Here is a 55,124-nt window from a genome sequence, read left to right as displayed (position 1 = left end):
GATTTCACCGAACCGGCTCATCACGCGCGTGGCCCGTTCGATTTCGCCTGAGATGGAGCGGCCGACGCGCAAGGCCTCGCCACGCATCGTGCCGGCCACCGCCGCGGCGACGGTTCTGGCGAAATCGGCGATGAAATCGCGATCGATATAGGGCAGGTCGATCTCCTCGACGCTGTGCCCGCCTTCGCGCGCCAGCGCGATCGCCGCATCCAGAGCTTTCAACGTCTCTTCCGATATCGGCAGGCCGAGCGGCGATTTTCGATAGAAGGCGAGCTTGAGCTTGCCCGGATCGCGCCCGGCCGCCGCAGCAAAACTGCCGCTCGGCGAGGGTGCCGCGTAGGGCGACAGCGGGTCAGCCCCGTGGGTCAGGTCGAGCAGCAGCGCCGTATCGCGCACTGAGCGGGCCAACGCATGGTCGACGACGAAGCCGTACCAGCTTTCGGTGACGAGCGGTGTCAAGGGCACGCGGCCGCGCGAGGTTTTCAGCCCGACCAGCCCGGTACAAGCGGCAGGCACCCTGATCGAGCCGCCGCCGTCCGAGGCGTGCGCCACCGGCACGACGCCGGCCGCGACCAGGGCAGCCGCACCGCCCGAGGAACCGCCGGTCGTGTGCGCGGTGTCCCATGGATTGCGGGTGACGCCGTAAGCCACCGACTCGGTCACCAGCCTCAGTCCGTGTTCGGGTGCGGTGCTGGTGGCGATCGGGATCAGGCCGGCAGCCAGATAGCGTTCCGTCATGACCGAGTTGAAATCGGGGGTGTAGGCCGGGATGCGGCTGCCGCCATGCGTCGGCACGCCCTTCATGGCGATGCCGAGGTCCTTCAGCGCAAAGGGCACTCCGGCAAGCGGCAGCTTGTGGTCGACGGTTTTCGCGCGCGCCCGCGCCGCCTCAAAAAGCGGTTCGGCAATGGCGTTGATCTCCGGCCGGGTGGCCTCGGCCCGGGCGATCGCCGCATCGACGAGATCTTGCGGTGTGAGCTCTCCCTTGTGCACGAGTGCGGCCTGGTCGGTTGCGTCATGCTCCCAAAGAACCCGCTCGATCGACATGGTCGCCCTCCCGCTCATGGCAAGCTAGCGGGCGGCGATTTCATTGGCAATCGAGGCTGGGCCGCCGGGTGCGCAAGACCATTTCAGTCGTTGCAAATACATTGCAATCGCCTAATTTGGCGGCCGATGACGCCGCAGGACATCAGCAACCTGATTGTCCGGACTTCGATGAAGGACCGGGCTGCGTTCGATCTGCTCTACCGGCAGACCAGCGCGAAACTTTTCGGGGTCTGCCTTCGTGTATTGAAGGATCGGGGAGATGCAGAAGAGGCGCTTCAAGAGATCTTCGTCAAGATATGGACGAAGGCGGACCGTTTCGCCGTTTCGGATCTGAGCCCGATCTCCTGGCTGGTGGCCATTGCGCGCAATCATGCGATCGATCGGATCAGAGCGCGGCGAGAGCCTGCCGCCTATATCGATGCCGCGCTCGACGTGGCCGATCCGGCGCCGGGGCCGGAGGCCATGGCCGTGGCGGGCGGTGAGTCCGGGCGCATCTACCATTGTCTCGAGGAATTGGAGAAGGACCGGGCGGCGGCCGTCCGGGGCGCCTATCTGGATGGCAAAAGCTATGCCGAGCTGGCGGAGCGCTATGGCGTACCGCTGAACACGATGCGGACCTGGCTGCGCCGCAGCCTGTTGAAACTGAGAGAATGCCTGGAACGATGACGCTGGCTGACGACAATGGACCGGAACGTGGGGGCGACGACCTGTTCGCCGCCGAATACGTTCTTGGCGTGCTGGCCGCCGATGAACGCGAGATCGCGTCGCACCGCATCGATGCGGACGCCGCCTTCGCGCGCCTTGTCGATAGCTGGGAGGCGCATCTTTCGCCGATGGCCGCCGCCTATCCGGAGACAGAGCCTCCGATCAGGGTCAAGGAAGCATTGGACCGCCGGCTGTTCGCTGCAGAGCCGCGCGCCGGCCTCTGGTCGAGCCTTGGCTTCTGGCGCGGTCTTGCCGCCGCCGCCATTGCAGCGCTGGCGATCTACATCGCCGTGCCTTACTTCCGCCCGCCCACCGAACCGCCGCAGACGCGGCTTGTCGCCTCGCTGGCGGCCGAAGGCAGCGACGTCAAATATCTCGTTGTCTACGATGCCGCCCGTCACGAGGTCGGTCTTTCCCACGTTTCCGGCGAGCGGGCCGCCGGCAAGGACTTCGAATTGTGGATGATCGAAGGCAAGAAGGCGCCGGTGTCGATGGGCGTCATCCCGGCCGGCGCGACCGCGCATTTGGCCATCCCGCCCCCCGTCCAGGAGAAATTGGCGCAAGGCGCCGTGCTTGCGGTCAGCGTTGAACCTGCCGGGGGTTCACCGACCGGCCAGCCGACTGGACCGGTGGTCGCAGCGGGCGATCTGAAGAGCATCTGACCGCTTCTCATCTCCGGAAGCAGACCTTAAAATCTATCTTCCGCGATTTAAGCGCCTGCAAAGCTTGTTGGTGGTTGTCGATCCGCGCCGGGAAAATTTCGGCGACACAATTTTTCTGCGGAGAGGACGAAACTCCGGAATTTTCTATCGCGTATCTCCTTGCGTTCCCGAATAAGGGGAACGATAGCCCGAGGAGATTGAAATCATGCGTAAATTCGCCACCCTTTTGCTCGCCGGCACGGTCGCCATTTTTGCGCTCGCCACCATTGCCTATGCCCAAAACCCGATGGTCGGCGGCGCCGCCATGTATGCCCAGAAAAACATCGTCGAAAATGCGGTCAACTCGAAGGACCACACGACGCTGGTCGCTGCCGTCAAGGCGGGCGGCCTGGTCGATACGCTGCAAAGCGCCGGCCCCTTCACCGTGTTCGCGCCGACCAACGAGGCCTTTGCGGCACTTCCGGCCGGCACGGTGGAGACGCTGCTCAAGCCTGAAAACAAGGACAGGCTGGTCAAGATCCTGACCTGCCATGTCATCGGCGCCAAAGCGACGGCCGCCGACGTCGCCAAGATGGTCAAGCACGACGGCGGCACGCACAAGGTTAAGACGGTCGGTGGTTGCGAACTGTCGCTCAAGACCGACGGCGGCAAGGTCACCGTGACCGACGAAAATGGCAACGTCGCCAATGTGACCATCGCCGATGTCGAACAGTCCAACGGCGTCATCCACGTCGTCGATAAGGTTCTCCTGCCGAAGATGTAACAAACGCACGCTGCCGGCGAAGATATCGCTAGGGGCCTCCCTGCGCACTCCGCGCCGTTCACGCAAGATGGATAGGCGCGGAGTCCCGCTTTGAGGACAGCGATCGTCACCGGCTTTTGATTTCCGTGTGGCGGTCGAATTTGGCACAAGCAGTAACAGGAGGAATGGCCATGAACCGTCGCGAGCTTCTTTTGAGTGGTGCGGCAGCCATCGGCGTTGTCGCAGGCGCCACCGCGCTGCGCATGGGCGGAGCCCAGGATGCACGCGCGGGCGAGACTTTCGAGGTTACCAAGACCGAGGCCGAGTGGCGCGCCATCCTGTCTGACGCGGCCTTCAATGTGCTGCGCAAGGAGGGCACCGAATATCCGGGCACCAGTCCGCTGCTCAACGAGCACCGCAAAGGCATCTTCGCTTGCGCCGGCTGCGGCCTGCCGGTCTATTCGTCTGAGACCAAGTTCGATTCCGGCACAGGCTGGCCGAGCTTCTGGCAGGAAATCCCGAATTCCATCGGCAAGACCGTGGACAGATCGTTGGGCATGACCCGCACCGAGGTCCATTGTCGCCGCTGCGGCGGCCATCTCGGCCACGTCTTCGACGACGGTCCGCCGCCGACCGGGTTGCGACACTGCATCAATGGCGTCGCCTTGACCTTTAAGCCGGCGACGGCGTGAGGACGGCTGCGACCCTTACTTTGTCGGAGCGCGCTAGAGCATCGGACCCAAAAGTGCGAAGCGGTTTTGGGAAAATCCGATGCTCAAACAAAAAGTTGGAGCGGTGGAGTGTCCGCCGCTCCAAGACCTCGTAATGGTTGATTTTGCGCATGACCCCGAAAATCGCTTTTGGGGGTCATGCGCGAGGGCGCCAGGCGGGGGATCCAGCGCGCCTCAATGGCCTCCGCCACCGCCGCCCTGAGCGGCTGGCTTGCGGATCACCAGGGTGAAGAGCCCAAGCGTCGCGAACAAAACCGTCAGCATGAAGAATACGTCCATGAACGACAGCAGCGACGCCTGCTGCTGGACCATGCCTGACAGTTTGGAGATGGCCGCCTTGGAGGCGTCGAGCCCGGCGGTCTGCTCGAAGTTGAGCGTCATGTTCTGCAGCTTCTGCTGCGCAGCGGCACTTCCCCATTGCACGTGCTCGGAGAGCCTGGCGTAGTGGAAGGCATTGCGGTCGATCAGCACGGTGTTGATGACGGCCAGGCCGACGGCGCCGCCGAGATTGCGGGTCAGGTTGAACAGGCCAGACGCATTCTTCAGCCGCTCCGGCGGCAAGGTTCCGAGCGCAATGTTGTTGATCGGCACCATGCACAGCATCATCGAGCAGCCGCGCAGGATCTGCGGGATCAGCAGTTCGTAGAAATCCCAGTCGGCGGTGAGATGCGTCATCCACCAGGTTCCCGTGGCGAAGCCGAAGAAGCCGATCATCATCATGATGCGCGGGTCCATCTTGTTCGACAGGATGCCGGAGATCGGCGCGGTGAAGAACATGGCCAGGCCGCTGACGAACAGCGCCTCGCCGATCATCATCGAATCGTAGCCGCGGATGCGCCCCAGGAACACGGGATAAAGATAGGTCAGACCGTAGAGGCCGATGCCGACCACGAAGGAGAACAGCGAGCCGAACGCAAAATTGATATTGCTGAAAGCCCTCAGATCGACAATCGGCTCCTCGGCGGTGAACACGCGCCAGAAGAACAGCACCGCGCCGAAGGTCATGATGACGGCGCAGACGAACACCGCCTGATCCTGCAGCCAGTCGTTGTTGGGGCCTTCCTCCAGCACATATTCCATGCAGCCCAGGAAAGCGGCCATGCCGGCAAGCCCCCACCAGTCGAACTTGCTGAACAGCTTGAGATTGGGTTTGTCGAAGTCGATCAGCGACCAGGCGGCTGTCGTCACCAGAATGCCGGGCACGACGTTGACCAGGAACAGCCAGTGCCAGGACATGGCATGGCTGATATAGCCGCCGACGGTCGGGCCGATGGTCGGCGCCAGCGTCGCCACCAGGCCGATCATCGGCGAGACGACGGCGCGGCGGGACGGCGGGAAGATGGTGAAAGCGGCTGCAAAGACGCTCGGGATCATGCCGCCGCCGATGAAGCCCTGCACGGCGCGGTAAACAATCATCTGGTCGATATTGGTTGCGGTTGCCGCGAGCGCGCTGGCCGCGGTGAAGCCCGCCGCCGAGATTGTGAACAGCACGCGCGTCGACAGCATCCGGCTGAGGAAGCCGGACAGCGGGATCATCACGACCTCGGCAATCAGATAGGCCGTCTGCACCCACGGGATCTCGTCCGAGCTGGCGCTCAAGCCCGCCTGGATCTCGGCCAGCGAGGCTGAGACGATCTGGATGTCCAGGATCGCCATGAACATGCCGAACACCATCGCCAGGAAGGCGATGACGCGGCGGATCGGCATGTGATCTGTCTGGGCCGGGATGGCCGACACCGATCCGGCGGTAATGGTTGCGGTCGCCATGACCCTTGCTCCCGGTTCCGCTTTACTTCGATGCCGAAGGCGCGGTGCGGCTGTCGACGGCGACGACGACGCTCAGGCCGGCGCGCAGTTTGCCCGTCTTCAGCACATCCGCGGGCACGTCGATGCGAACCGGAACGCGCTGCACCACCTTGGTGAAATTGCCTGTGGCGTTCTCCGGCGGCAGCAGCGAGAACACTGCTCCCGAAGCCGGCGCCAGCGACGACACGGTACCCTCGAAGTCCTGGCCGTCGATCGCGTCGACCGACACCCTGACCTTTTCACCAGGCACCAGCCGGGCAAGTTGCGTCTCCTTGAAATTGGCGACGATGTAGAGCTTGTCCATTGGCACGATGACGGCGAGCTTCTGTCCGGGGCTGATCAGGTCGCCCTGCTCGACCGAGCGGTTGCCGACCACGCCGTCATAGGGTGCGCGCAGTACGGTGAAGGACAGATCCCGCACAGCCTTGTCGTGGGCAAGCTGCAGCGAGGCCAGCGTGCTGGCCGATTCCGCCCGCTGCGCCTCGAGCACGCCGATATTGGCCTGAGCCGCCGCGATCTGCGCGTCGGCGCCGGCTAGTGCGGCATTGGCTTGCTCGACCGCCGTCTGGGCGTCGTCCAACTGGGCCTGGGTACCGACGCGGGTCTTGAGCAACTGGGCGGCACGGACCTGAACCCGCTTCGCATTGTCGGCCGCGGCCTGGTCGGCGGCCTTCTGCGCCTGCGCCTGCTTGAGCGAGGCGCGGGCCGCTTCGGTCTGGGCATCGATGCGGTCGAGCGTCTTACTCAACGTGGCGATCTGCGCCTCGGCCTGGGCAACGGCTATCTTGTAATCACCGTCATCGACGATCAGCAGCGGGTCGCCGGCCTTCACCTGTTGGTTTTCGGTCACTTTGACCTGATCGACATAGCCCGAGATTTTTGGCGAGATGAACGCCGTGTCGGCCTGGACATAGGCGTCGTCGGTCGAGATCATGAAGCGCCCGTCGGTCCAGTAATCGTAGCCATACCATGCGCCGGCGCCCAGCAGGGCCAGGCCGATGATGGGCAACAACATCGAGCGCATCGGGCGCTTCTTTTTGGCGGGAGCCAGCGGGGTGATGTCGGCGGGCTTGAGAGGGGCTTCCGGCGCTTCGATCGCAGGCTGGACCTTAGCACTGGGGAAAGGGCGGACTTCGGCACTGGTGGGCGCGTTCGAGGACATGATATCTCTCTAAATTAACTGGCGCTGAATGTTGTCAGACTGAACCGTTCGGTTCGATATCGACGTTGACTTAGCGCTTAAACAGGCCCATATCAAGAGCAATCGAACCGGATGGTTCGAATTATTTTACGAGGTGTGACATTATGGCCGAAGCCCCCAAGGCCGCTCCTTTGTCTGATTCAGGCCCATTGTCCAGCGCTGGCAAGGAGCAGTGCGATCTGCTGGACAGCCTGCCGCGCGGCCGCCCGGCCGCGGGGCAAGACCCGGTCAAGCGCAGCCAGATCATCGAGGGTGCGCGCCGTGTCTTCATCGACAAGGGCTTCGAAGCCGCGTCGATGAACGACATTACGCGCGAGGCCGGCGTGTCCAAGGGCACGATCTATGTCTACTTCGCCAACAAGGAAGAGCTGTTCGAAGCGCTGATCGAGGAAGAACGCGGCACGATCTTCAAGAACATGTATGAGGTGCTCGACCAGATCGGCGACCTTCGCGAGACGCTGGTGAAGTTTGGCATCGTACTATCCATGAAGATCACTTCGGCTAGGGTCATCCTGGCGCAGCGGACGGTGATCGGTGCGTCGGAACGGATTCCGGAGCTTGGCGCGCGATTTTACGAACGCGGGCCGAAGCGCGGCCATGACAGGGTTGTCGTTTTCCTCAACATGGCTATCGAACGCGGTCTGCTGACGATCGACGACGTCGAGCTTGCCGCCTATCAGTTCACCGAACTGTGCCTAGCCGGTCTTTTCCGCCAGTGCATATTCGCCTATCGCACCAAGGCGCCAAGTGTGGCCGAGATCGAACATATCGTCAGGTCGGGCGTCGACGTGTTCCTGAAGGCCTACGGCACAGAACAGCTTGCAGAGCAGGAACGGGCCTCCAGTCCCGCCTGACCAGCCGTCGGAGTCCGTTGCCTATCCGCCATTGGCGGCGAGCACGATCGCCGCACGCAGTTCTTCGAGGCCCTCGCTCTTTTCCGACGACGTGGCGAGCACGAAGGGAAATGCCGCCGGGCGTTTCTTGATCTTCTGGAGCGTTTCCTCGACCAGTCGCGGTACCCCCGCCGCCTTGATCTTGTCGGTCTTGGTCAGCACGATCTGATACGACACCGCCGCCTTGTCGAGCAGCGACAGCACCTCGTCGTCCTTGGCCTTGATGCCATGGCGGGCATCGATCAGCACGTAGACGCGCTTGAGCGTCACCCGGCCCTTCAGATAGTCGAACACGAGCTTCGTCCACTCGTCGACCTTTTCCTTCGGCGCCGTGGCGTAGCCATAGCCCGGCATGTCGACCAGGGCCATCGGCGGCAGGTCGGCGCCTTCTCCCGAAAATCCGCCCGGCACGAAATAGTTGAGTTCTTGCGTGCGGCCCGGTGTGTTGGAGGTGCGCGCCAGCCCCTTCTGGTTGACCAGCGCGTTGATCAGCGACGATTTGCCGACATTGGAGCGGCCGGCAAAGGCGATCTCGGGCGGACCCTCCGGCGGCAGGAATTTCATCGCCGGCACGCCGCGGATGAATATCCAGGCTCGCGTGAACAATTCGATGCCGATCGTGGTGTTGTTCAACGCGTTCAAACCGCTGCCTCCAGAAGAAAAATGTTGCTGCCACGAATGGCATCGAGATTGCGGCTGATCTTTTCCACCGGCCAGTGCCACCACGCCAGCGCCAGCAGCCGCCGGATGGTCCTGTCGTCGAAGCGCATCTTTACCACCTTGGCCGGATTGCCGGCGACGATCGCATAGGCCGGCACATCGTGCGTCACCACCGACTTTGCCGCGACAATGGCGCCGTCGCCGATCTTCACGCCCGGCAGCATCACCGCTTCCATGCCGATCCAGACGTCGTGGCCGACGATTGTGTCGCCACGCACCTCCTTCGACCATGTCGCCGGGTCGAAGCCTTCCTCCCAGCCGTGACCAAAGATGTTGAACGGATAAGTCGAAAAGCCGGACATGGCGTGATTGGCGCCGTTCATGATGAAGCGCGCGCCTTCGGCAATGGCGCAGAACTTGCCGATGATCAGCCTGTCGCCGATGAACGGGTAATGATGCAGCACGCATTTTTCGGCGAATTTGTCGGGCCCGTCCGGATCGTCATAATAGGTGAAATCGCCGATCTCGATGTTCGGCGCCGTCACCAGCGGTTTCAGAAAGCCGACGCGCGTGTGCAACGGAATCGGATGCTTGATCGATGGATTGGGTCCGGTCATATCGAGCTCCGTCGGGCAACTGCCAGCCAGGTCAAAATAGCGCGATCCGCCCGGCAGTACCAATCGCTTAATCCAGACCGCCAGCCTGTACAAAAAGCCCCGGACGAACCGGGGCTTTCTGGTTTCGCATCATCGGAGCGCCGGCTATTCCGCCGGCGACGGTTTCTTGCGGAACAGCGCGACCAGATTGTCCCACAATTCGATCTTGGCACCCTGCCGCTTCATGATCACGCCCTGCTGCAGGATCGACAGCGTGTTGTTCCAGGCCCAGTAGATAACGAGACCGGCCGGAAAACCCGCCATCATGAAGGTGAAGATCACGGGCATCCAGGTGAAGATCGCCGCCTGCGTCGGGTCCGGCGGCGTCGGGTTCATGCGCATCTGCAGGAACATCGTCACGCCCATGATCAGCGGCCAGACGCCGATCATCAGCATGTGCGGCAAGGTGATCGAGATCAGCCCGAACAGGTTGAAGATCGATGTCGGGTCCGGCGCCGCCAGATCCTGGATCCAGCCGAAAAACGGCGCGTGCCGCATCTCGATGGTGATGTAGAGCACCTTGTAGAGCGAGAAGAAGACCGGGATCTGCAACGCCACCGGCCAGCAGCCGGCGAGCGGATTGATCTTCTCGGTCTTGTACAGCTCCATCATCGCCTGCTGCTGCTTCATCTTGTCGTCCGCGTATTTCTCGCGGATCTCGAGCATCTTGGGCTGCACCTTCTTCATGTTCGCCATCGACGCATAGGACTTGTTGGCGAGCGGGAAGAACAGCGCCTTGACGATGACGGTGGTGGCGAGGATCGCCAGGCCGAAATTGCCGAAGAATTTGTAGAGCGTGTCGATCAGCCAGAACATCGGCTTGGTGATGAAATAGAACCAGCCCCAGTCGATCAGCAGGTCGAACTGGCGAATATGACGGTCCTTTTCATAGGCGTTGATCGTCGAAACTTCCTTGGCGCCGGCGAATATCTCCGACTCCACGGTCGTCGATTGCCCGGGAGCGATTGTGACCGGATCGGACAGGAAATCGGATTGGTAGCTATGCGGGTGGGGTCCGCTTTTGAACTCGAAATAAGAGAATTTGGGCTGAAATTCGCGGCCGCTCGGCGGCACCAGGGTCACCGCCCAGTATTTATCGGTGATGCCGAGCCAGCCGTCGCTCGACTTGCCTGGTTTGTACTCCTTGTCCGATTCGACGCTGGAGTATTTGTATTCCTGCAGGCCCTCGCTTCCGGTAACGCCGATCAGGCCCTCGTGCAGCACATAGGTGCTGGCGATAGCCGGCTTGTCGAAGCGGGTGACTCGGCCATAGTTCGACAACGTCGCGGGTGCCGAGCCGCCGTTCTGGACCGTGTCGGATACGGTGAACATATATTGGCTGTCGACCGAGAAGGTGCGCTTGAAAACCAGGCCCTTGTCGTTGGTGAAGGTCAGCGTGACCGGCGTCGCTGGTGTCAGCGTCGCATTGCCGTCGGTCTGCCAGACCGTGTCGGGGCCGGGCAGCCTGCCCACATCCGGCGTGCCGGAAAAGCCGATCTCGGCGAAATAGCCGTTTGGCAGGGACGCCGGGTTGAGCAACGCGATCTCGGGCGAGGTCTTGTCGACGGTCTCCCTGTAATGCTTGAGCCGGAGATCGTCGAGGCGCGCGCCGGTGAGGTTGATCGAACCTTCGAGGCTCGGCGTGTCGATCTTGACGCGCTTCGTCGAAGCAATCGCCTGCTCGCGGCCGGCCGGCGTCACCGCGTCGCCGCCGGGCGCGCTCGGAATGGCGCCCGGCTGCACCGGCGTTTCGCTCGCGCCGGGAGCGGTGCCTTGGGCAGCCTTCTTCTGCTCCGCCACGCGCTGTTCTTCGATGCGGGCGGCTTCGCGCTGCATCTCGCTGCGCGGCATCACGTAGAAATATTGCCAAAGCGCCAGGATCAGCACCGACAGTGCGATGGTGATGAAGAAGTTGCGGTTGTTTTCCATCGAAGCCCTTGGCCTATCGTGTTCCACGCAATCTGCGGGAGAGTTCGGCCTTCAACTGGCCGAACGGAGTCGTAAGCACGTCTTCGCGCCCGACGATGACATAATCATTGCCCGGCGCCATGTCATCCGCGGCATGCGTGCGCACGGCCTCTCTCAGCCGCCGCCGGATGCGGTTGCGAACGACGGCGTTGCCGACCTTCTTGGTGACGGTATAGCCGACGCGCGGCGCCTCGCCGTCGCCGCGGCCCAGGACCTCGACGAGGAAAAGCCGCCCGCGGCGCTTTTCACCACGACGGACGGCCAGGAATTCCGCGCGCTTCAGAAGCCGCTTGGGATGGGCACCCGTTGGCTTGCCGGTTGCGGGCAACGATCTTGTCTCTCGCTTGGTGCTCAGGCGCTGAGACGCTTGCGGCCGCGGTTGCGGCGGGCTGCGACGACGCCGCGGCCACCCTTGGTGGCCATGCGGGCACGGAAGCCGTGCCTGCGTTTGCGAACGAGTTTGGACGGCTGGTAAGTACGCTTCATTTGTTTAAATACCGCGGGGTGCGGCCCTTCTTGATTCTGTCACTTTGTAACAGGAGCTTTGCCGGGCCGGTCTTGGCGCGATCGAAACCGCGCCGGGACGAATGGCCCGAGCGTGAGCGGGCTTATAGAAAGAAGGGTTTTGGAAGTCAATCCAGCCTGTCGGGCCGGCGTTGTCGGACTGGCAGGGAAGTCCTTGCGGCCTCTTTCCGGCTTCGACCAAGGATGAATTTGGCAAAAAAGCCGCAATCGCCTAATCTTGCTCGATCAAGCGATCGTGAAGACGAGCAGTCCTTAAGACAAGCAGCCGTGATGACAGGCAGCCGTGACGACGAGCATGAGTGAAGTCCCAGCAACCGACGAAAGCATCGCCCAGGCGAAGGCCGCCACCCGCAGGGTGCCGCTGGCGCGCGGCCTGTCGACGAAGCTGCTGCTGCTTACCATCGTCTTCGTGCTCTTGGCCGAAATCCTCATCTTCGTGCCCTGGATCGCCAGCTACAGGCTGAGCTGGCTGAAGGAGAGGCTGAGCACCGCCGCCGCGGTTTCCATCGTCCTGGTGCAGGGCGAACCTGCCTCGCTGTCGCGTGCCGCCCAGAACGACGTACTGATGGCGATCGGCGCCAAGGCGATCGCCGTGCGCGACGGCGGCGTCTCGCGGCTTCTGGTCGTGGCCGAAATGCCGCCGCAGGTCGACGAGCATATCGATATCGCCAATGTCGGCATGATCAAGGGCATGACCGGCGCGCTGGACACGCTGTTTTTCGGCGGCAAGCGGATGCTGCGCGTTTTCGGGCCGGTCGGCGACAGCGACAAGGAATTCGAGCTGATCATGCCCGACCACCGCCTGCGCAATGCCATGCTGATCTATTCGCGCAACGTCGCCTTCGTCTCGCTGCTGATCTCGCTGTTCACCGCCATGCTGGTCTATGCCGCGATAGACCTGATCATGATCGGCCCGATCAGGACGATGACACGCTCGATGCTGTCCTTTTCCGAGGCGCCCGACGATCCCGGCCGCATCATTCACCCCGCCGCCCGGGCCGACGAGATCGGCGTCGCCGAACGCGAACTGTCGCAGATGCAGGAGCGGCTGCAAAAGATGCTGACCGAGCAGAAGCACCTGGCCGACCTCGGCCTGGCCGTGTCGAAGATCAACCACGACATGCGCAACATCCTCGCCTCGGCGCAGCTGATGTCGGACCGCCTGCGCCAGGTCAAGGACCCGACCGTGCAGGCCTTCGCGCCAAAACTGCTGCGCGCGCTCGACCGTGCGGTGTCCTATTCGGAGGGCGTGCTGGCCTATGGCCGCACCCAGGAGCCGCCGCCGTCGCGCCGCAGGCTGCGGCTGCGCCAGCTGGTCGAAGATGTCCAGGGTCTGCTCGACATCGAATGCGGCATCGAATTCGTCAACGCCGTCGACCCGGTGCTCGAGGTCGATGCCGATTCCGACCAGCTGTTCCGCGTGCTCACCAATCTCAGCCGCAACGCCGTGCAGGCGATGGCGGCGGACACCGAGAGCGCCGTGGTGCGCCGCCTGACCATATCGGCCGAGCGCATCGGCAGCGTCAGCCGCATCGTCGTCACCGACACCGGCCCCGGCCTGCCGCCAAAGGCGCGAGAAAACCTGTTCGCGGCATTTCGCGGCTCGGCCCGCAGCGGCGGCACCGGCCTTGGCCTGGCGATCGCCCATGAATTGATCCGCGCCCATGGCGGCACGGTGGAGCTGGTCGAATCGATCGGCGGGCGCACCACATTCGCGGTCACCATTCCCGACCAGCCGGTCCGGCTCGACCAGGCCCGCAACGGGCTGCGCCGCCCGGCGTAACGAACCGTTTCGTTACGGATCGTTTCAATTCGCAAAGGGTTGGTCCGAGACTACCAGCCATGGGCTCGGCCGCCGTGCAACGGCTCGTTTCGTTACGGACCGTTCCGATTGGCAAATGACCGATCCAAGACTCGGACCTGTCGGCTCGGCCGCCGCGTGACGCGGCCTTGCCTTCGCCGGCCGGCGCATGACGGCAGAGCATGACTGCAAAACTTTTGGCTAGGATCGGCTTGCTTTTCGCAAATTCAGTCGCTAGGGAACAGCTCACATCGCGGCCGGTCGCCAGGATCGGATCGCGGGGCTATGCCAAGCATGGCCTGTTGCGCGCCCGTAGCTCAGCTGGATAGAGCACCAGACTACGAATCTGGGGGTCAGGAGTTCGAATCTCTTCGGGCGCGCCACTCGTAATTCACTGATTTGACATGGGAGGTCTTCCAGGCCCAGAACAAAACCGGGTACATCAGTTCGCTGTTGCCCAGTCCGGCTATTCTCGCCTCGGCTTTCAAGGTCGCCAACGGGTGGAGAGCGGAAGTAGCAGGAATCTTATCTGTGCCGGGATTGAGGACAAAAACTGACATTCCATGATGCGCGTGGGCAGGATCCAAATTTCTGGAATCTTGCGGTTCTTCGCCGGGGCGCCGCCTCAGCTCGTACCAAACATTCGCGTCTCCCCGCGAAACGTCGCCTCAGTCATTCGTGCTCAGGATGATGCGAGCGTCGCCTCTGTTTGCGTACAATATACGAAAGAAATAAAAGCAGGCGGATGCGGCGGAAGGAATTCGTTCTGATGTTTCCATGCGAGACAGAGGGCGTATGTATCGAAGGGTTTCTGTTCTCGGCGTTCTTCGATACGGCCATTTGCAAATGTAAGCGAAATAACATGCGCGGTTGCATTCACAATAAGGGAGTCCGCTTTTGCAGCCGTTTGCGCTGTCAAAAGGAGAGCGAGAGCGATGATGAACCTGGTCCGTTTCATGTCAGCCTCCTGTCCAATCCAGCACCGCCAGGATCGCTTGGATGCGGCGGCCGAATGGGCTAGGCTAGGGAGCGCGCCATGAGGGTGAAATGTCCCGAAAGGCTCCTGAAATTGACCCGAAATCTGCCGAAACGATCACGTTTGGCGGTTTTGTTTTCCTGACCAAAAGCAACGAACTTCGAACGGTTGAAGGCAAAGCGGTCGATCTCCGCAGCCAGTCCGCCGAAGTGCTCTATGCGCTCGCGGCGCGACCGGGCGAGATTGTGTCCAAAGATGTGCTGATGCAGGCGGTTTGGCCCGATACCTTCGTGACCGACGACAGCCTTACCCAATGCATTGCCGATATTCGCCGCGCATTCGGGGACGACGGGCATGTGATCGTGGAAACCTTCCCCAAGCGAGGCTACCGGCTGAATGCCGATGCATCGGACGCGGCGGACCCAAACGCCGCAGCCGGCACGGAACGCGCCAGGACACGATTTTCGCAACGCGGCTTCATTCTTGCTGCACTCGTCCTCGTTGCGGCAGCGATCGGCGCGTATTTCGGCGCGGAAATATGGCGTGCCGCCCCGGTTCGTTCGAGGGACATGCCCAGGATTGCAATCCTTCCCTTCGACGACATGAGTACCGGCGCGGACGTGGGATATCTCAGCGATGCCGTCGCCGAGGGGATCATCACCGAGCTTGCGCGGAGCAAGACTTATGCCGTCATCGCCCGGAACTCGAGTTTCAGGTACCGCGACCAGCCGGTCGACGCCAGGCAGATTGGAGATGAACTCGGCGTCGACTACCTGCTCGAAGGCAGCCAGCAGAAGATCGCAGACCGGCTGAAAGTGACCGCACAATTGCTGAATGCGCATGACGGATCGCATCTCTGGGCCAACACCTACAACCGGGAGATTGGCGATCTTTTCGTCGTCCAGGAGGAGATCATCCGCACGCTTGCGGATCGGGTCGGACAGAGGATCCAGAGACCCTTGCCAAAGAGCGATGCCGCGCAGGTCAGCGCGCTCCGCTATTACCTGATGGGGAAGGTCGAAGTCAAAAAGGACTTCTCTGCCGCGGGGAACGCGTTGCTACGGCAGTTGAGCCTCAAAGCGCTCGAAGCGGATCCGAACGCCCAGTTCGGCTATATCGGGCTGGCCTGGTCCTATCGCAATGCCGCGGTGTTCGGGTGGCACGAGCAGGAGTATAACCGGGATGAGGTGTTGAAACGCGCCGCCGTGTACGCCGACAAGGCCATCCTGCTTGCTCCGGACGACGCCGAGACGCATAATGTCCGCTCCAGCATCCACACCGAAGCTGGCGAGATCGGGCAGGCCCTTGCCCGGTACGATCAGGCGATCGCCCTGAATCCCAGTGATTCGAATATCCTCGTCCACAGTACGGACGTGCTGCTCTATGTTGGCCGCACGGACGAAGCGATCGATCGGATCGAGCGGGCCAAGGGCATCGATCCTTTCCACCCTGACTGGTTCCACTGGCAGATGGGCTGGGCGCTCTGGGAAAAGAACGATTGCCGGGCAGCGCTGACGGCGATGCGGAAAATGTCCAGAATCCCGAGCGGCGCACACCGAATGCTTGCGGGGATCCACGCTTGTCTGGGAAACAAGCGGGAGGCAAAGGAAGCGCTAGGGGTTTTCCTCCAGAACTCGCCCGGCGAGTCCATCAGCAAACAACGCAGGGAGTGGGAGAAGATATGGACCGCGCCCGGAAGCCTCGACCGCTGGATCGAACACATGCGGTTCGCCGGGTTGCCGGAGTGAACGGCTGTCCGTGCGCGACCCCGCAGAAGACCGACTGGGCCGCTACGTTGAAGCCTTTGTGTCATGGGCGATGGTTGCCCTCAAAGTAGGATCATCCTTCGCAAGGAATATCGGGGGCGGAAGGTCGGCAATGTGGCCGCCTATGCGCCATAGTGCGCTCGCACCCGAACTTCTGGAACGAGTCGAAAACTGACAATCCGTCAAGGTAGGCTCCTGGCGCAAGGCGGACGCTGCTTCGGAAATTATATAGGCACTACAATAACATAGAGGTTCCCAGTTTCATCCTGTCCGGCGCGCCATCAATCCAATGCACGGCCCGCCTCAGGGGACCTCTCGGGCGCGGTGAGCTCACAGCCGTCCGACAATAACCGGCGCCGGTCGTCGGAAGGTCGCGAGACGTGAGCGCTACCATGCCAAAAAGGGGATCGTCAGCTAACGCTGCTCAGTCGGCCTGCTTGATCTCCGGGCCCGGTTCAGTCGGCGGAGCTAGCGTGCAATCCTGGCCAGTGCATTCCTGCACGGGATCTTTCGCCGGCGGGAGACAATTTTGGCCTTCACAATGAACGGGCGGCTGCGCTGTTGCGGCTTTATTGTTTGGCGGCACAGGCCGATCCTCAGCGTGAACGGCCGGCATTCCAAGGTCGATCATGGCCGTGCACAAGAGCGCAATCCGAAGCAAATTCATTTTCGCCTCCGCAACTGACGGCAAGACGCAGACTATACCTTCGAACTGCGGCCAACATCCTGTCACCCGCGAACGGCGTTAACAGCGCGTTTCATTGCCGGTCGGAAGGGCGCATCAATTGAGACCGAGCGTCGTCCTCTTCCTGCTAAAACAGCCAGAAACGGGGCTTTCGGCCTGAAGTGACTGAAGCCAACCTTCCGATTTTCGTGTACACCAGTTCGAAGGGTTTGAGGTGCCTTAGGGCTTTTGCATATTCGAGGTTTTTCAGGTCTTTCACGAGGGAACGTACATGACGGCATTCAACAGCGTCCGCTTCCAGATCAAGCCTGGTCATGAAGACGAGTTCGTCGAACTGTTCAGCAGCGCTCCGCGCAATTTCGAGGGATTACGAAAGATGGCTCTCGTCAAATCTGGAGATGGCGCCTTCTTCTCGATTGGAGAATGGGACACTTTCCAGCACATGGTCGATGCCCGGCCCAAAATGCTAGGCAATCTTGATCGGTTCCGGCATATGTAGCAGCAAATTGAGGGCGGACATACGGATGCTGTTTCCGGCGAGGCCGTCTTCGAACCGGGCGGCAGGTCGGTATAAGGTTCGCACTTCGAAAAGCTTATGCTGTGCTTCCTGGCTCCCTCACCTAAACCGCACATTTTCCCTGGAAAGCTCTGCCACCGACCTGCATCCCATCAGCCGCATGCCACGTTCGATCTCGGTTCGCATCAGGCCGAGCGCCCGTTCGACGCCGGCCTGTCCGGCGGCTGCCAACGGGAACAGATAATACCGCCCGACGCCGACGGCCTTGGCGCCCAACGACAGGGCTTTCAGCACATGCGTGCCGCGCTGGACGCCGCTGTCGATGATCACGTCTATCTTGTCGCCCACCGCGTCGACGATCTCGGACAGCTGGTCGAAGGGGCTGCGCGAGCCGTCCAACTGCCTGCCGCCATGATTTGACAGAACGATGCCGGTGCAGCCGATGTCGACCGCCTTTCTGGCATCGGCGACGCTCATGATCCCCTTCAGGCAGAACTGGCCGTTCCAGAAGCGGACCATGTCTTCGACATCCTTCCAATCCAGCGACGGGTCGAGGATCTCCGTGAAATAGCGGCTGATGGAAAGCGCTCCGCCGCCGAGATCGATATGGCCGTCCAACTGCGGCAGGCTGAACTTTTCGTGGGTCAAATAGTCGATAGCCCATCTCGGCTTGATCGCGAACTGCATCATGCCGCCGAGCGTAAGCCGAAAGGGGATAGAAAAGCCGGTCCGCAGGTCACGCTCGCGGTTTCCGCCGGTGACGCTGTCGACGGTCAGCATCATCACCTCGACGCCGGACGCCTTGGCGCGCTCCATCATGGCGCGGTTCAGGCCGCGATCCCTGTGGAAATAGAACTGATAGACCTGCGGCGTCCTGTGCTTGCGCACTTCCTCCAGGCTGACCGTGCCGAGCGACGAGACGCCGAACATCGTGCCGAACTTCTCCGCCGCCGCGGCGACGGCGCGCTCGCCGCTATGGTGAAACAGCCGCTGGAGAGCCGTCGGCGAACAATAGACCGGCATCGCCAGCTTCTGGCCCATGACGGTGACCGACATGTTGACCTGTCCAACACCGGCAAGGACGTTGGGGACGAGATCGCAGTCCTCGAAAGCCGCCGTGTTGCGCCGCAGCGTCGTCTCGTCGTCCGCGCCGCCATCGATATAGTTGAAGATCGGGCCTGGCAGGCGCTGTTTTGCCAGCCGGCGGAAGTCCTGAAAATTGTAGCAGCTTTGCAATCGCATGAAATCAATCGGGTATATGCCGGGCCTGATGTCAAGCCTGTGCCATTGTCGATCGCCGGCGCTCAGCCCGCCATAGCGCCAACCGACTCCCGCTCCACCAGCGGGCATTCGAGCTTGGTGATGGGATAGCGGCCGCGACCGGGAGCAGCGGGGACTTCGAGCTGCTCGATCGCCCATTGTCCCATTGCCATATGCGGCAGGATCGACGTCGTCAGGGGCGGGAACAGATGTCGCGCGATCTCCTCGTCGTCATAGCCGACCACCGAAATATCTCCGGGGATGTGCAGGCCGGCCTCCTTCAGCGCCTCGTAGCAGCCGATCGCGGTACGGTCGTTCTGGCAGAAGATGGCGGTCGGCCGGTCCTTCAGCGCCAAGAGCTTGACGGTCGCGGCATAGCCGGCGCTCGCTGACCAATCGCCTTCGACGACCAGCGCCGGGTCGAACGGGATGTCGGCCGTCGCCAGCGCCCGGCGGTAACCTTTCAGCCGGTCCTGGGCCGCCTGCATCCAGGGCTCGCCGGTGATGGTGGCGATACGGCGATGGCCATAGCTGATCAGGTGCCGGGTCGAGCTCTGGCCGCCGGCGATCTCGCTCGGCACCACGGCGGGGAAGGCATGGTCGGCGGTGTAGCAGTTGAGCAGGATGACCGGAATGTCGAGACCGTAGAGATAGTCCGGCGCGACGATCTCGCGGGTGAAGATGGTCATGTAGATCAGCGCCGAAATGCCCCGCTTGGTCAGTGCCGCGATGGCCCGGGGCTCCATCACCTCGTCGCCCATGGTCTGCGCCACCAACACGACATTGCCGGCGTTCCACGAGGCTTGCCGCGCCCCTTCAATGGCGACGACCGCCTCCGGGCTGGTCGCCAACTGGTCGACGGCGAAGCCGATCACGCCATCCAGCCCGTCGAATGCGGCAACCGGGGCTCGCAAGGCAGAAAACACCGGCGGCGAATAGCCCAGCGTTCGCGCGGTCTCGATCACCCGCTGTCGGGTTTGCTGCGACAGCCTGATGCCCGGCGTGTTGTTGAGCACGAACGAAACCGTCGCCTGCGAACAGCGGGCGACCCTGGCGATGTCGGTCATGGTAACGCGGCCCTTGGGGTTTTTCCAGGACGGCTTGCGCCGCCTGGTACCCTCAAGGACGGGATCACGCAGTGGTTCGTTCATGTCGTTGGTACCTCGAATCTCGCGTTTATAGGGCGAAGCGCTACTAATAGATATAATCGACCCTTCTTGGGCGATGTAGTCCCCGGTTCAAAACGGTTGCGACTGGGGAGGCCTCTCTCCTTTGTGGCGAGAATCTCGACCAAACTAATACTCTTTACTAATATCCGGCATCCCTATAACGTCAATCCATCATGCCCGGACGATGTCGGACCGCGCATGTTCGGAACGCAAGCCAGCCTGGTATCGGACGGTTCCCGTCAGCCGAAGCTTGCCTGCCGCTCCGGGAAATGTCAGACAAATCGGACTATTTACGAACGGCGAATGAGTCTCTAAAGTCGACGATCGCGGCTGGAATGGCGTCGTTCTTCGCTGCCGGAAACCCTTGAGGAGGAGGGCGTCCAAGCCGCGCCGGCACGTTCATCATCAGCGAAAATTACTGAGTCAAAATGGGAGGTTGAATATGAAATCTGTGATACGAAATGCGTCCGTCGCCGCTGCGGCCCTGCTGCTCGGCCTGTCCGCCGGCGCAATTGCGCGGGCCGACGACAAGCCGACACTGGCCTTCGTCGTCAACGGCGCTTCCGATTTCTGGAAGGCGGCGGAAGCCGGCGTAAAGAAGGCTCAAGGCGAACTGCCCAACTACAAACTGGAACTCAAATATCCGGAGCAGTCCTCGGTCGCCATCCAGCAGCGCCTGATGGACGATCTGGTGACGGCCGGCGTGAAGGCGATCATGGTCTCGGCCGTCGATCCCAAGACGTCGACCGACGGGCTGAACAAGATCGCCTCGGAAACGGCGTTGTTCACCACCGACAGCGACGCGCCGCAGACCAAGCGTGTCGCCTATATCGGCTCGTCCAATGTCGATGCCGGCAAGCAGGCGGCGGAGATCGCCAAGAAGGCAATGCCTGACGGCGGCAAGTGCCTCGGCTTCGTCGGCCTGCTCGGCGCCGACAACGCCAAGGAGCGCATCCAGGGCATGAAGGAAGGTCTCGCCGGCACCAAGATCGAATTGGTCGACGTGCGTGGCGACGACATCGATCAGGCTCGCGCCAAGAAGAACGTCGAGGACGCGCTGGTCGCCAGCCCCGACGTCACCTGCATGGTCGGCTTCTATTCCTACAACACGCCGCGCATCTATGAAGCGCTGCGCGATGCCGGCAAGCTCGGCCAGATCACCGTCGTCGGCTTCGACGACGATCCGATTACACTGGGCGGCGTCAAGGAAGGCACCGTCGCCGCCACCGTCGTGCAGCAGCCCTTCGAATGGGCCTATCAGGGCATGAAGCTGATGGCTGCCTATCTCGAGGGCGACAAGTCGGGCATTCCCGCCGATGGCCTGATCATCATCCCGACCAAGATCATCGGCAAGGACGATGTCGACGCCTACGCCGCCAGCCTCAAGGCGATGTCTGGAAACTGAGCGAATTAGGGTGCGCCGGCTCAAGGTTCGCCTTGAGCCGGCGTTCTATTGACGGGCCTCGCGCGGCTCGTCAGTCTGAGGCCAAATGGCTCACCGGCTGCTGTCAGGCGTGATGAATTATTCCGACCCATCCATCGTTGCATCTGCGGACGCTCCGTTCCTGAGCCTCAACGGTGTGCGCAAGACCTATCCCGGCGTCGTTGCGCTGGACGGATTCTCGATGGAGGTCAGGCCCGGCGAGGTCATTGGCCTGGTCGGCGAAAACGGCGCCGGCAAATCGACGCTGATGAAGATCCTCGGTGGCGTGACCAGGCCGGACACCGGCACCATCACCGTCGATGGCGTCGCCCATGACGGGCTGACTGTCGAGGCCAGCATCGGCTCGGGCATCGCTTTCGTCCACCAGGAACTCAACCTGTTCGAAAACCTCGACGTGGCCGCCAATATCTTCTTCGGCCGCGAACCGCTGCGCGCCGGGCCGCTCAAGCTCGTCGACCGCGCCAGGCTGCGAGCGCAGGCGGCGCCGCTGCTCAAACGCGTGGGCGCCAATTTCTCGGCCGATACGCCGGTGTCGGCGCTGTCGCTGGCGCAGCAGCAAATGGTCGAGATCGCCAAGGCGCTGTCGATCAAGGCACGGTTGGTTATCCTCGACGAACCGACGTCCAGCCTGCCGATCGCCGAAACCGACAAGCTGCTCGGTGTCATCAAGGCGCTGAAGGCAGACGGCATCGGTGTCATTTTCATCTCGCACCGCCTTCACGAGGTCGAGCGCGTCGCCGATCGCGTCGTCGTGCTCAGGGACGGAATGCTCGCCGGAACCTTGCCGAAGAGCGCCATCAATCATGACCAGATGGTCAAGCTGATGATCGGCCGCATGCTGAAGGAGCGCGAGAAGGCCGCAGAATCGGCGCGCCCGCCGGGCTCCGTCGCGCTGTCGGTCAAGGCCATTCGCACCGCCGCCTATCCTGACCGGCCCGTCGACCTCGATGTGAGGCATGGCGAGATCCTCGGCCTGGCCGGCCTCGTCGGCTCCGGCCGGACGGAACTGGCGCGCGTGCTGTTCGGCATCGACAGGAGCTTTGGCGGCTCGTTCCAGCTTGACGGAAAAGACCTGGTTCTTGGTTCGGCCGCCGACGCAGTGGCCAACGGGATTTTCCTCGTCCCGGAAGACCGCAAGCTGACCGGCATCCTGCTCGACCTGTCGATTGCCCAGAACATCTCGCTGCCCAATCTGCCGGCGCATTCGCGGCGCTCGCTGGTCTCGGCCAGCGCCGAGACCGCCACCGCCGAGAAACAGAAGACCGATCTCGGCATCAGGGCGCCCTCCGTGCAGACGCGCACCGGCACGCTGTCGGGCGGCAACCAGCAAAAGGTCGTGCTGGCCAAATGGCTGGCGATGAAGCCGAAGGTGATGATCCTCGATGAGCCGACACGCGGTATCGATATAGGCGCCAAGGCCGAGATCTACGGGCTGATGCGGGCGCTGGCCGATGCCGGGGTCGCCGTGCTGATGATCTCCAGCGACATGGAGGAGGTGATCGGCGTTTCCGACCGCATTGCCGTCATGCATGAGGGCCAGATCTCCGGCATTCTCGACAAGGACCGGTTCAGCCAGGAAAACGTGCTGCTGCTGGCGGTCGGCAAGCAGCCGAAGTAATTCGCAGGCGTTGGGAGAAGACGATGAGCAAGAAAGATCTCGGCCTGCTGATCCTGATCCTGGTGGTCGGCGCGGTGGTGGCGATCATCAACCCGCGCTTCCTGCTGCCGATCAATCTCGCCAACACCTCGAACCTGATCGGGCTGTTCGGCATCCTGTCGATCGGCCAAGCCTTCGTCATCATCACCGGCGGCATCGAATTGTCGGTCGGCTCGGTGGTTGCGCTACTCGGTACGCTGTTCATCGATTTCATCGCCGTGCGGGAGATGGAGTGGCCTCTCGCCTTCGTGCTGATCATCGCGCTCGGCGCCATCATCGGCCTGATGCATGGCTGGCTGATCACCCGGCTGAAGTTGCAGCCGTTTGTCGTCACTCTCTGCGGCCTGCTGATCTATCGCGGCGTGGCGCGCTTCTACACTGCCGACGGCACCGCCGGCTTTGCCTTTGGGCAGAACTTCCCGGAACTCGAATTCCTGACGGCGGGGCGGTCCTGGGGCGTGCCGAACAGTTTCATCGCGCTGATCGTCATCGCCGTCGTCATGTGGGTGGTGCTGCACCGTTCGGTATTCGGGCGCTATCTCTACGCCATCGGCAAGAACGAGGAAGCGGCAAAATATTCCGGCATCCGCACCGGCCGCATCGTCATAGCCGCCTATGTCATCTGCGGCGTGCTGACGGCGCTGTCGGCTATCTATTTCGCCATGTACACACGCTCGATCTCGCCGGCGAGCCACGGCCAGTTCTACGAACTCTACGCCATCGCGGCAGCGGTGCTCGGCGGCTTCTCGCTGCGCGGCGGCGAAGGCTCGCTGATCGGCGTCCTGCTCGGCACGGTGCTGCTGCAGGAGCTGCAGAACCTCGTCAACCTGCTCGGCATCCCGTCCTCGCTCAACTTCGCCGTCATGGGCGGGGTGATCCTCATCGGCGTGCTGGTCGACCAGCAATGGGGCGTGTTCAGGGCGCGGCGGCGGATGCTGGAAGCTACCCGTAAGGGCGTGGCGGGTGCTGCCGCGGAATGACGCAAAAATAGCTGGATGAAATGCGCCGACTGCCATTGGCAGGCATCAAAAAGTTGGCCTGAGCTTCGCGACAGCAGTTCAGATTAATCTCCATTTGGAACGAAACCCGTATCGAAGCGTTTATTTAAGCTTTGCTATGCGGAGGCGTCCCATGCCCACGAATCCAGTAAGTACCGCAAAGGTCGGAACTCACCCTCTCCACCCGATGTTGATACCTTTTCCTGTCGCGTTTCTTGTCGGTGCCTTTGTCACCGACCTGGTTTTCTGGGGAACTGCCGATGCTTTCTGGGCACGGGCATCGATGTGGCTGATCGGGGCAGCCATCGTAATGGCCCTTCTCGCCGCGACAGCCGGTTTTATCGACTTCCTCAACGAGCCGCGCATTCGCGCCTTGTCGGACGCCTGGTATCACATGCTGGGCAACCTGACGGCGGTCGTTGTGGCACTGATCAATTTTTATCTTCGCTATGCCCAAGGCGCCGAAGCCGCGGTCCGACCATGGGGTGCGCTCTTGTCGTTCATAGTGGTCTGCATACTGCTGTTCACCGGCTGGAAGGGCTGGGAAATGGTGTATCGCCATCACGTTGCAGTTCTGGATACACCAGCGGATGCGCCAGTGAAGCCTTCGACAACCACTGCCACCGATACTCGTCACGCTGGTCGGGACCGGCACGCCGCATGAGGCCATAATCCCGAAAAGGGGGTACCGGCTTCCAAAGATATTGGTTAGACAAGTAGCGCCCATACCGAATGCATCGGATGGGCGCTACTTTAGATAAGGCCCGACATGTCGGAGAAGGCCATGGCCTTGCGCAGCACCTCGGCGAAGCGCTCGCCGGCGGCTTCACGAGGGCCGCTATTGTCGATCGAGGTGACACCCGGTCCGGACAGCGCCACATTGGCACTGCGCGCCAGCCGTGCCAGCACTTCGCCGCGCGACTCGCGACCGCGCAATGCCAGCCGCTCGGCCAGGATATCCGGTGTAGCCGTGATCTCGACGACAGCCAGATTGGCGTAGCGCTCCCGCAGCGCCGGGATGATCGCGCGCGAGACGTTGGCGATCGCGACACGGCCGTTGGAGACCGACCAGTCGACTTCGGCCGGGATGCCGTAGTGCAGGCCATGCGCCTCCCAGGAAATGGCGAAGGCGCCATCCGCTTCGGCCTCGACAAAGGCAGCATCGGCGAGCGTATCGTGATCCTCGGTGGCCGCATCGCTCGGCCGGGTGATCACCCGGCGCACGAACTCCAGCCGGCTCTCGCCGGCAAACACCGCGCGCGCATAGCCGATCACCGTGTCCTTGCCGGCACCGCTCGGCCCGACGACGGCGACGAAGACACCGTCGCGGATCGGAAATCCCGCGGCGGACAATTCACGCTCGACCGATGCCGACACCATCATGCGACCCGGCGTCCCTGCCGCCAGACCGTGCGGACGACCGGGACATGGTCGTCGACGCGCACGCGAACCAGATCGGCGCGCCGGCCGGGCTCGATGACACCGCGATCGGTGAGGCCGACCGCCTCGGCCGGGTTCTTCGAAACCATGGCCACAGCCTGCGGCAGCGAGATACCTTCGACCACGTCGCCGAGGAAGAAGGCCGACTGGATCAGGCTGAACGGAATGTAGTCCGATGACAGTATATCGAGCAGGCCGTCGCCGGCCAGCGTGCGGGCCGAGACATTGCCCGAATGCGAAGCGCCGCGCATGACGTTCGGCGCGCCCATCAATACGCCGAGCCCTGCCTTTTTCGAAGCCCTTGCTGCCTCCTCGGTGGTCGGGAACTCGGCGACGCGCACACCTTGCTCGATCGCTTCGTCGACATGGCCGACGGTCGCGTCGTCATGGCTGGCGAGCACGATGCCGCGCTCATGACAAGCCGCGGCGATGAAGCTGCGGTTCGGGCTCGAGTTCCTCGCCGATTCAGCCATCCGCTTTTCGCAGAATTTCTGGAAATCGCGATCCGTAAGCTTCAGCTTGCGCTGATAGTAGTAGGCGTAGGTCTCGAGATCGACGAATTGCCGCTGTCCCGGCGCATGGTCCATCAGCGACGCCAGCCTGACCCGCTCGTCACCGTCGAAATTGGCGAAGGCTGGAAGGCAGTCCGGCGCCGAAACCTCGCAGCGCAGATGGATGAAATGGTCGGCCCTGAGCCGGTCCTGCTGGACACTGTCCTCGATCGCGTCGGCCAGCTTGCGTATGTCGGCAGCCGTCAGGTCCGCATCCTCGTCCATGCCGACGCGCAAGGCGTCGAGCACGGTGGTGATGCCGGCGGTCGCCACCTGCGCGTCATGGGCGAGCACCGCGGCGATCGGGTTCCAGCGCACTTTCGGCCGTGGCGCGTAATGGCCTTCGAGATGATCGGTGTGGAGTTCGACCAGGCCAGGGATGATGAAGTCGCCGCCCATGTCCTCGCCGGTTCGGCCAGCGCCGGGAGCAATGTCGGTTATCACGCCGTCGCGCAGCACGATCGACCCTTGGACGATCTGGTCGGCTAGCACGATCCGGGCGTTGTCAAGAACAGTCTCGGCGGTCATTTCAAGCAGTCCTTGCAGGATTTTGCAGCCAACTGGACCAATTGGCGTCGCACAAACGCGGTTAGAGCAAATAGTCATTAGGCAGTTCTTCTGGCCGGGCGGCGCCCGAGCGCGTGATGGGACAGCACCATGAACGGCGCGCCAGGTTCAGTTTCCACAAACAGCGTCAGCGCGTCCACCGGCACCGGCCTTTGCAGCACGCCCGCAAACAGGCTGTCGATTGCTAAGCGAAGACGAGGGCTTTCCTGTGACGAGACCCGGCCGGACAGCGTCATGTGGAAGCGAAACGTCTCGAACACATAGGGATAACCCCATTGGCAGAGATTGCGGAACTCGTCGGGCTTCAGCGAATCGGGGCTGCGCCGTTCGATCTCGGCTTCCGTCAACGGCGCGCGAAAGCGGTCGAAGTCGCGCACCACATCATCGGCGAAGCGGTTGAGCGACGGCAGCGGTGCTTCCGGCACCAGCGCGAAGAAGCCGTCGATCTGGCTGACGACGAGGCGCGGGATCGTAACCACCGGCGTCGCCTCGGCAAAATCGTCGAGTGCCGCGCGAAGCGAGGTTTCCGTCTCATTGGAGGCCAGTCGAAAGGGCGCCTTCAGCGTCGCATGAAAGCCATAGCGGCGCGCCGAAGCGGTATGGAAGGCAACTTCTGCCGCCGACAACTCGCCTACTGCCTCGACCGGCTTTGTGGCGGCACCGAATGGGTCGCGGCCGAGCCAGTTGGCGGCGATCCGTGCCAGCGGTTCGTCCTGTCGGGGGGTGAAATAGATCGCGTAGCGCATCGAAAGTCCTTGTCAGCCCCGCTGCCATAGGTGATTTCCATGACGAATTGACGAAGCTTTGCGGCGTTTTCGGTAACAAAACCACACAGCCGGGTCGTTAGCCGACGATTTTTCGCTTGGACCAGCGGTTGGGGCGAAGGGAAGTGGTCAGGCCTTCATCAGCCATTCGTGCTCGGGCGCGTTGTGGAATTTCCACGTCCGCTTCGGTCCGGCCATGACGTTGAGATAATAGAGATCATAGCCGTGGCAGGCTGCGCAGGGGTGATAACCCCTGGGTACCAGCACGACGTCGCCGTCCTCGATAGCCATCGCCTCGTCGAGCGAACGAGCACCGCTCTGGTCGGCGTCGGTGTAGACGCGCTGGAAAGCAAAGCCCTGTGGCGGGTTGAGACGGTGGTAATAGGTCTCCTCCAGATAGGATTCAGCCGGCAGATTGTCCTGGTCGTGCTTGTGCGGCGGATAGCTCGATGTGTGGCCGCCGGGTGTGACGACCTCGACCACCAGCAAGGAATCGGCCGGCTTGCCTTCCGGCAGGATGTTGGTGACATAGCGCGTGTTGGTGCCTTTGCCGCGAACCTCCTGGCCGAGATCGTCGGGCCCGATGACACGGACCGGCAGACCGCCGCCCAGTCCTGGCGCCGAGCAGACGGCAAGTTCGAGATCGGTATCGGCGCTCACCGACCATTCCGACCCCTGCGGCACATAGACCGACCAAGGCTTGCCTTCGAACGGCGACATGCGTTCGCCCAGCAGGCCGAGATCCTTGCCGCCGGCTTTGGCCTTGCCCTTGCCGGTGACGAACACCAGGCAGACCTCACGATCCGCGGTTTGCCCGGAAGCGCTCTCGCCGGGCCTCAGCCGATGCAGATCGAAGCCGACATAGGTCCAGCCGGCGTTTTGCGGCGTCACATGAGCGACGCGGCCGTGGCCCTTATTGGCTTTGATGAGCAGCTTAGGCATGGTCATTCCTTCGGTTTGGCGTCCGCCGATGGCTTGTCCTCGTCAGCCGGCTTGTAGAGATAGAAGAATTGCCAGACAGCATAGCCGGCGAAGCCGAGCGCGATCACGCCCCAGAACGGCGTGCCGGTGGCGAATTCGATCACCGACCAGACCAGGCAGACCGCGACAACGGCAACGCGCCGCCACAGCGGCCGGAAAAACGGGTGCTCGGAGTCTTTCATCGGATCACCCCCGGCATCGGATCAGCCCTTCCTCGCGAGCCTCAAGCATTGGGAAAGCCTTGTGTCTCCACCGTATAGCCGGCCGCTGTCATCACCCGCATCAATTCCTTGTAGCCGACCTGCGCCATCTTGAGCGGCGGGTTCTTCTTCGGATCCTGCTCGGCCTCGACCACGAACCAGCCTTCATAGCCATGGTCGGCGAGCCTCTGGACGATGGCGCCAAAGTCCAGCGAGCCATCTCCCGGCACGGTGAAGGCACCAAGCGCCACCGCATCGAGAAAGGATTGCCTGCTACGATCCAGCTTGTTGATCACCTCCATGCGCACGTCTTTCACATGCACGTGGTTGATGCGCCGGTGGTGGTTATCAATAGCGCGCAGCACATCGCCCCCGGCAAAGGCCAGGTGACCCGCGTCGAGCAGCAATGGAATGCCTTCTCCCGAATAGCGCATGAAGGCGTCGAGCTCTGGCTCGGTCTCGACCACCGCTGCCATGTGATGGTGATAGGAGAGCGGCATGCCTTGCTCGGCACACCATTCGCCGAACTGCGTGAGCTGCTTCGCGTAGGCTTTCATCTCATCGTCCGAAAGCCTGGGCTTGCTGGCGAGGGGTTTCGAACGGTCGCCCTGGATGGAGCGGCCGACTTCGCCATAGACGATGCAGGGCGCATTCACCGCCTTGAACAGATCGATCATCGGCTGGATACGATCCTTGTTTTTCGCCATGTCTTCATTGACCAGCGTCCCCGAGAACCAGCCGCCGCAAAGGGTCACGTCGGCCTCTTTCAGGATCGGCAGCATGATTTGCGGATCGTTGGGAAAGCGGCGGCCCATTTCCATGCCGGTAAAGCCAGCCGAGCGCGACTGGCGCAGACACTCCTCCAGCGACACATCATCGCTGAGTTCGGCAAGATCGTCGTTCCACCATGCAATGGGGGACATGCCCAGTTTGGCTTTCAAGTCGTCACTCCAATTTCGGACATTTCGAGGCGCGTTCGCGGATGGCTCAAAGAACCCGCCCGCTCAGCGCTTCCTCGTATTTCTTGCGCGCCGCATTCACTTGCGGCCGTGCCGAGACTTCCGGCACTGCGACATCCCACCAGCTTCCACCCGCCTCGGTCGAAACCAGCGGGTCGGTGTCGATGACCAGCACAGTCGTTCGCGTGTTCTGCTTCGCTTGCGCCAGCGCCGTTTCCAGCCCGGCGATCGATGGCACTTTTTCGGCAATCGCACCCATGCTCGCAGCATGCGCGGCGAAGTCGATCTCGGGCAAGGTTTCGTGACGGGCGTCCTTCAGCAGATTGTTGAAGTTGGCGCCGCCGGTCGCCATCTGCAGCCGGTTGATGCAGCCATAGCCGCGGTTGTCGAGCAGCACGATGGTCAGCTTGAGGCCGAGCATCACAGAGGTCGCGATCTCGGAATTGAGCATCAGGTAGGAACCGTCGCCGATCATCACGACTACCTCTTCGTCCGGCTTGGCCATCTTGACGCCGAGTCCGCCGGCGATTTCATAGCCCATTGTCGAGAACCCGTATTCTGCGTGGTAGGAGCCGGGCGCGCCCGCCTGCCAGAGCTTGTGCAACTCGCCGGGCAAGCCGCCGGCGGCATGGAGCAGTACCACGCCGGAGCCCATGGCGCGCTGTACGGCGCCGATCACCTGCGCGTCGGACGGATAGGCGGCATTGGTCGACGCAGTCACCTTGCCCGCCTCCGCCTGCCACTCCTTTTTGCCCTTGATCGCATTGTCGGTCCAGGCGGCAGGCGCCTTCCAGCCCTTCAGCGCCTCGCCGAGTTCGGCGAGCCCTTCCGCCGCATCGGCGACCAGCGTCAGCGCCTGGTGCTTTCCGGCGTCGAAGGGCTGGACGTTGAGTCCGATAATGGTCCTGCCGGCATTCTTGAACAGTGCCCAGGAGCCGGTGGTGAAGTCCTGCAACCTGGTGCCGACGGCAAGCACGACGTCGGCCTCTTCGGCCAGCCTGTTGGCCGCCGAAGTGCCGGTGACGCCGACCGCCGCCATGTTCAGCGGATGATCGTCGCGCAGCGAGGATTTGCCGCCTTGCGTCTCGCAGACCGGAACGCCGGCGTCCTGCACCAGTCTGGCCAGTTCACCCGAGGCCTGCGAATAGAGTACGCCGCCGCCGGCAATCACCAATGGCTTCTTCGCCGCTTTAAGAGCCGCCACCGCGGCGGCCAGCTCCTGGCGATCCGGACGCGGTCGCCGCTGATGCCAGATTCGTTCGGCAAAGAAGCTCTCGGGGTAGTCATACGCTTCTGCCTGCACGTCCTGGCACAGCGCCAGCGTCACCGGGCCGCATTCGGCGGGATCGGTCAGCACCTGCATGGCGCGGTTGAGCGCCGGCATGATCTGCTCCGGCCGGGTGATGCGGTCGAAATAGCGCGACACCGGCCGGAGGCAGTCATTGACGGTCGCCGTGCCGTCGGAGAAATCCTCGGCCTGCTGCAGGACAGGGTCGGGAATGCGATTGGCAAAGACGTCGCCGGGCAGAAACAGGACAGGCAACCTGTTTACATGCGCAAGCGCCGCAGCGGTCACCATGTTGAGCGCGCCGGGGCCGATCGAACTGGTCGCAGCCATGAAGCGGCGGCGGAAATTGGCTTTGGCATAGGCGATCGCCGCATGCGCCATTGCCTGCTCGTTATGGGCACGGAAGGTCGGCAGCTCGTCGCGAACCTGGTACAGCGCCTCGCCGACGCCGGCGACATTGCCGTGGCCGAAGATCGCCCAGACGCCGCCGAAGATCGGCACCTTCTTCCCGTCCATCTCGGTCATCTGTCGAGCAAGAAAGCGGGTCAGAGCCTGCGCCATCGTCAGGCGGATTGTCTTGGTCATGTCGGTTCCTCCGCAGTCCTTATGCCGCGCCTTCTTATGCTGCTTTGCGGCCGCGCGCGGCAAGCCACGCCTCGGTCAGTCTCTCGAAGCGAGATGCCATGTCGGCAACCGCTTCATCGTCCGACATCTTGCCGGCAAGCCATTGTTCGGCCGCGTTGATGAAGATGGTGCGGCCGACGGCAAAGCCCTTGACGATGGGCGCCTTGGCGGTGGCGGCAAAGGCCGCTTCCAGCTCGTCCTGCGGCGCTTCCAAACCGAGCAGCACAATCCCGCGGCACCACGGATCGTTTTTCAGGATCACCGCCTCGATCTTTGCCCATGCGCCGTGCGATGCCTGCGGTTCGAGCTTCCACCAATCGGGCTTGATGCCGAGTGCGTAGAGTTCCTCGAGCGCGCGCGGGATGGTCATGTCGTCGAGCTTGCCATGCTTGCCGGCGATGATCTCCACCAGAAGTTCTCTGCCCACTTTCCGCGCGGCCTCGAACAAAGCGCGCAGTTTCTGCTGCTGTTCGGTCTTCAGCTCCGCCGGATCATCGGGATGATAGAAGCACAGGCACTTGATGCAGTGGTCGACCGGCCATTCGGTCAGTTGCGAACCAATGTCTTGCGAGAACTCGAAGCGAAGCGGCCGCGAACCCGGCAACTCGACCGGCCGGCCGAGCCAGGTGAAGGAATGGTGGGCGAATTCGAACATCGCCTCGCGTCCGTATTTTTCGTCGAGCAGCATGCCATAGCCGGCGCGGCCGGCCGCGACTTTGGCCGCAGCCTTGACAGTCAGCACCTTGAAAGCCGGGATCCGCGACGGATCGGCGCCGGCTTTTGCCGCGACGTCCTCCAACTGGACGCGGTGGTCGCAGGCGAACGCCATCAGCGAGGGGATGTCGCGCCGGCGCGTGGTCGCCCAATGGATGTGGTTGATCGCCTCGTCCTTGCGCAGCGCCAGGTGCTTGCTGCCGTTTTTCAGGAAGAACTGCAATTCCTCGAAGGTCGGGTATTCAGGTGCGCAGAGGAGCCGCGACACGGCAAATGCCCCGCAGGCATTGGCCCAGGTCGCCGCCGTCGCCAGGCTTTCCTCGCCGAGCCAGCCGCGCAGGAAGCCCGACATGAAGGCGTCGCCGGCGCCAAGCACATTGTAGACCTCGATAGGAAACCCCTTGCCGACGATACCGTCCTCGAGATCGTCACTGATCGGCCCGTCATAGACGATGCAGCCCATGGCGCCGCGCTTCAGCACGATGGTTGCCGCCGACAGCGAGCGGATGGTTTTCAGCGCGCTCAGGCAATCGTCTGCGCCCGACGCGATCATGATTTCCTCTTCGGTGCCGACGATGAGATCGCAGTCGGGCAGCACCGTCTTCAGCCGCGCCGACACGCGGTCGGATTTCACATAGCGCTCAAAGCCTTCGGCGTGGCCGGCGAGACCCCAGAGGTTGGGGCGGTAGTCGATGTCGAACATCACCTTGCCGCCATTGGCTTTCGTGACACGGATCGCCTTGCGCTGGGCGGCGTCGCTGTTGGGTCGTGAAAAATGCGTGCCGGTGACGACGATCGCGCGTGCCGAAGCGATGAACGCCTCATCGATGTCGTCTTCCGAAAGCGCCATGTCGGCGCAATCGCTGCGATAGAAGATCATCGGCGAGACGCCTTCATCCTCGACCGACAGCAGCACCAGGGCGGTCAGCCGCTCCGGATCGGCCTTGAGGCCTTGGACCGAAACGCCCTCGCGGGTCAGCTGCTCGCGGATGAAGCGGCCCATCTGCTCATTGCCGACGCGGGTGAGCAGCGCCGAGCGCAGGCCTAGTCTGGCAGTGCCGACTGCGATATTGGCCGGACAGCCGCCGACCGACTTGGCAAAGGAAGTAATGTCCTCAAGGCGCGAGCCGATCTGCTGGCCGTAGAGATCGACGGAAGCGCGGCCGATCGTGATGATGTCGAGCGGCGAATATTTCGCTTCCACGGCCTCGCCCATTCGAACCTCCCATCGGCTTTGTTGTCTTGGGTAACACGCGCGAGCGGCAGCGTGGCGCCGGCAATATGAAATAATAATTCCAATCCATAGTCAATATGGAACGAGCGTTCCCAAGGCTGAAAAGTGCTGTGCAAGGCTCGCGCGTTCAGAAACTTTGAAGTCAGACGAACGTCAAGTGTCTACCACTGAGACCAGCTGATTCACCAAGGAAGTGGGCCATCATCGTTGAAGTACCCGGCGGTCGGGCCATCGGCGTCCAAGGTCGCCAGGTGAATGACGATCTCGGCCGCCTGCTGCACCGTACGGTGACCTTTATAGCCGTTGAGATCGGTGGCAGTGTAGCCAGGCGCGGCGGCGTTGACCTTGATGCCTTGCGGTGCGAGCTCCCTGGCGAAGGCCACCGTGATGGCGTTTAACGCTGTCTTGGAGCTGCCGTAGCCCATCATATTGACGGCGTGGTTCGCGGTGGCGGGATCCAGCGCCCGGCCGATGGAGCCGGTGGAGCTGCTCACCATCACGATCCGCGCAGCAGGTGCTGCCAGCAGCAGCGGCAGGAATGCCTGGGTCACGCGGATCGGGCCGAAGACATTGACGTCGTAGGTGGCCTGGATATCGGCGATCCGCTGCTGGCTCGGCGGCAGGTCGTAGTTGATGGCGACGCCGGCGTTGTTCACCAGCACGTCAAGGCGGGGGCTGGCCTGCCCGAACGCCTCGGCTGCCGCCTTCACACTGTCATCCCTCGTGACGTCCAGCTCAAGCCACTCCACGTCGTGGCCTTCGGCACGCAATGCCTGCGCCGCCGCCATGCCGCGTTCGGCGCTCCTGGCGCCGAGCCAGACCTTGAAGCCCATGGTCGCCATTCGCCGGGCGATTTCACGGCCTATACCCTTGTTGGCGCCGGTCACCAGCGCAGTTTTCGATGTCGTCATATCGTGTCTCCATGTTTGCTGTGGAAGACCCACAAATGGCGCGAGGCAGCGGGCTCCGCGCGCCGGAAACTCTCCAGCTCTTGCCTAATCCTCTCACGCTGTTGCGCGGCCGGTGCGAATGCGCGATGCTGGCGCAATGAGCGAGCCGCTGCAGGAGTTGATCGAAATCGCCGGCCGCCATGCGCGCGGGCGAAGAATAAGAACGGCGATTCCCCGCGTTTCGATCGGCCGCAGCGAAGTCGCGACGGCGCCATTGCCGGGTGTGTGGGGGTCGGAGGTCTTATTCGTATTGCAGGGCGCGAAGACGGTTCTGATCGGCGACCGGGCTCTTCGTTACGACCCGGCCAGCTATTTCATCTACACTGTCGAGACGCCCAGCATCAGCCAGATAGTCGAAGCGAGCGCCGCACGTCCTTATCTGGCCATTGGCTTGACCCTTGACCTGCAGGCTGTCGCCGCGCTCCTCGTTGAGCACGGGCCGGTCCTCGGCGGCGACAGGTTCTCCACCTCTCCCGTTGATGACGACCTGCTCGACGCGTTGCGTCGAATGCTGCGGCTGCTTGACCGGCCAGCGGAGATTCCCGTGCTCGCGGCCATGCTCGAGCGGGAGATGCTGTTTCGGCTCCTGCAAGGCCCGCAAGGCGGAAAGCTTCGTGAACTTGCGCGCGCCGACGGCCATCTGTCCCGGATTGGCCAGGCGATCGCCCGGATCCGCTCGCATCCCCATCAGCCGGTCCGGGTCGGGGATCTGGCCGAAATCGCCCATATGAGTAGTGCTGCGTTCTATCGTCACTTCAAGGCGGCGACGGCCATGAGCCCAATCCAGTATCAAAAGCAAATCCGCTTGCTGGAAGCCCGCCATCTGCTGATTGCCCAGCCGGGCAACGTGGCGCGTGTCGCCTTCGCTGTCGGCTATGAGAGTGCTTCCCAGTTCAGCCGGGAGTATGCCCGCCAGTTCGGATCGCCGCCTGCCCGCGACGCAGCGCGGCTTTTGGCAGGAGGCGAAACGGCAATAGAGGTGCTCTAAGGCTTGCGCTTCCTGCCGCTGTCGCGCCGCTTCTCGCCGACGGCGACAGTCAGCGCCATGGCCAAGGCCATCGTCGCGGACAGCGAGCGGAAGCCGGCGAAATCGGCCTCGGCGACCTCGAACCAGACCCTGGCGAACTGGGCGAGCGGCGAAAAGGAGGAGTCGGTAATCGCCACGATCGGCACGCCTTGTTCCGAAATGACGCGCGCCTCCTCGATGGTGGCCGGGGCATAGGGTGAGAAGCTTATGGCGATGACGGCGTCCCTTGGAGAGGCAAAGCCGATCATCTCCGCATTGAGGCCGGCGGCCGATTCGATCAGCTGGTTGCGGATCTTGAGCTTGCCCAATGCGTAGGCGATGTAGGAGGCGACCGGGTAGGAGCGCCGCTTGGCCAGCACGTAAATGGTTTCGGCCTTGGCCAGCAAGGCGATTGCATCTTCGAAATGGTCTTCATTCAGCGTGCGCGAAATGTCGTTGAGCGAGGTGCTGGCTGCGGCAACAAAACCGTCGAAAATCGCGCGGTGGCCGGCGCCTTCCTCGGCCTTGGCGCGCAATGCCGCCAGCCTTTCATCGTAGGACGAGTTGCGCTCGCGCAGACGCTCGCGAAACACCAACTGCAGGCTGGTGAAACCATCAAAACCAAGCTGCTGGGCAAAGCGGATCAGCGTCGAAGGCTGGACACCGGCGGAAGCGGCGATGCTGGCGGCGGTGCCGAAGGCGATATCGTCTGGGTTGTCGAGCGCATAGGCGGCGATCTGGGCGATACGTTTCGGCAGGCTCTGGCGCCGCTCCAGGATCGTCGCCCGCAGCGTCTCGAAATCGCGCGGCACCCGTTCGTCCATCGTCGCTCCGCCCAGGCTCATCGTCTGGTTCCCTCTGTGCCCCATCATAGCGGGCCTGTGCAAGAACACCATAAAAAATGAGACAAGCGTTCCATCTGCAGACAAAATGGACTAATTCATCCACACAAACTTTGCACACAGGGAGGCAAGCGGATGGTCGGGGTAGGTCTTATCGGCACGGGCTTCATGGGCAAGTGCCACGCCATTGCCTGGAACGCGGTTGGTACCGTCTTTTCCGATGTGGACAAGCCAAGGCTGGTTCATCTGGGCGAGGTCAACGAGGACCTTGCCAAACGGCGTGCCAGCGAATTCGGCTTCGCCAAAGCCTCCGGTGACTGGCGCGCGGTGGTCGACGATCCCGACGTCGATGTCATCTCGCTGACCACGCCGAACCAGTTCCACCCGGAAATGGCCATCGCCATCCTCGAAGCTGGGAAGCATCTGTGGTGTGAAAAACCGATGGCGCCGAGTTTTGCGGAGGCGCAAGCAATGGCTGCGGCGGCCCAAAAGTCCGGCAAAGTCGCCGCGCTCGGCTATAACTACATCCAGAACCCCGCAATCCGCCATATCGGCGCGCTGCTCGACGAGAAGATCATCGGCGAGGTCAACCATCTGCGCATCGAGATGGACGAGGACTTCATGGCCGATCCGGAGGCGCTGTTCTTCTGGAAGCACGAGGCGGCGTCCGGTTACGGCGCGCTCGACGATTTCGCCGTGCATCCGCTTTCGCTCATCGCCGTGCTGTTCGGCCGCGTTGCCCGCGTCATGTGCGACATGGCCAAACCCTATGCCGAACGCCGCGTCGCCTCTGGCGGGCGCCGCGCGGTCGAAACCTACGACATCGCCAGTATCCTGATGCATCTCGAAAACGGCATCGCCGGGACGCTGCTGGTCAACCGTTCGGCCTGGGGCCGCAAAGGCCGGATCGCCATCCAGATTTTTGGCTCGAAGGGCTCGATCCTGTACGATCAGGAGCGGATGAATGAGTTCCAGCTCTATCTGACAGCCGACCGGCCGACCGAGCAAGGCTATCGCACCATCCTGGTGGCGCCGCACCACAAGCCCTACGACGCCTTCCTGCCGGCACCCGGCCACGGGCTTGGCTTCAACGACCTCAAGATCATCGAATGCAGGGAACTTTTGACGCGGCTGGCCGGCAAGCCGGCGCGCATCATCGACTTCGACGAAGGCTTGGAGATCGAGCGCACCGTGCACGCGATGGCCAGGTCGTTCAGTGAGAGCCGCTGGGAGGACGTGAGGTAGCCCCTCCCCCAGCATCCGCTTCACAGTGGCCGCTTCAGCCGCCTGCGGCTGAGGTGTCCGTTTCCCACCCGTTCACCCAGACCTGCCGCAAACCGTCGCCTTCACCCTTGAACCATAGTCCCGTCGCCTGGCAATCCTCGATCCGGTCGCTGCGGAAATTGCGGATTGCCTGGCGCAGCTCGCACCAGGCAACGATGTTGGCGGTTTCGGAGTAGTAGATGAGGGCGATCGGACAGATGATGCGCTCGGTGGCTCGGCCCAGTTCGTCGCGGTAGGAAAGGTCCAGCTTGGCCTCGTCGCGGATGGCACGGCGCACCAACGCCAGATCGACCGCGGAGGCCGATGGCGCGGCAAAACCCCATGCATGCAACTGATTGGCGTCGAGCGTTTGGCGCAAAGGCGGCGGCACCGCGCCGGCGATCTTGGCGCTGACGCGCTTGGCCGCCTGCTTGAGCTCGCTGTCGCCCGTGCGTTCGAGCAGCGCGAGAGACAGTACGATCGCCTCCATCTCCTCGATCGAAAACATCAACGGCGGCAAGTCGAAGCCAGGACGCAATATGTAGCCGATGCCGCGCCCGCCCTCGATCGGCACCCGCATCGCCTGCAGCGCGGCAATGTCGCGATAGACCGAGCGCACCGTCACCTCCAGCCGCTCGGCGATCATTGCCGCCGTCACCGGCTTCCTCGCCAGCCGCAGGATCTGGATGATCTCGAACAGACGCGACGCCTTGCGCATTCCCTCACTCGGCCCGAAGGCAACTGACAACACCTCGTCAGTTGGACTGACCTATAGGATCGCCTATCGGATTGAAAATCAACAAGTTCCTCTGCAGCTCGCCTGCATGAGGCGACAGGCAACTGACATGGACTACGCGGCAAACCTCTGGCTCTTCTTTGTCCTCCTTGTCGGCATCATCATCGTGCCCGGCATGGACATGCTTTTCGTGCTTGCCAATGCGCTGACCGGCGGCAGCAGCAGAGGGCTTGCGGCGACCGGCGGCATCATGCTGGGCGGCGTGGTGCATACGCTGAACGGCGCGCTCGGCGTCGGCCTGCTCATGCATTTCTTGCCGATCCTCTTCAATCCGCTGCTGATTGCCGGTGCCGCCTACATGGCCTTTATCGGCATCACGCTGATGCGCAGCTCCATCACCGTCGGCCATGACGGCCCTGCCGCCAGCCGCTCCGCATGGAAGGCCTTTCGCCAGGGGATCATGACCTGCCTGATCAATCCAAAGGCCTATCTCTTTGTTCTTGCCGTCTATCCGCAGTTTCTGAGGCCGGATTACGGCCCGATCTGGATGCAGGCGATCATCATGGGGCTGATGACGATCGCCACGCAGTTCGCTGTCTATGGCGGACTCGCGATTACCGCCGGTCGCAGCCGGGATCTGCTGGTCGCCAACCCAAGGGCAACCGCTCTTGCCGGCCGGGCGGCCGGACTGCTTCTCGTTGCGGTTTCGGCGCTCACCGTCTGGGAAGGCCTGAAGGCGGCGTGAATTCCGAGCCCGAAGGGCGCAACGTCCATGGCAGCGGCGCCGGCCGGGTCATGCGGCTCCCGCACGGCTTGATATCATGGCGCGTCGCACCGACCGGCGCCGCTCGACCGCGTCGGCAAGGCCGTAAAGCACCGTCTCGGTGGTTGCCCAGTCGATGCAGCCATCGGTGATGCTCTGGCCATAGACAAGCGGCTTGCCCGGCACGACATCCTGCCGGCCGGCGACAAGGTTGCTCTCGATCATAACGCCGATGATGCGCTCGTCGCCCGCCGCGACCTGGCACGCCACCTCGGCTGCCACCCCTGGCTGGTTTTCCGGCTTCTTGCTGCTGTTGGCGTGGCTGACATCGATCATCAGCCGCGGCGCCACGCCGATCCGGCCGAGTTCCGCGCAGGCAGCAGCAATGCTTGCCGCGTCATAATTCGGCACAATACCGCCGCGCAGAATGACGTGGCAGTCCTCGTTGCCGGCGGTCGTAGCGATGGCGCTGCGCCCACCTTTCGTCACCGCCATGAAATGATGCGGCTGGGCGGCGGATTTCACGGCTTCGGCGGCGATCCGCAAATTGCCGTCGGTGCCGTTCTTGAAGCCGACCGGGCAGGACAGGCCTGACGCCAGTTCGCGATGGATCTGGCTCTCGGTCGTGCGCGCGCCGATCGCTCCCCAGGCGACGAGGTCGGCAATATATTGCGGGGTGGCCATATCGAGGAATTCGGTGGCCGCTGGAAGGCCGAGATTGTTGACCGCGGAGAGCACGTTGCGGGCCATCCGTAACCCCTTGTCGATGTTGAAGCTGCCGTCGAGATCGGGATCGTTGATCAGGCCTTTCCAGCCGACCGTCGTGCGCGGCTTCTCGAAATACACCCGCATGACGATCTCCAGCCGGTCCGACAGGCTTTCGCGCAGCGTCGCCAGACGACTGGCATAGTCTACGGCAGCGGCCGGGTCGTGGATCGAACAGGGGCCGACGACAACCACCAGCCGGTCGTCGGCGCCGGTCAGCACGGCGTGGATCGCGTTGCGTGATGCGGCAACGGTGCGCGTCGCCGTCAGCGTGCGCGGTATCTCCCGCATCACCTCGTCCGGCGTGCTCAATTCCCTTATTTCTTTGACCCGAAGATCGTCTGTGGTCGTCAACACGGCTTTCTGCTCCTGTTTGTTTGGAGCATGATCCGAAAACCGGATGCCACTTTTCGGGATCATGCTTTAGGAGACCTGCCGGCAAACAAAAAAGCCGCCAGGTCTGGCGGCTGTTCGGATTTTTGATGCTGCAATCTTCAGATCGAGCGCAATCCTCCCGCCGCCAGCGAGCTGCTAAAGTACCAATACGTGGCGGTCAGGTTGATCATGCGGTTCATATAATCGATGCCGGGGCGCTTGTCACGTGGGTGATGAGGCGAAGCAGTGTCTCAGTTTGAAATGTGCTCCTGGCCTTGGGGAAACCAGATGCCACGCCGAAACCAGTTGACCACGCCCAGATTGGGTATGACGTGATTCTGGTCAAGGTCATTCATGTCCTTGATGATCTCGATGCCGACAACATTCTCGGCAGACCCAAAGGCAAGCGAAAAGAGTTGTAGCGCGTCGGCTTCCGATTGCGCGGTGACGCCAACCCCGAGGTGGCCGCTTACCTTGATCCAATAGGGATGCATCAGACGTGCTCTTGCCGCCCTAGCGGTTCGTCACGCTGACGCCCAAGGTTGAGATCGGCGCCGCGCAGCGGGGAGTCCAACAGGAACTTCGCAAGCGTACCCTTGCGTGCGGTCTTGCGCTGCCATTCCTCGGCCGAGACGACAACCACGATCGGTTTGCCGTTTCTGGTGATCGTCTGCGGCGCCGACTGCGCGCGCTCGATGACCTCTAAGAGCCGGGCTTTTGCCCCGGCGACCGTCCAATTGGTATTCTTAGGTGCAGGCGGCATCTTAATCCCGTGACTAGTCCGACTACGTTGACTATGTGGGAATGGCGATGCCGACGCAACAGACGCGGGGCCACTCAGCTGGCCTTACTCCGGCGACGCCCCCGCGATGCTCTGGTCGTAGTCGACCAGCGATCCGGTCATGACGCCGGACTGCGGGCTGATCATATAGCTGATCAACCTGGCAAGCTGTGCCGGTTTCACCAATTGACCCATCGGCTGTGCGGCCTCGGCCCTTTCCAGCCAGTCGTCCGGCGCGTCGTGCCATTTTTTCTGCACGATCGCTTCGCCCTCGGTGTCCATCCAGCCGGGCAGCACCGCATTGCAGCGGATGCGATTGCCGCGATAGGCATTGGCGACATTCTTGGTCAGTGTCGCCAGCGCACCTTTGCTCGACGAATAGGGTGCCAGGAACGACTGGCCGCAATGCGCCGACATCGACAGCACGTTGACGATCGAGCCCGGTGCCTTGCGCGCCAGCAAATGCGCCACCACGCCCTGCATCAGGAAAAACGGGCCGCGCACATTGGTCTGGAATATCTGGTCGAAGAGATCCTCGGAGGTCTCGACCAGCGAGCCGCGAGCCGAGGTGGCAGCGGCGTTGACCAGCGCGTTGACGGTACCGAAATGGCCAATCGCCATTTCGACCGCACGCTTGCAGTCGGCCACCTCTGAGACGTCGGCGCTGATAAAGATGGCATCGACACCTGCCCGCTTGAGAGTGGCGACAGCTTTGTCGCCTTTCTCCTGCGAGCGGCCGATCAGCGCCAGCGCCCGGCAGCCCTCATCGGCCAGCGCTTCGGCGACGGCAAAGCCGATGCCTTGCGCGCCGCCGGTGACGATGGCGCGTGTTTCGGAATTGCGACCAGCTGAACCGTTCATCGCCTTGCTCCTGTGCTTGATAGTCAGATTGTTTTGTCGAGGCGGACGGTCTTGCCTTCCTTGGCCGATTTCAGCGCCGCATCTGCCAGCCTGAGCGCCACCAGGCCATCCTGGCCGCTCGGCGCCGCCTTCTTGCCCGACGTCGCTGCCGCGATGAAGGCGGCGATCTCGTTGGCATAGGCGTCGAGATAACGGGTCATGAAGAAATCGTGCAGCGGCGGCCGCGTATAACCTTTCTCGTTGGCCAGTTCGATAGACACCGGCCGCTGGTTTTCGGCCGCGATCATGCCTTTCGAGCCATGCACCTCGATGCGCTGGTCGTAGCCATAGGTGGCGCGGCGCGAGTTGGAGATGACGCATTGCTTGCCGGAGGCGGTCTCGAGAATGACGCTGACGCTGTCGAAGTCGCCGGCTTCGCCGATCTTCTTGTCGACCAGCACCGAAGCGTGCGCGCTGACCGCCACCGGCTCCTCGCCGAGCAGGAAGCGCGCCATATCGAAATCATGAATGGTCATGTCGCGGAAGATGCCGCCCGAGCGGCCGATATAGTCGAGCGGCGGCGGGCCGGGATCGCGCGAGGTGATCGTCACCATTTCGACGGTGCCGATGGCGCCGTCGTCGATCGCCTTGCGCACGGCGGCAAAATGCGGATCGAAGCGGCGGTTGAAGCCGACCATCAGGGTGGCGCCGGCCTTGTCGACGACGGCCAGGCAACGTTCCACTCTGGCGGCGTCGAGGTCGATCGGCTTCTCGCAGAAAATCGCTTTACCCGCTTTGGCGAAGCGCTCGATCAGATCGGCATGAGTGTCGGTCGGCGTGCAGATGACGACCGCATCGATATCGCCGGCCTTCTCGATGGCATCGATGCTGCGCACTTCGGCGCCATAGGCAGAGGCCAGATCGGTCGCCGCCTTCTCGAAGGCGTCGGCAACTGCAACCAGCCTGGCCTGCGGATTGGAACCAACGGCGCGAGCATGGACCTTGCCGATACGGCCGGCACCGAGAAGAGCAAAGCGAAGAGGCATGAAGAATTTTCCTTTGAGGATGGTTGGGAAGGGAAGGCGTGTCAGCGCCGGTGGCCTCGTTGCCGTTACGCCGCAAGCTCCGCCTGCCCGGTCTTGGCACCGGTGATGTAGGAGACGATATCGTTGCCGTCGGTGTCTTGCTTGCGCAAATTGGCGACGATGCGGCCGCGCCGGAAAACGACGATGCGGTCGACCAGGTCGAACACCTGGCGCATGTTGTGAGAGATCAGGATCAGCGGTTCGCCATTTTCCTTCAGCGTGCGGATGATGTTTTCGACCTGCATCGTCTCTTGCACGCCGAGTGCCGCGGTCGGCTCATCCATGATGATGAGCTTGGAAGCAAAGGTCGCGGTTCTGGCAATTGCCACGCACTGGCGCTGGCCGCCCGACATATGGCGGATGGTGTTGGAAAGATTGGGGATCTTGACCGCCGTGCGGACCAAGGCTGCCTCGGTCGCCTTGCGCATGAACTTGCGATCGAGGATCGAGAAGGGTCCTAGATTGAACAGCACCCGCTCGCGGCCGAGGAACAGGTTCGACGGCACGTCGAGGTCGTCGGCGAGCGCCAGGTTCTGGAACACCGTCTCGATGCCCGCCTCGCGGGCTTCGATCGGGCCGGCAAAATTCACTTCCTTGCCGTCGAACCACATCCTGCCGCTGGTGCGCTGCTCGACGCCGGTGATCTGGCGTACGAAGGTCGATTTGCCAGCGCCGTTGTCGCCCATGATAGCGACATGCTCGCCCTTGCGCAGCTCGAAGTTGGCACCCTCCAGGGCATGGACGCCGCCATAATACTTGGTCAGGTTTTCCGTCTTCAGGACGATGTCCGACATGGTCAAGCCCTCATTGCCCGCAGGCGTTGGCGCCACTGGTCGAGAACGACTGCGCCGACGATGATCACGCCTTTGACCATCTCCTGATAATAGGCGTCGAGGCGCAGAAAGGTGAAGCCGGAGATGATGACGCCGAAGATCAGCGAGCCGATCACCGTCCCAATAATCGAGCCGCGGCCGCCCGACAGCGAGACGCCGCCGATAACCGCCATGGCGATCGCGTCGAGCTCGTACATCACACCCATGCCGGCCTGGGCGGTGAGATTCTTCGAGCTCAGCACCACGGCGGCGAGCGCGGCGAGGACGCCGGCAATGACGTAGACGAGGATCTTGTGGTTGGCGATGTTGATGCCGGACATGCGCGCGGCATCCTCATTGGAGCCGATTGCATAGCAGTGCTTGCCATATTTGGTGTAGCTCAGGATCAGCTGAAACAGCACCGCGAGCGATATGAAGATGATGACCGGCATCAGCCCCTTGCCGATGGCGGCGAAACTCTCGGTCGGAAACGAGATCGGCTGTCCCTTCGACCACCATTTGGCGATGCCGCGCGCGGTGACCATCATGCCGAGCGTGGCGATGAACGGCGGAATGCGGGTGTAGGCGATCAATGCGCCGTTGACCAGGCCGGCCAGCAGTCCGCAGCCGATCGCGACCAGCACCGGCACGATCACCGGCAGGTCGGTCCAGCCCTGGGCGATGAACATCGCCTTGGGGTTCGGGTTGCCGTTGACGGTCGCCACCTGGGCGAAGCTCATGGCGATCATTGCCGTGGCGCCGACGATCGAACCTGAGGACAGGTCGATGCCGCCGGTAATGATCACCTGCGTCACGCCGATGGCAATGATGCCGACGATCGACACCTGCAGGATGATGATCTGCAGGCGCGCTTCGTTGAAGATCGCATCGATATTGTCGCGGGTATTGAACAGGAAGCTGTCGCCCAGGAAGACCCGGCCGATCAGCTCGAACGCGCCGACCAGGATGACGAGCGCCAGGAAGACGTTGAATTCGGCCGGCCATGCGCGCCGCTTCGCATCATAGCTGAGGCCGCCGACGCCGTGAGATGTCTGTGCCAATCGTGCTTCCTCCGTCAGCCACAGTCTCTTTCGGCCGCTCTTCAGGCCGAGAGAGAAGGAGGAGCGGCGCTGGTGCGCCGCTCCGGTCCGCTGCCTCAGTTCTTCTTCAGGAACTTGTCGATATTCGCCGGCGTGACCAATTGGAACGGGATGTAGACCTTGTGCTCGACCTTTTCGCCCTTCGCCAGCTTGAGCGCCGCGTCAAGCGCGCCGGCGCCCTGGCCGGCCGCGTCCTGGAACACCGTCACATCGAGATCGCCCGCCTGCATCGCCACAAGCGCGTCCTGGGTAGCGTCGACGCCGCCGACGACAACCGACTTCATGTCGATGTTGGCGGCCTTCATCGCCTGGATGGCGCCGATCGCGCTTTCGTCATTGTTGGCGATGACGCCGTCGAACGGCTTGCCCGTCGACAGCCAGTTGGTCATCAGGTTCTGCGCTTCTTCGCGCTTCCAGTTCGACGTCTGCTTATCGATGATCTTGATGAAGCTGCACTCCGGCGTGGCGATCACGTCGTCAATGTCCTTGGTGCGCTGCACTGCTGCCTGGTTCGACAGTTCGCCCATGATCACATAGACGTTGGCTTCAGTCTTGCCGGCCTCCTTGAATAGGCGGCAGACCTCCTTGGTCTCGAGCGTGCCGGAATCGGCTTCGTTCGAAGCGACGAAGGCCTGGTTTTCGGGCAGCGTGTCGACGTTGACCGGCTCGCGATTGACATAGACCAGTGGAATCTTGGCAGCGGCGGCTGCGTCCGACATCGCCTGGGTCGCCGAGGTGTCGACCGGGTTGACGATGATGGCATCGACGCCCGAGGCGGCGAAGTTCTTGATCTGGTCGAGTTGCTTGGCGACGTCGTTCTGCGCATCCTCCACCTGCAGTTCGACGCCGTCCATGCCCTTGGCCTGCTCGATCATGCCGTTGCGCAGCACGGTGAGAAAATTGTCGTCGAACAACGCCATCGACACGCCGATCTTGGCAGCGAAGGCGGACGAACTCATCAGCGCCGCGAACGCGACGCCCAAAAGCAGTTTTTTCATTTTATTTCTCCTCCACATTGGTGTCCGGCTGCACCGATCTACCCGGAATCCCCGATCTCGCAGGGAATTCTCTCCCGATTGCCGTTTTAGTTCCGGAGGCATTTGCCTGAAACAGATCTTCCGGAACGAAAGAACCAAAATGCTCAGTTGGTGAAATATTTATTCCATTTCGCGTGGGCGTCAAGCGAGATTTCGCCAGGATGGATTTTCGGCATTTCAAGCGCTTTTGGACGGACGCTCAGGCAAGCCAAGCCTGAAAGCGTTCTGATAGATTACATCATGTCTGCCGCCAATGACCGCGACGTCAGATGTTTTCCGGCAGATAGATGTCGAAGGGCAGAAAGGTCTGGCCCGGCGCATTCGCAGCGCCGGTCTCGATGGCATGCGCCATCAGCCCGACAAGCTCGCGGCAAAGCGCTGCCAGTGGCGTCGAGATCACCATCGTCAGGAAATTATCCGCCAGCGCCGAGCGGGAGTCGGGCGTGATCTCGTTGCAGACGACCGCCGGCACCTCTGCCGGCTTTGCCTCCCTCAGCGCCGAGATCGCGCCTTCCATGCCGCCACCAGCGACATAGCAGCCGACGAGATCAGGGTGGCGGGCTAGAAGCTCGATCATTGCATCATGCGTGATCTGGTTCGCTTCCAGATTGACCAAGGTCTCGAGCAGAGTGAATTCCGGCGCCTGCTCGCGAAAGAAGGAGCGAAAACCGATCTCGCGAAGCTCATGGCCATGGAAGCGATGGCTGCCGACGAAGAGGGCAACCTTGCCAGGCCTCTTCGCAGCCTTCGAGATCATCCAGGCAGCGGTGCGGCCGACCTTGCGATTGTCCAGGCCGACATAGCCCTCGCGAATACCGGACGCAAAGTCGGAAAGCAGGGAGAACACCGGTACGCCATTGGCTTTGAGAGCCTCGACGGCGACCGTCAGCGTCGGGTGATCAGGCCCGACCAGGGCGACGGCCCTGGATTTGGCGGCCAGTCTGCGCATCCGCTCGACGATCTCGTCCGGCGCCAGCGAGCCGGCGAAGTCGATGGTCGCCACGCCGCGAAAGCGCGGCGACTGCGATACCGCCAGTTCAAGCTCGCGGGCAAATTCGCTGTAGAAAACGTCCTCCCGCCGCAACAGCAGGAACCCGAGCCGATACTCCGGCAATTCATGGCGCATCCGCTGCTTAATCAGCCCGGCTGCGTGATAGCCAATGCTGGTCGCCGCTTCATAGACGCGGCGCGCGGTTTCCTCGCGCACCGGCAACCGGTTGTTCAGCACCCGGTCGACGGTGGCAACGCTGACCCCCGAAATGCGTGCCAGGTCGGTAATCGTCGGCCGTTTCGCCATCGCTGCCTCGCTCTATTGTCCTGCTTTTACACCATTATGATGTAAAATGATAGAAACTATCTTTGTGATATTGAGCCTATCAGGCTTCGGCGTTATTTGAATGCGGACCGACTATGATCGAGGCCTCCGCCATGGTGGATATTGGACTCCGAACCGGGAACACGATCGCCACAGCAGCGTCCCGGCGTGACTACAGCCTGATCGGCCGCGACGCGAAGCTCGCCATCGAGAGCGGGCTGGCGGCGGCCGAGTGGTATCACACGGACGTGCCACGCAAGCAGATGAAGGAGCTGATGCAGCGCTCCGACGGCCCGGCGATCCGCGATACGGTCATCTGGCTCGGCGCCTTAATCCTGAGCGGAGCCGGCGGCGTCTGGTTCTGGGGCAGCTGGTGGTGCGTGCCGTTCTTCTTCGTCTACGGCGTCCTCTACGGCTCCTCCACCGATTCACGCTGGCACGAATGCGGCCACGGCACCGCCTTCAGGACGCAGTGGATGAACGACGTGGTCTATCAGATCGCCTGCTTCATGATCATGCGCAACCCGGTGACCTGGCGCTGGAGCCATACGCGCCACCATACCGATACCATCATCGTCGGCCGCGATCCGGAGATCTCGGTGATGCGTCCGCCCGATCTGCTGCGCGTCGTGCTCAACTTCGTCGGCATTCTCGACGCCTGGCATGCGATGAGCGACATGCTGCGCAATGCAGCCGGTATCATCAGTCCGGCCGAAAGAACCTTCATTCCCGACCAGGAGCAGCCGAAGGCAATTCGCATTGCCCGCATCTGGACGACAGTCTATGCCGCGACCATTGCCCTGGCGCTCTACACGGGCTCGTTCCTGCCGCTGATGCTGGTCGGGCTGCCCAGGCTTTACGGCGCGTGGCACCATGTCATGGTCGGCCTGCTGCAGCATGGCGGCTTGGCTGAAAACGTCACCGATCACCGGCTCAACAGCCGCACCGTCTACATGAACCCGATAAGCCGCTTCATTTACTGGAACATGAACTACCACGTCGAGCATCACATGTTTCCCATGGTGCCCTATCATGCGCTGCCCAGGCTGCATGAGCTGATCAAGCACGATCTGCCGGCGCCGACACCGTCCATCCTGGCCGGCTACCGCGAGATGATACCGACCTTCCTGCGGCAGCTGCGCAATGAGGATTATTTCATCAAGCGCGAACTGCCGCCGACGGCGAGGCCCTATCGCGAGCACTTCCACAACGACAACGCTACCGCTGCGGTGGCTGCCGAATGACAAGCCCATGCCGAGGCACCCAAAATCGAGGGACCGTAAATGAGCGACTGGGTCGAGGCCTGTGACGCCGAGGACATCGACGAAGAGGACGTGATGCGCTTCGACCATGGCGGCCGCACCTTTGCTATCTATCGCAGCCCCGACGACGAGTATTTCGCCACCGACGGGCTTTGCACGCATGAGAAGGTGCATCTGGCCGACGGGCTGGTCATGGACGACATCATCGAGTGCCCGAAGCACAATGGCCGCTTCAACTACAAGACAGGGGCTGCCAGGGGCGCGCCGGTCTGCGTCGATCTAAGGACCTATCCGGTCAAAGTCGACGCCGGCAAAGTCCTTGTCCGGATCGGTTGATGATGACGAAGGGAATGGTCGTCATCGGCGCCGGCGAATGCGGCGGGCGCGCCGCCCTTGCGCTGCGCGAGCTCGGCTATGATGGCCCCGTAACCTTGGTCGGCGACGAGCCGCATCTTCCCTATGAGCGCCCGCCGCTGTCGAAAGACGCGATGGTCGCCGACGCGCCCCTGATCAAGGCGATCGCCAGCGACGCGATCCTGGCCGAGCGCTCTATCCGGCATATCCATTCGGTTCTGGCTGTGGCGATCGACCGCACGGCGCATGTCGTGCGCCTGTCCGACGGTTCCGCCCTGGCCTACGACAAGCTCCTGCTGGCGACCGGTTCGGTGCCGCGCAAACTGCCTATGCCGGGCCTTGGCGGGCGCTGCGTCTATCTGCGAACCTTCAACGATGCGCTGGCCATTCGTGCCCATCTCAACGCCGGCAATCGCATCGCCATAGTCGGCGGCGGCTTCATCGGGCTCGAGCTCGCCGCGGCGGCGCGCAGTCTGGGTGCCGCGGTCACCGTCATCGAGGCGCAGCCGCGCATTCTGATGCGCGGCGTGCCGGCCGAGATCGCGCAGGTCATCCATCAGGCGCATGAAGCCGAAGGCGTAAAAATCCTGTGCGGCGAGGGCATCGCGGCCATTGCCGATGACGGCGCCGACGTGCGAATCGCGCTTGCCGGTGGGCACGACATTGTCGCCGATCTTGCCGTGATCGGCATCGGCGCCGTGCCGGTGACCGGACTTGCCGCGGAGGCGGGGCTGACCATCGACAATGGTGTCGCCGTCGACGCCGAGCTTCGCACCAGCGACCGGCATATCTTTGCCGCAGGCGATTGCTGTTCGTTTCCGCTCGCCATCTATGGCGGCCGGCGCGTGCGGTTGGAAGCCTGGCGCAATGCGCAGGAGCAGGGCGCACTCGCCGCAAGGAACATGCTTGGCGCCGGCGAGGCGCATTCGGCGGTGCCTTGGTTCTGGTCGGATCAGTACGGATTGACCCTGCAGATCGCCGGCCTGTCAGACCAAGGCCGCAGCATCGTTCGCCGCGACGTTGGCGACGGCGCCTTCATCCTGTTTCATCTGGCCGAGGACGGCAGGCTGGTTGCGGCAAGCGGCATCGGCCCCGGCAACGCGGTCGCCCGCGACATAAGGCTGGCAGAGATGCTGATTGCAAAGCAGGCAAAGCCGGCGCCGGAAGCGCTAGGCTCGCAAACGGTCAAGCTGAAGTCGCTGCTGGCGGCGTGAGCTGAGGGCGTGGATAGTTGGCCGAACGCGTTTGGCTAAAACAGCGCTTTCAGCTCCGGCAGCTTGTCGTTGATCAGCCAGCCATAGTAATTTTCCTCAGGCAGTTTTTCCGGCTCGCCCGCAGCGCGGCGCTTGTCGTTCTCGGCCTTCAGCGCATAGGCGCGCTGTTCGGGGCTGCCGACATTGTAGAGCGTCGACGTGAGGCCGGGATTGCCTGAGATGTCGAAGCCGGCAATGCTTCTATAGGCGTCGATCGATTTCCGGATCGTTGCTGCGACATAAGGCAGTGTCAGGTCAGGATCCATGATGGTCTTGTAGACCGCGTTGGGGTCGCTGACGTCGAGTTCCGGCAGGCCGGAAACCTTGTGCACGAGGTCGCTCATTTCCAGCGCCGTCAACGGATTGAGCTGGCCAAGGCCAAAAGTCTGGCCGGCATAATAAGGTTGGAAGAAAGTGGCACCGAAGCGGTCGTCGGGGAAGCTCTCGCCGTTGACGGTCTTGCCGCGGAACGACCGGTTCCACACCTGCTCGCGGCACTCCCATAGGTCGTAGCTATCGGACTTCCCGGCGCATTTGGCGAATTGCGGCCGCTGCACGAAATCGGTGATGTCCTCGCCGTCATAGGCGAAGGAGAGCTTGCTCGATAAATACGAGATCGCCTTGACGTAGTAGGTCTGCAGCCGGTCGTAGGCATCGACATTGTAGGTGTGCTCGCCGACGATGGCGCCGACGATATGCATTGGGTCGATGCCATAGGCCGCGGCTGCCTGCTTGATCTTGCCGCGCAACTCGGCATCGTTCTGGAGCAGCGCAAAGACTTTGCGGTATTTCGCCTGGAAGGTGGTGTTGGTCGCCTGGGTGCGCCGGCTCGATGCGCCCGGTATGTCAGGCTGCTCGGTGTTGCGGTTGCCCGGCGGCACCATCGTTGCCGCTTGCGCGGCGAACATGGCTGTCGCCAGCGTCAGCCCCAAAATGACGAGGATCAGTTTTTTCATGCGCCACCGCCCAAATAATCGGCGGCAAACTAGGTAATGCTCCACCGGGAGTCGAGAGACGCCTGCACCGGACGGGACGAAAGCTTGCCGGATGCTTCCATTTGGCCACACCTCCGGAATGCCAGGCTGAATTTGACGGAGGCCGGGAGTAATTCCCCGGCCTCTTGGAGAATCAAGAGTCTCCTACAAGATGAAACGCGACAAGTCCGTGTTTCTGGAGAGGTCGCCGACATGCTTCTCGACATAGGCGGCATCGATTGTCACCGAGGTGCCGTTACGGTCCGGCGCGTCATAGGAGATGTCGTCCAGCACCCGTTCCATCACCGTCTGCAGCCGCCTGGCGCCGATATTCTCGACGCTGGCGTTAAGGTCGACGGCGATGCCGGCCAACGAATCGATCGCGTCATCGGTGAAGACCAGGTCGACGCCTTCGGTCTTCATCAGCGCGATATATTGCTTGATCAGGCTGGCTTCGGTCTCGGTGAGGATGCGGACGAAATCGTCCTTCTCCAGCGCCCGCAGCTCGACGCGGATCGGCAGGCGGCCCTGCAATTCCGGCAGCAGGTCGGAGGGCTTGGCGACGTGGAACGCGCCCGAGGCGATGAACAGGATATGGTCGGTCTTCACCGGTCCATATTTGGTCGCAACCGTGGTGCCTTCGACCAGCGGCAGCAGGTCTCGCTGCACACCTTCACGCGAAACACCAGCACCGATGCCGCCTTCGCGCGAGGCGATCTTGTCGATCTCGTCAAGGAAGACGATGCCGTCATTCTCGGTCGATTCGAGAGCCCTGCGCACCACTTCGTCCTGATCGAGCAGCTTGTCGGACTCGTCGCTGATCAACAGCCCGTAGGACTCCTTGACGGTCGTCTTGCGCAACTTGGTCTTCTTGCCGCCCATCGCCTTCGACAGCATGTCGTTGATGTTGAGCACGCCGATATTGGCGCCCGGCATGCCGGGGATCTCGAAGCCAGGCATGCCGCCATTGCCGGTATCGGCCACTTCGATCTCGATCTCCTTGTCGTCGAGCTCGCCGTCGCGCAGCTTCTTGCGGAAACTGTCGCGGGTGGCCGGGCTCGCCGTCTTGCCGACGAGCGCTTCGAGCACCCGTTCCTCGGCGTTGACGTGGGCACGCGCCTTGACGTCCTCGCGCATCTTCTCGCGCACCAGCCCGATGGCGATCTCGACCAGATCGCGGATGATCTGCTCGACGTCGCGGCCGACGTAACCGACCTCGGTGAACTTGGTGGCCTCGACCTTAACGAAAGGCGCACCGGCAAGGCGCGCCAGGCGGCGTGAAATCTCGGTCTTGCCGACACCGGTCGGGCCGATCATCAGGATATTCTTCGGCATCACCTCTTCGCGCATCTGGCCCTCGAGCTGCTGGCGGCGCCAACGGTTGCGCAAGGCAATCGCCACCGCACGCTTGGCATCTTTCTGGCCGATGATGAAGCGGTCGAGTTCCGAAACGATTTCGCGGGGAGAGAAGGTGCTCATATCACTAAATTCCACTTTGCCACTGCCGAATGGACTCGAATGGATGCAGCAGCATGATCACGTTGAGTGTCAGATTGTCCCGGATGAGATAGCCGACACCGAATTCGAAGATGAGGGCGAGGGTGACGATCACCCATATAGGAAGCCTTCGCGCCATGACAAACCCCAGCACCATGGCCAGCGTGTCCGACACCGAATTGACAATGCTGTCTCCATAATAATCGAGCGAGATCGTGCCAGCGCGGTAGCGGTCGATGATGAAAGGACTGTTCTCGAGCAGCTCCCAGCCGCCCTCGATGACGACCGCAAACGCCAGCCTGAGCCCGATCGGCGAGCGCGGGAAAAGGAACCACGCCAGCGCATAGAACAGGAAGCCGTGAATGATGTGCGAGAAGCTGTACCAGTCGGAAATATGCTGGGAATTCTCGGAGCTTTGCACGATGCCGTGCCACAGCTTGACATAGCCGCAGGTACAGATCGGCGTCCGCCCCATGCCGTAGAGGACCCCGGCCTGGAAGATGACCAGGCCGAGAACCAGCAGGAGCCCCATTCGCCAACTGTCTTCGTAGGCCGAGACGGTTTTGTCGCTGGATACGCTCATGCTGCTATTGCCCCTCTTCTGCGTCACCCTGTCCGGCATCACCCTCTGGGGCATCAATGGCCATCAGCACGGCATCGCCATATTCCGACTTCTTGCGATCGATAGCCGTAAAACCGGCCTTTTCATAGGCACGGATAGCCCGTGCATTGGCGGGGTCCGGGTCGATGATGACGCGCGGCGTACCTTCCTCGAAAAGCTGCTCGACGAACTGCCGGACGATCGCGGAGCCGTGGCCGACCCCGACAAGCTCGGGCACGCCGATCGACAGATCGATGCCGAGCGTGCCGAACGGCTGGTCGCTATAGGGATGGCCGTCCTCCAGATGCGGATCGTAGCTCTGCAAATAGCCGATGGGCTTTCCGTCCAGCTCGATGATCAGCGGCTCGACCGAAATGCTGTCGATATGCTCGCGGATCTCCGCAATCTCGGTCTCTGGGTCGTCCCACCACTCGGCGACATGCGGCTCGGCAAGCCAGCCGGCGATCATCGGCAGGTCCCTCTGGGTCACCGGCCGAAAACCATAGCGGAGGCTCCGCTCAGGCGGCATCGAGGGTTTCGACGACGAAGTTGTTGTTTGTGTAGACGCAAATGTCTGACGCGATCTGCATCGCCTTGCGGGCGATCTCCTCTGCGCCCTTGTCGCTGTCCATCAGCGCGCGTGCCGCTGCCAGCGCGTAATTGCCGCCGGAGCCGATGGCCATGACGCCAAATTCGGGCTCCAGCACGTCGCCGGTGCCGGTCAGCGCCAGCGACACCGACTTGTCGGCCACCAGCATCATCGCTTCCAGCCGCCGCAAATAGCGGTCGGTGCGCCAGTCCTTGGCAAGCTCGACGCAGGCGCGTGTCAGCTGGTCGGGATATTGTTCGAGCTTGGCTTCGAGCCGCTCGAGCAGAGTGAAGGCATCGGCGGTGGCGCCAGCGAAACCGGCGATGACGTTGCCGCCCTTGCCGATGCGGCGCACCTTCTTGGCGTTGCCTTTCATGATCGTCTGGCCGAGGCTGACCTGGCCGTCGCCGGCGATCACCACCTTGCCGCCCTTGCGCACGGTCAGGATGGTCGTGGCATGCATGGTCAGTTCATTCGACATTTCCTGCTCCGACAAGCACCGATCCCATCGAGGCGATCGGTGCGTTACGAGTGACTTGATCGGCCATATGTATGCATAGGCCGGACGATTGCAAACCGGCCATCCGCCGGGCCGGATAGTGCTCCGCAGCGGTAACTGGCAATCGCCGGATCATGCTGCTAGAAGGCTTTCGTTTTCAGGCCTGTGAACGCCTGACGTGCAAATCTGAAACAAGGATGAGGTCATGGCGCCCCGTTCCGCCGAGATAAGCCGCAAGACCAGGGAAACCGACATCTCCGTGTCGGTTCAAGTCGACGGCTCGGGCAAATCCGACATTTCGACGGGCGTCGGCTTCTTCGACCATATGCTGGACCAGTTGTCGCGCCATTCGCTGATCGACATGACCGTGAAGGCCAAGGGCGACCTGCATATAGACGACCACCACACCGTCGAGGATACGGGCATCGCGCTCGGCCAGGCGCTGGCCAAGGCATTGGGCGAGCGGCGCGGCATCATGCGCTACGCCTCGATCGACCTCGCCATGGACGAGACACTGACGCGGGCGGCAATCGATGTCTCCGGCCGGCCTTTTCTGGTCTGGAATGTTTCGTTCTCGTCGCCGAAGATCGGTACGTTCGACACCGAGCTGGTGCGCGAATTCTTCCACGCGCTGGCGCAGAATGCCGGCATCACGCTGCATATCACCAATCATTACGGCGCCAACAACCACCACATCGCCGAGACCTGCTTCAAGGCCGTGGCGCGTGTGTTGCGTTCGGCACTTGAGCGCGACCTGCGCCAGCCGGACGCGGTTCCCTCCACCAAGGGATCCCTGAAAGGGTAACGCCATGGCCATCTATGTCGTGATGGAGCCGCCAGGCCGCGGTGAAAGCGTGGACACCACCTTTATCCGTGACGGCTTTGCCTGGCTCGGCTTCCTGGTGCCGCCGCTGTGGCTGGCCTGGCACCGGCTGTGGGTCGAGGCGGCATTGGCGTTTGTCGCCATGGGCCTGCTCTCGATACTGGGCGAAAGGCTGGACCTGGAAACAGCCGGCTCGCTTTTATCCTTCCTTGTCATGCTCTTTGTCGGGCTGGAGGGACAAGGCTTGCGAATTGCAGCCCTGCGCCGTCGCGGCTGGCATGAATGGGGCGTAGTGGAGGGCGCCAGGGTCACACACACCCACCTACGCAATTTGTTGGGAAGCCCGGCGGTAGACGATGGACAAAAAAATGGGCAGCGGTTAAGACCACTAGCCGCACAAACCCAGCCCGC

The 55,124-nt window shown here is 62.4% G+C and carries 56 protein-coding genes and 1 tRNA gene (1 of these 57 running past the window's edge); 21 read left to right on the top strand and 36 right to left on the bottom strand.

The features are described 5' to 3' along the window. On the bottom strand, nucleotides 1–1,047 hold the 5' portion of the coding sequence (locus tag NKH17_RS25980) for an amidase (RefSeq protein WP_352899507.1). It extends 450 nt beyond the left edge of the window; only the first 1,047 of its 1,497 coding nucleotides appear in the window; its start codon is at nucleotides 1,045–1,047; its stop codon lies off the left edge, out of view. Nucleotides 1,048–1,173: 126 nt separating this feature from the next. Here NKH17_RS25980 and NKH17_RS25975 point away from each other — a divergent pair, with 126 nt between their 5' ends. The 4 genes from NKH17_RS25975 (at nucleotide 1,174) to msrB (ending at nucleotide 3,848) form a co-directional block, all read left to right on the top strand. Continuing rightward, nucleotides 1,174–1,713, top strand: coding sequence for a sigma-70 family RNA polymerase sigma factor (locus NKH17_RS25975; RefSeq protein WP_352897646.1), 540 nt, complete (start codon nucleotides 1,174–1,176; stop codon nucleotides 1,711–1,713). Then, nucleotides 1,710–2,414, top strand: coding sequence for an anti-sigma factor (locus NKH17_RS25970; RefSeq protein ID WP_352899545.1), 705 nt, complete (start codon nucleotides 1,710–1,712; stop codon nucleotides 2,412–2,414). Before NKH17_RS25975 ends, NKH17_RS25970 begins: the two co-directional genes overlap by 4 nt. 205 nt (nucleotides 2,415–2,619) lie before the next feature. Further along, nucleotides 2,620–3,177: a fasciclin domain-containing protein gene (locus NKH17_RS25965; RefSeq protein ID WP_352899504.1), complete on the top strand. Its 558-nt coding sequence runs from the start codon at nucleotides 2,620–2,622 to the stop codon at nucleotides 3,175–3,177. Between the two features lie 170 nt (nucleotides 3,178–3,347). Further along, nucleotides 3,348–3,848: a peptide-methionine (R)-S-oxide reductase MsrB gene (gene msrB / locus NKH17_RS25960; protein WP_254815891.1), complete on the top strand. Its 501-nt coding sequence runs from the start codon at nucleotides 3,348–3,350 to the stop codon at nucleotides 3,846–3,848. A gap of 213 nt (nucleotides 3,849–4,061) precedes the next feature. Here the strand turns inward: msrB and NKH17_RS25955 are convergent, their stop codons facing one another. After that, nucleotides 4,062–5,654: a DHA2 family efflux MFS transporter permease subunit gene (locus NKH17_RS25955; protein WP_502895625.1), complete on the bottom strand. Its 1,593-nt coding sequence runs from the start codon at nucleotides 5,652–5,654 to the stop codon at nucleotides 4,062–4,064. Nucleotides 5,655–5,676: 22 nt separating this feature from the next. Next, complete coding sequence (locus tag NKH17_RS25950) at nucleotides 5,677–6,855, bottom strand: HlyD family secretion protein (RefSeq protein ID WP_352899501.1); 1,179 nt, start codon at nucleotides 6,853–6,855, stop codon at nucleotides 5,677–5,679. 143 nt (nucleotides 6,856–6,998) lie between these two features. Here NKH17_RS25950 and NKH17_RS25945 point away from each other — a divergent pair, with 143 nt between their 5' ends. Next, the gene (locus tag NKH17_RS25945; RefSeq protein WP_352477051.1) at nucleotides 6,999–7,748 is read left to right on the top strand and encodes a TetR/AcrR family transcriptional regulator; all 750 of its coding nucleotides are present in this window, start codon (nucleotides 6,999–7,001) and stop codon (nucleotides 7,746–7,748) included. A 21-nt stretch (nucleotides 7,749–7,769) separates the two neighbouring features. On the opposite strand, the gene yihA is transcribed toward NKH17_RS25945, so the two are convergent. From yihA to rpmH, 5 genes are all read right to left on the bottom strand, one after another. Further along, entirely contained in the window at nucleotides 7,770–8,429 is a 660-nt protein-coding gene (gene yihA, locus NKH17_RS25940) for a ribosome biogenesis GTP-binding protein YihA/YsxC (protein ID WP_352899498.1), read from the bottom strand. Beyond that, complete coding sequence (locus NKH17_RS25935) at nucleotides 8,426–9,064, bottom strand: CatB-related O-acetyltransferase (protein ID WP_254815894.1); 639 nt, start codon at nucleotides 9,062–9,064, stop codon at nucleotides 8,426–8,428. Before NKH17_RS25935 ends, yihA begins: the two co-directional genes overlap by 4 nt. Nucleotides 9,065–9,208: 144 nt before the next feature. Continuing rightward, a complete protein-coding gene (yidC, locus tag NKH17_RS25930; protein ID WP_352899495.1) occupies nucleotides 9,209–11,032 on the bottom strand; it encodes a membrane protein insertase YidC in 1,824 nt (607 codons plus the stop codon). Between the two features lie 13 nt (nucleotides 11,033–11,045). Beyond that, complete coding sequence (rnpA, locus tag NKH17_RS25925) at nucleotides 11,046–11,399, bottom strand: ribonuclease P protein component (protein ID WP_352477053.1); 354 nt, start codon at nucleotides 11,397–11,399, stop codon at nucleotides 11,046–11,048. Between the two features lie 23 nt (nucleotides 11,400–11,422). Further along, nucleotides 11,423–11,557, bottom strand: coding sequence for a 50S ribosomal protein L34 (gene rpmH, locus NKH17_RS25920; RefSeq protein WP_008833937.1), 135 nt, complete (start codon nucleotides 11,555–11,557; stop codon nucleotides 11,423–11,425). Nucleotides 11,558–11,891: 334 nt separating this feature from the next. Here rpmH and NKH17_RS25915 point away from each other — a divergent pair, with 334 nt between their 5' ends. After that, on the top strand, nucleotides 11,892–13,379 hold the full coding sequence (locus tag NKH17_RS25915; RefSeq protein ID WP_023677495.1) for an ATP-binding protein: 1,488 nt from the start codon (nucleotides 11,892–11,894) through the stop codon (nucleotides 13,377–13,379). A gap of 324 nt (nucleotides 13,380–13,703) precedes the next feature. After that, nucleotides 13,704–13,780: transfer RNA gene (locus NKH17_RS25910), tRNA-Arg, on the top strand. 299 nt (nucleotides 13,781–14,079) lie between these two features. Here the strand turns inward: NKH17_RS25910 and NKH17_RS25905 are convergent. Further along, the gene (locus NKH17_RS25905; RefSeq protein WP_352477054.1) at nucleotides 14,080–14,355 is read right to left on the bottom strand and encodes a hypothetical protein; all 276 of its coding nucleotides are present in this window, start codon (nucleotides 14,353–14,355) and stop codon (nucleotides 14,080–14,082) included. Between the two features lie 89 nt (nucleotides 14,356–14,444). Here NKH17_RS25905 and NKH17_RS25900 point away from each other — a divergent pair, with 89 nt between their 5' ends. Together NKH17_RS25900 and NKH17_RS25895 are read left to right on the top strand one after the other, a co-directional pair. Further along, entirely contained in the window at nucleotides 14,445–16,121 is a 1,677-nt protein-coding gene (locus NKH17_RS25900) for a winged helix-turn-helix domain-containing tetratricopeptide repeat protein (RefSeq protein ID WP_352899491.1), read from the top strand. Between the two features lie 974 nt (nucleotides 16,122–17,095). Further along, nucleotides 17,096–17,323 (top strand): antibiotic biosynthesis monooxygenase, encoded by a 228-nt coding sequence (locus NKH17_RS25895; RefSeq protein ID WP_352899488.1) that lies wholly within the window; start codon nucleotides 17,096–17,098, stop codon nucleotides 17,321–17,323. A gap of 117 nt (nucleotides 17,324–17,440) precedes the next feature. On the opposite strand, the gene NKH17_RS25890 is transcribed toward NKH17_RS25895, so the two are convergent. Together NKH17_RS25890 and NKH17_RS25885 are read right to left on the bottom strand one after the other, a co-directional pair. Then, complete coding sequence (locus NKH17_RS25890) at nucleotides 17,441–18,583, bottom strand: alpha-hydroxy acid oxidase (protein ID WP_352879368.1); 1,143 nt, start codon at nucleotides 18,581–18,583, stop codon at nucleotides 17,441–17,443. 62 nt (nucleotides 18,584–18,645) lie between these two features. Next, nucleotides 18,646–19,752: a LacI family DNA-binding transcriptional regulator gene (locus tag NKH17_RS25885; RefSeq protein ID WP_352899485.1), complete on the bottom strand. Its 1,107-nt coding sequence runs from the start codon at nucleotides 19,750–19,752 to the stop codon at nucleotides 18,646–18,648. 460 nt (nucleotides 19,753–20,212) lie between these two features. On the opposite strand from NKH17_RS25885, the gene NKH17_RS25880 reads away from it, so the two are divergent. The 4 genes from NKH17_RS25880 (at nucleotide 20,213) to NKH17_RS25865 (ending at nucleotide 24,533) form a co-directional block, all read left to right on the top strand. Continuing rightward, complete coding sequence (locus NKH17_RS25880) at nucleotides 20,213–21,175, top strand: sugar-binding protein (protein WP_352477060.1); 963 nt, start codon at nucleotides 20,213–20,215, stop codon at nucleotides 21,173–21,175. A gap of 112 nt (nucleotides 21,176–21,287) precedes the next feature. Beyond that, the gene (locus tag NKH17_RS25875) at nucleotides 21,288–22,832 is read left to right on the top strand and encodes a sugar ABC transporter ATP-binding protein (protein ID WP_352477104.1); all 1,545 of its coding nucleotides are present in this window, start codon (nucleotides 21,288–21,290) and stop codon (nucleotides 22,830–22,832) included. Nucleotides 22,833–22,855: 23 nt separating this feature from the next. Further along, nucleotides 22,856–23,851, top strand: a complete 996-nt coding sequence (locus NKH17_RS25870) for an ABC transporter permease (RefSeq protein ID WP_254815901.1) — start codon at nucleotides 22,856–22,858, stop codon at nucleotides 23,849–23,851. A gap of 151 nt (nucleotides 23,852–24,002) precedes the next feature. Further along, nucleotides 24,003–24,533 (top strand): DUF2231 domain-containing protein, encoded by a 531-nt coding sequence (locus NKH17_RS25865; RefSeq protein ID WP_352647785.1) that lies wholly within the window; start codon nucleotides 24,003–24,005, stop codon nucleotides 24,531–24,533. A gap of 89 nt (nucleotides 24,534–24,622) precedes the next feature. On the opposite strand, the gene phnN is transcribed toward NKH17_RS25865, so the two are convergent. The 9 genes from phnN to NKH17_RS25820 form a co-directional block, all read right to left on the bottom strand. Continuing rightward, nucleotides 24,623–25,252 (bottom strand): phosphonate metabolism protein/1,5-bisphosphokinase (PRPP-forming) PhnN, encoded by a 630-nt coding sequence (phnN, locus tag NKH17_RS25860; RefSeq protein ID WP_352477063.1) that lies wholly within the window; start codon nucleotides 25,250–25,252, stop codon nucleotides 24,623–24,625. After that, nucleotides 25,249–26,388 carry an alpha-D-ribose 1-methylphosphonate 5-triphosphate diphosphatase gene (locus NKH17_RS25855; RefSeq protein WP_352899480.1) on the bottom strand — a complete coding sequence of 380 codons (1,140 nt, stop codon included), beginning with the start codon at nucleotides 26,386–26,388 and terminating at the stop codon, nucleotides 25,249–25,251. The genes phnN and NKH17_RS25855 overlap by 4 nt, the downstream gene beginning before the upstream one ends. 77 nt (nucleotides 26,389–26,465) lie before the next feature. Beyond that, entirely contained in the window at nucleotides 26,466–27,173 is a 708-nt protein-coding gene (locus NKH17_RS25850) for a DUF1045 domain-containing protein (RefSeq protein WP_352477065.1), read from the bottom strand. A gap of 147 nt (nucleotides 27,174–27,320) precedes the next feature. Then, nucleotides 27,321–28,133 (bottom strand): 5-deoxy-glucuronate isomerase, encoded by an 813-nt coding sequence (gene iolB / locus NKH17_RS25845; RefSeq protein ID WP_352477066.1) that lies wholly within the window; start codon nucleotides 28,131–28,133, stop codon nucleotides 27,321–27,323. 2 nt (nucleotides 28,134–28,135) lie between these two features. Next, nucleotides 28,136–28,354: a DUF3329 domain-containing protein gene (locus tag NKH17_RS25840; RefSeq protein WP_254815905.1), complete on the bottom strand. Its 219-nt coding sequence runs from the start codon at nucleotides 28,352–28,354 to the stop codon at nucleotides 28,136–28,138. Nucleotides 28,355–28,395: 41 nt separating this feature from the next. After that, complete coding sequence (iolE, locus tag NKH17_RS25835) at nucleotides 28,396–29,313, bottom strand: myo-inosose-2 dehydratase (protein ID WP_352686472.1); 918 nt, start codon at nucleotides 29,311–29,313, stop codon at nucleotides 28,396–28,398. 46 nt (nucleotides 29,314–29,359) lie between these two features. Further along, nucleotides 29,360–31,204: a 3D-(3,5/4)-trihydroxycyclohexane-1,2-dione acylhydrolase (decyclizing) gene (iolD, locus tag NKH17_RS25830; RefSeq protein WP_352899475.1), complete on the bottom strand. Its 1,845-nt coding sequence runs from the start codon at nucleotides 31,202–31,204 to the stop codon at nucleotides 29,360–29,362. Nucleotides 31,205–31,238: 34 nt separating this feature from the next. After that, entirely contained in the window at nucleotides 31,239–33,173 is a 1,935-nt protein-coding gene (locus NKH17_RS25825; protein ID WP_352899472.1) for a bifunctional 5-dehydro-2-deoxygluconokinase/5-dehydro-2-deoxyphosphogluconate aldolase, read from the bottom strand. A 200-nt stretch (nucleotides 33,174–33,373) separates the two neighbouring features. Continuing rightward, nucleotides 33,374–34,102: an SDR family oxidoreductase gene (locus NKH17_RS25820; RefSeq protein ID WP_352505992.1), complete on the bottom strand. Its 729-nt coding sequence runs from the start codon at nucleotides 34,100–34,102 to the stop codon at nucleotides 33,374–33,376. Nucleotides 34,103–34,238: 136 nt separating this feature from the next. Between NKH17_RS25820 and NKH17_RS25815 the strand changes: the two genes are divergently transcribed. Then, a complete protein-coding gene (locus NKH17_RS25815; protein ID WP_352477071.1) occupies nucleotides 34,239–35,129 on the top strand; it encodes an AraC family transcriptional regulator in 891 nt (296 codons plus the stop codon). Here NKH17_RS25815 and NKH17_RS25810 read toward each other — a convergent pair. Continuing rightward, nucleotides 35,126–35,971, bottom strand: a complete 846-nt coding sequence (locus tag NKH17_RS25810) for a MurR/RpiR family transcriptional regulator (protein WP_352477105.1) — start codon at nucleotides 35,969–35,971, stop codon at nucleotides 35,126–35,128. The two genes, NKH17_RS25815 and NKH17_RS25810, sit on opposite strands and share 4 nt — an antisense overlap. Nucleotides 35,972–36,124: 153 nt before the next feature. Between NKH17_RS25810 and NKH17_RS25805 the strand changes: the two genes are divergently transcribed. After that, nucleotides 36,125–37,234, top strand: coding sequence for a Gfo/Idh/MocA family protein (locus tag NKH17_RS25805; RefSeq protein WP_352477072.1), 1,110 nt, complete (start codon nucleotides 36,125–36,127; stop codon nucleotides 37,232–37,234). A 34-nt stretch (nucleotides 37,235–37,268) separates the two neighbouring features. Here the strand turns inward: NKH17_RS25805 and NKH17_RS25800 are convergent, their stop codons facing one another. Beyond that, nucleotides 37,269–37,970, bottom strand: a complete 702-nt coding sequence (locus NKH17_RS25800; RefSeq protein ID WP_254815912.1) for a helix-turn-helix transcriptional regulator — start codon at nucleotides 37,968–37,970, stop codon at nucleotides 37,269–37,271. Nucleotides 37,971–38,097: 127 nt separating this feature from the next. On the opposite strand from NKH17_RS25800, the gene NKH17_RS25795 reads away from it, so the two are divergent. Next, complete coding sequence (locus NKH17_RS25795) at nucleotides 38,098–38,733, top strand: LysE family translocator (protein WP_352477073.1); 636 nt, start codon at nucleotides 38,098–38,100, stop codon at nucleotides 38,731–38,733. Between the two features lie 48 nt (nucleotides 38,734–38,781). On the opposite strand, the gene NKH17_RS25790 is transcribed toward NKH17_RS25795, so the two are convergent. From NKH17_RS25790 to NKH17_RS25750, 9 genes are all read right to left on the bottom strand, one after another. Further along, nucleotides 38,782–39,873, bottom strand: coding sequence for a 3-deoxy-7-phosphoheptulonate synthase (locus tag NKH17_RS25790; protein ID WP_352477074.1), 1,092 nt, complete (start codon nucleotides 39,871–39,873; stop codon nucleotides 38,782–38,784). Nucleotides 39,874–40,142: 269 nt separating this feature from the next. Beyond that, nucleotides 40,143–40,385, bottom strand: a complete 243-nt coding sequence (locus NKH17_RS25785; protein ID WP_352477075.1) for a hypothetical protein — start codon at nucleotides 40,383–40,385, stop codon at nucleotides 40,143–40,145. After that, nucleotides 40,385–40,654 carry a type II toxin-antitoxin system prevent-host-death family antitoxin gene (locus NKH17_RS25780; RefSeq protein ID WP_352477076.1) on the bottom strand — a complete coding sequence of 90 codons (270 nt, stop codon included), beginning with the start codon at nucleotides 40,652–40,654 and terminating at the stop codon, nucleotides 40,385–40,387. The genes NKH17_RS25785 and NKH17_RS25780 overlap by 1 nt, the downstream gene beginning before the upstream one ends. An 84-nt stretch (nucleotides 40,655–40,738) precedes the next feature. Continuing rightward, nucleotides 40,739–41,533 carry an SDR family oxidoreductase gene (locus NKH17_RS25775; RefSeq protein WP_352899465.1) on the bottom strand — a complete coding sequence of 265 codons (795 nt, stop codon included), beginning with the start codon at nucleotides 41,531–41,533 and terminating at the stop codon, nucleotides 40,739–40,741. 23 nt (nucleotides 41,534–41,556) lie between these two features. Beyond that, nucleotides 41,557–42,558 carry an inositol 2-dehydrogenase gene (iolG, locus tag NKH17_RS25770; protein WP_254815917.1) on the bottom strand — a complete coding sequence of 334 codons (1,002 nt, stop codon included), beginning with the start codon at nucleotides 42,556–42,558 and terminating at the stop codon, nucleotides 41,557–41,559. Between the two features lie 65 nt (nucleotides 42,559–42,623). Next, the gene (locus NKH17_RS25765) at nucleotides 42,624–43,391 is read right to left on the bottom strand and encodes an ATP-binding cassette domain-containing protein (protein WP_254815918.1); all 768 of its coding nucleotides are present in this window, start codon (nucleotides 43,389–43,391) and stop codon (nucleotides 42,624–42,626) included. 2 nt (nucleotides 43,392–43,393) lie between these two features. Beyond that, nucleotides 43,394–44,470: an ABC transporter permease gene (locus NKH17_RS25760; RefSeq protein ID WP_292655972.1), complete on the bottom strand. Its 1,077-nt coding sequence runs from the start codon at nucleotides 44,468–44,470 to the stop codon at nucleotides 43,394–43,396. Between the two features lie 95 nt (nucleotides 44,471–44,565). Then, nucleotides 44,566–45,507 (bottom strand): sugar ABC transporter substrate-binding protein, encoded by a 942-nt coding sequence (locus NKH17_RS25755; RefSeq protein ID WP_352972631.1) that lies wholly within the window; start codon nucleotides 45,505–45,507, stop codon nucleotides 44,566–44,568. A gap of 304 nt (nucleotides 45,508–45,811) precedes the next feature. After that, nucleotides 45,812–46,843 carry a LacI family DNA-binding transcriptional regulator gene (locus NKH17_RS25750; RefSeq protein WP_352899459.1) on the bottom strand — a complete coding sequence of 344 codons (1,032 nt, stop codon included), beginning with the start codon at nucleotides 46,841–46,843 and terminating at the stop codon, nucleotides 45,812–45,814. A gap of 131 nt (nucleotides 46,844–46,974) precedes the next feature. Here NKH17_RS25750 and NKH17_RS25745 point away from each other — a divergent pair, with 131 nt between their 5' ends. Genes NKH17_RS25745 through NKH17_RS25735 form a run of 3 tightly spaced genes read left to right on the top strand, consistent with a single transcriptional unit; the run spans nucleotide 46,975 to nucleotide 49,691 of the window. Beyond that, complete coding sequence (locus NKH17_RS25745; protein ID WP_352899542.1) at nucleotides 46,975–48,105, top strand: fatty acid desaturase family protein; 1,131 nt, start codon at nucleotides 46,975–46,977, stop codon at nucleotides 48,103–48,105. Nucleotides 48,106–48,144: 39 nt separating this feature from the next. Beyond that, nucleotides 48,145–48,459, top strand: coding sequence for a MocE family 2Fe-2S type ferredoxin (locus NKH17_RS25740; RefSeq protein ID WP_023677524.1), 315 nt, complete (start codon nucleotides 48,145–48,147; stop codon nucleotides 48,457–48,459). 2 nt (nucleotides 48,460–48,461) lie between these two features. Next, nucleotides 48,462–49,691: an NAD(P)/FAD-dependent oxidoreductase gene (locus tag NKH17_RS25735; RefSeq protein WP_352477108.1), complete on the top strand. Its 1,230-nt coding sequence runs from the start codon at nucleotides 48,462–48,464 to the stop codon at nucleotides 49,689–49,691. A 35-nt stretch (nucleotides 49,692–49,726) separates the two neighbouring features. On the opposite strand, the gene NKH17_RS25730 is transcribed toward NKH17_RS25735, so the two are convergent. The 5 genes from NKH17_RS25730 to hslV all read right to left on the bottom strand — a co-directional run bounded on the left by NKH17_RS25730 (nucleotide 49,727) and on the right by hslV (nucleotide 53,872). Continuing rightward, the gene (locus NKH17_RS25730) at nucleotides 49,727–50,686 is read right to left on the bottom strand and encodes a DUF1402 family protein (RefSeq protein WP_352899457.1); all 960 of its coding nucleotides are present in this window, start codon (nucleotides 50,684–50,686) and stop codon (nucleotides 49,727–49,729) included. A 183-nt stretch (nucleotides 50,687–50,869) separates the two neighbouring features. Next, complete coding sequence (gene hslU / locus NKH17_RS25725) at nucleotides 50,870–52,183, bottom strand: ATP-dependent protease ATPase subunit HslU (RefSeq protein WP_352477083.1); 1,314 nt, start codon at nucleotides 52,181–52,183, stop codon at nucleotides 50,870–50,872. Between the two features lie 4 nt (nucleotides 52,184–52,187). Beyond that, complete coding sequence (locus NKH17_RS25720; protein ID WP_352899454.1) at nucleotides 52,188–52,784, bottom strand: DUF2585 domain-containing protein; 597 nt, start codon at nucleotides 52,782–52,784, stop codon at nucleotides 52,188–52,190. A gap of 4 nt (nucleotides 52,785–52,788) precedes the next feature. Further along, a complete protein-coding gene (locus tag NKH17_RS25715; protein WP_352899451.1) occupies nucleotides 52,789–53,331 on the bottom strand; it encodes a GNAT family N-acetyltransferase in 543 nt (180 codons plus the stop codon). Beyond that, nucleotides 53,321–53,872, bottom strand: coding sequence for an ATP-dependent protease subunit HslV (hslV, locus tag NKH17_RS25710; RefSeq protein WP_254815927.1), 552 nt, complete (start codon nucleotides 53,870–53,872; stop codon nucleotides 53,321–53,323). The genes NKH17_RS25715 and hslV overlap by 11 nt, the downstream gene beginning before the upstream one ends. 223 nt (nucleotides 53,873–54,095) lie before the next feature. Between hslV and hisB the strand changes: the two genes are divergently transcribed. Both hisB and NKH17_RS25700 read left to right on the top strand, forming a co-directional pair. Next, a complete protein-coding gene (gene hisB / locus NKH17_RS25705) occupies nucleotides 54,096–54,695 on the top strand; it encodes an imidazoleglycerol-phosphate dehydratase HisB (RefSeq protein ID WP_352647742.1) in 600 nt (199 codons plus the stop codon). A gap of 4 nt (nucleotides 54,696–54,699) precedes the next feature. Further along, nucleotides 54,700–55,124 (top strand): DUF2628 domain-containing protein (locus NKH17_RS25700; RefSeq protein WP_352972627.1); only part of this gene is annotated, 425 nt, incomplete at its 3' end.

This window comes from Mesorhizobium sp. M1334, from assembly GCF_040317995.1.
GTDB lineage: Bacteria > Pseudomonadota > Alphaproteobacteria > Rhizobiales > Rhizobiaceae > Mesorhizobium.
The sequence above is the reverse complement of the archived record's forward strand: the minus strand, read 5'-3'. Positions and strand labels throughout refer to the sequence as shown.

Excerpts from the sequence above, each read along its gene's own strand:
- NKH17_RS25975 (WP_352897646.1), top strand. The coding sequence starts at position 1,174 with ATGACGCCGCAGGACATCAGCAACCTGATTGTCCGGACTTCGATGAAG.
- NKH17_RS25970 (WP_352899545.1), top strand. The coding sequence starts at position 1,710 with ATGACGCTGGCTGACGACAATGGACCGGAACGTGGGGGCGACGACCTG.
- NKH17_RS25965 (WP_352899504.1), top strand. The coding sequence starts at position 2,620 with ATGCGTAAATTCGCCACCCTTTTGCTCGCCGGCACGGTCGCCATTTTT.
- msrB (WP_254815891.1), top strand. The coding sequence starts at position 3,348 with ATGAACCGTCGCGAGCTTCTTTTGAGTGGTGCGGCAGCCATCGGCGTT.
- NKH17_RS25955 (WP_502895625.1), bottom strand. The coding sequence starts at position 5,654 with ATGGCGACCGCAACCATTACCGCCGGATCGGTGTCGGCCATCCCGGCC.
- NKH17_RS25950 (WP_352899501.1), bottom strand. The coding sequence starts at position 6,855 with ATGTCCTCGAACGCGCCCACCAGTGCCGAAGTCCGCCCTTTCCCCAGT.
- NKH17_RS25945 (WP_352477051.1), top strand. The coding sequence starts at position 6,999 with ATGGCCGAAGCCCCCAAGGCCGCTCCTTTGTCTGATTCAGGCCCATTG.
- NKH17_RS25935 (WP_254815894.1), bottom strand. The coding sequence starts at position 9,064 with ATGACCGGACCCAATCCATCGATCAAGCATCCGATTCCGTTGCACACG.
- yidC (WP_352899495.1), bottom strand. The coding sequence starts at position 11,032 with ATGGAAAACAACCGCAACTTCTTCATCACCATCGCACTGTCGGTGCTG.
- rpmH (WP_008833937.1), bottom strand. The coding sequence starts at position 11,557 with ATGAAGCGTACTTACCAGCCGTCCAAACTCGTTCGCAAACGCAGGCAC.
- NKH17_RS25915 (WP_023677495.1), top strand. The coding sequence starts at position 11,892 with ATGAGTGAAGTCCCAGCAACCGACGAAAGCATCGCCCAGGCGAAGGCC.
- NKH17_RS25905 (WP_352477054.1), bottom strand. The coding sequence starts at position 14,355 with ATGAAACGGACCAGGTTCATCATCGCTCTCGCTCTCCTTTTGACAGCG.
- NKH17_RS25900 (WP_352899491.1), top strand. The coding sequence starts at position 14,445 with ATGTCCCGAAAGGCTCCTGAAATTGACCCGAAATCTGCCGAAACGATC.
- NKH17_RS25895 (WP_352899488.1), top strand. The coding sequence starts at position 17,096 with ATGACGGCATTCAACAGCGTCCGCTTCCAGATCAAGCCTGGTCATGAA.
- NKH17_RS25890 (WP_352879368.1), bottom strand. The coding sequence starts at position 18,583 with ATGCGATTGCAAAGCTGCTACAATTTTCAGGACTTCCGCCGGCTGGCA.
- NKH17_RS25885 (WP_352899485.1), bottom strand. The coding sequence starts at position 19,752 with ATGAACGAACCACTGCGTGATCCCGTCCTTGAGGGTACCAGGCGGCGC.
- NKH17_RS25880 (WP_352477060.1), top strand. The coding sequence starts at position 20,213 with ATGAAATCTGTGATACGAAATGCGTCCGTCGCCGCTGCGGCCCTGCTG.
- NKH17_RS25875 (WP_352477104.1), top strand. The coding sequence starts at position 21,288 with ATGAATTATTCCGACCCATCCATCGTTGCATCTGCGGACGCTCCGTTC.
- NKH17_RS25870 (WP_254815901.1), top strand. The coding sequence starts at position 22,856 with ATGAGCAAGAAAGATCTCGGCCTGCTGATCCTGATCCTGGTGGTCGGC.
- NKH17_RS25865 (WP_352647785.1), top strand. The coding sequence starts at position 24,003 with ATGCCCACGAATCCAGTAAGTACCGCAAAGGTCGGAACTCACCCTCTC.
- phnN (WP_352477063.1), bottom strand. The coding sequence starts at position 25,252 with ATGATGGTGTCGGCATCGGTCGAGCGTGAATTGTCCGCCGCGGGATTT.
- NKH17_RS25855 (WP_352899480.1), bottom strand. The coding sequence starts at position 26,388 with ATGACCGCCGAGACTGTTCTTGACAACGCCCGGATCGTGCTAGCCGAC.
- NKH17_RS25850 (WP_352477065.1), bottom strand. The coding sequence starts at position 27,173 with ATGCGCTACGCGATCTATTTCACCCCCCGACAGGACGAACCGCTGGCA.
- iolB (WP_352477066.1), bottom strand. The coding sequence starts at position 28,133 with ATGCCTAAGCTGCTCATCAAAGCCAATAAGGGCCACGGCCGCGTCGCT.
- NKH17_RS25840 (WP_254815905.1), bottom strand. The coding sequence starts at position 28,354 with ATGAAAGACTCCGAGCACCCGTTTTTCCGGCCGCTGTGGCGGCGCGTT.
- iolD (WP_352899475.1), bottom strand. The coding sequence starts at position 31,204 with ATGACCAAGACAATCCGCCTGACGATGGCGCAGGCTCTGACCCGCTTT.
- NKH17_RS25825 (WP_352899472.1), bottom strand. The coding sequence starts at position 33,173 with ATGGGCGAGGCCGTGGAAGCGAAATATTCGCCGCTCGACATCATCACG.
- NKH17_RS25820 (WP_352505992.1), bottom strand. The coding sequence starts at position 34,102 with ATGACGACATCGAAAACTGCGCTGGTGACCGGCGCCAACAAGGGTATA.
- NKH17_RS25815 (WP_352477071.1), top strand. The coding sequence starts at position 34,239 with ATGAGCGAGCCGCTGCAGGAGTTGATCGAAATCGCCGGCCGCCATGCG.
- NKH17_RS25810 (WP_352477105.1), bottom strand. The coding sequence starts at position 35,971 with ATGGACGAACGGGTGCCGCGCGATTTCGAGACGCTGCGGGCGACGATC.
- NKH17_RS25805 (WP_352477072.1), top strand. The coding sequence starts at position 36,125 with ATGGTCGGGGTAGGTCTTATCGGCACGGGCTTCATGGGCAAGTGCCAC.
- NKH17_RS25800 (WP_254815912.1), bottom strand. The coding sequence starts at position 37,970 with ATGCGCAAGGCGTCGCGTCTGTTCGAGATCATCCAGATCCTGCGGCTG.
- NKH17_RS25795 (WP_352477073.1), top strand. The coding sequence starts at position 38,098 with ATGGACTACGCGGCAAACCTCTGGCTCTTCTTTGTCCTCCTTGTCGGC.
- NKH17_RS25785 (WP_352477075.1), bottom strand. The coding sequence starts at position 40,385 with ATGCATCCCTATTGGATCAAGGTAAGCGGCCACCTCGGGGTTGGCGTC.
- NKH17_RS25780 (WP_352477076.1), bottom strand. The coding sequence starts at position 40,654 with ATGCCGCCTGCACCTAAGAATACCAATTGGACGGTCGCCGGGGCAAAA.
- NKH17_RS25775 (WP_352899465.1), bottom strand. The coding sequence starts at position 41,533 with ATGAACGGTTCAGCTGGTCGCAATTCCGAAACACGCGCCATCGTCACC.
- iolG (WP_254815917.1), bottom strand. The coding sequence starts at position 42,558 with ATGCCTCTTCGCTTTGCTCTTCTCGGTGCCGGCCGTATCGGCAAGGTC.
- NKH17_RS25765 (WP_254815918.1), bottom strand. The coding sequence starts at position 43,391 with ATGTCGGACATCGTCCTGAAGACGGAAAACCTGACCAAGTATTATGGC.
- NKH17_RS25755 (WP_352972631.1), bottom strand. The coding sequence starts at position 45,507 with ATGAAAAAACTGCTTTTGGGCGTCGCGTTCGCGGCGCTGATGAGTTCG.
- NKH17_RS25750 (WP_352899459.1), bottom strand. The coding sequence starts at position 46,843 with ATGGCGAAACGGCCGACGATTACCGACCTGGCACGCATTTCGGGGGTC.
- NKH17_RS25745 (WP_352899542.1), top strand. The coding sequence starts at position 46,975 with ATGGTGGATATTGGACTCCGAACCGGGAACACGATCGCCACAGCAGCG.
- NKH17_RS25740 (WP_023677524.1), top strand. The coding sequence starts at position 48,145 with ATGAGCGACTGGGTCGAGGCCTGTGACGCCGAGGACATCGACGAAGAG.
- NKH17_RS25735 (WP_352477108.1), top strand. The coding sequence starts at position 48,462 with ATGACGAAGGGAATGGTCGTCATCGGCGCCGGCGAATGCGGCGGGCGC.
- NKH17_RS25730 (WP_352899457.1), bottom strand. The coding sequence starts at position 50,686 with ATGAAAAAACTGATCCTCGTCATTTTGGGGCTGACGCTGGCGACAGCC.
- hslU (WP_352477083.1), bottom strand. The coding sequence starts at position 52,183 with ATGAGCACCTTCTCTCCCCGCGAAATCGTTTCGGAACTCGACCGCTTC.
- NKH17_RS25720 (WP_352899454.1), bottom strand. The coding sequence starts at position 52,784 with ATGAGCGTATCCAGCGACAAAACCGTCTCGGCCTACGAAGACAGTTGG.
- NKH17_RS25715 (WP_352899451.1), bottom strand. The coding sequence starts at position 53,331 with ATGCCGCCTGAGCGGAGCCTCCGCTATGGTTTTCGGCCGGTGACCCAG.
- hslV (WP_254815927.1), bottom strand. The coding sequence starts at position 53,872 with ATGTCGAATGAACTGACCATGCATGCCACGACCATCCTGACCGTGCGC.
- hisB (WP_352647742.1), top strand. The coding sequence starts at position 54,096 with ATGGCGCCCCGTTCCGCCGAGATAAGCCGCAAGACCAGGGAAACCGAC.